Consider the following 57,671-nt stretch of genomic DNA (forward strand, 5'->3'; position numbering starts at 1 on the left):
GAAACACATCATGAAAGAATTATTGATCTCTGCGGCTGCGGTCGCATGCTTTGCGCTGTCTGTTGCAAAGGCACAAACCGTTAATGGTATCAGATTAACCGAGCTAAAGGCCAGTTATATTGAGGTTTCGGCAGTAAGCAGCACATTTGCCGATAAATTATGGATTAAGCTGGAATATGGTCAAAAAGTTTCAGAGTTAAATGATGCCTGTATTAAAGATGACGCTGGCAAGCGCCTGGAATTTAATTCGGCTATTGATGGGGTGAATAAACTCAAAAACTACGGCTATGAACTTTTTAATACCTATACCGAGCAGATTGATAAAGATAACACCAGGCCCGTTTATGTCTTAAAAAGAAAGTAAATTGTAAAACAATAGCTGCGGGCTTAAGCCCATAGCTATTGTTTTTTATATGAAGTCAAGAGTATTAAATTTTTTATTCAGGATATCTGCATTGTTTACATCCAGCCATTTATCTAAAATAGTCCCGTAAACCTGTCTGAAATCGAGTTGGTATTTTAAGTCGCCGGTGTCCAGATCGCTCAGGTTAGGGGCTGCGTTAAAAATGCCTTGCTTCTTCAACTTCCCACCAAAAACGAACATATTATTTGCAGTTCCATGGTCGGTACCATTACTTGCGTTTTGCTCAACCCTGCGGCCAAACTCAGAGAAAGTAATCACCAGAGTATCATCCAGCTTGTTGTTTGATTTTAAATCTTTTAAGAAAGCTGCCATCCCTTCGCTGTATTGTTTTAACAGATTACCCTGTTGACCAATCTGGTTTACGTGAGTATCGAAACCACTTAACGAAACATAATAAACCCTGGTTTTTAGTCCCGAAGAAATAAATTTAGAAACCGTTTTTAACTGATTGGCAAAACCACTGTTTGGGTAAGCTGATTTTGACTGGTAAATTTTTGAGGTATTCTGAATATAACTGGCCGAAGATGAGGTTTCGATCATCGTTTTATACAAATAGCCTAAATTGTCTTCGTCTAAATGCTCCTTATCGTTCTGCAGCATGGCTTTAAAAAACGGATCGTTGGTATTGCGAAACAAAGCCGCCGGATCTTTTAAAGCAATTCCCTTTTTGGTTTGGCCTTTCATGGCCAGCGAAAGCGAATCGTCTACTTCTATGGCTGTATACGGGAATTTGCAGGTTTGGCAGTTGCTGTCCAGATAACGGCCAATCCAACCGGTTGATAAAAACTGGTTACTGTCGCTACCGGTTTGCCAGATATCCATTGAGCGGAAGTGCGAACGGTCTGGATTAGGGTAACCCACATCGTTAATGATGGTCATCCAGCCCTGATCGTGAATTTCCTGTAAAGCAGCCATGTTGGGGTTTAAGCCTTGCATGTCGTTGAGCTTTATTACCTCTTCGGGTTTAATGGCAATACTTTTTCTTTTCTGATAATAAATATCATTGCCAAAAGGTATAACCGTGTTTAAACCGTCGTTTCCGCCCGATAACTGCACCACTACTAAATTTTTGTAAAGGCTCAGTTCATCCAGTGCCATGGCTTCGAGTGGTTTCATAAAAGCCGGAACAAATAAGGAGCCTGCAGCAACAAAACCTGTATTTCTTAAAAAATTTCTTCTGTTCATCTTGTTATTTCTTTACTGGTTTTTGTGGTCAATGGTTGATGTTTTAGTGTTTGCAAAAGTACAATGGACTATAAACCAGCAACTATAAACCAATTTTTAACAAAGTTGATATTCGGGCATGCTGGTAATTTCGACTGCGGTACTGCGCAAACCTTTATTATCGCTTACCATTGAGGTTATTTTCGTATTTAATTTAGGCTGCAACAGAAATTCTGTAAGTTCCAGTGGTGTTAAGCCTTTGGGTAGCGTATCTAAAAATTTGGGCCAGTCGGCATTTGCGTTTACATACGATTTTGGTTTACTGTTGGCATTGGCATTACTGGTTGCCGTTCTGCTCAATGCAATTACAGCTTCATCTTCGGGATCGGCTTTGCCGCTAAAATCAATTTCCCCATCGTTTAAAACCAATGATGGAATGCGCATCCTCAGCATTAATGAAGAGCTGTCGATCCAGCTTTGCCCGCCCGGCCAGCCTGCCACGTTTGGCGGATTGAATAAATATTGGCCTAAGCTGCTTTGCAGCTGAATGAGTACTTGTGGCTTGTTATAAGTAACGTAAAACTCACGACTTAAGCCTACTAAAAATTCGGCGGGCGATTTGATTTTTGTGCCCACATTTTCCGGTGCGTAAAACCAGTCGGAGGTGAACATCTTTTTCATCATGGCACCGATGTCGTATTTCGAATTGTAAAAATGTGTAGCCAGTTCCTTAATGTGTGCCTCATTAGGGGTATCGTTTACAAAGAACTTATATACTTTCTGTGCGATAAACTGTGCCGTTTCAGGTTTCTCTAAAATGATATCGATAATGTGTTCGCCTTCAAAGTTGCCAATTTTACCAAAGAAAGCTTTGGTGCCATCGTCGTGCAGGTTTTTACGAAAAATAAAAGAACCGTCTTTATCGTACATCCAGCCGGTAAACGAACGTGCCGATTCTTTAATATCCTGCTCGGTGTAATTGCCTCTGCCCAGGGTGAAAAGTTCCATCAGCTCGCGAGCAAAGTTTTCGTTAGGTTTGCCTTTCCGGTTTTGCTGGTTGTTTAAGTATTGCAACATGGCCGGCGCTTTCGATACTTCGACCAAAAGTGTTTTAAAACTGCCTAAAGCATTTGCCCTTTGAATATTGTTTAACTGTTGGGCAAAGAAAGGATTGTTGCTGCGGCAAGCGAAATGCCCATGCCAAAAGAGGGTCATCTTTTCCCGTAAGGGTGCCACGGTATTAATCATTTTGGTTAAAAATGCGATGTTGAGATCGCGGCTTACTTCATTTTGCTCACGAACAATTTGCTGACGCATTTTCTTTTCCTCGTCGGTAAGGTCTTTTTTAGCGTATAAACCTGCCTGAGCCAATAGTTGCCGTTTCGATTCAAAATCATTTACCAAAGCTATGGGGTCGTCTTTTTGTGAAGTCTCGATCAGACGATCAACGGTTTTTTCGAGATTTTTATTGCTTAATTTTTGTAAGTCGGTATACGAAATCCCGAATCCGGCACGGTTATAAAGATGCTTAACTTTGGAGAAATTATCTTTTGCACTCATAGTTAACGATTTTACAGTATGACTTATTTAAAACGCAAGGGTTTAATCTTTGTTTTCTTTCTTATTTTCGTCCATGTTTTTTCAATTGTTAGCCGATGATCCCGCTTTTCCCGATCCTGCCCTGGCAGAAGAGGATGGTTTATTGGCCATTGGCGGCGATTTAAGCATGGAAAGGCTGTTAATTGCCTATTCAAATGGTATTTTTCCATGGTTTAGCGAGGGCGAGCCTATTTTATGGTATTCGCCGCACGAGCGCTGCGTAATTTACCCCGATCGCATTAAGATCAGTAAAAGCATGAAGCAGGTTTTGAAGCAGGGGATATTTAGGGTAACGCTTAATCAGGCTTTTGAAGAGGTGATATTGAACTGCGCCACTACTGCAAGGAAAGGGCAGGATGGCACGTGGATTACAACTGAAATGCAGCAGGCTTACCTCAACCTACATCAAAACGGTTATGCGCACAGCGTAGAAGTTTGGCAGGACGATAAACTGGTGGGAGGATTGTATGGCTTAAAGATAAACCGGTTTTTTTGCGGCGAAAGCATGTTTAGTCATGTTAGCAATGCTTCAAAAACGGCTTTGATTTTTTTAAGTGAGCTCAATATCGACTTAATTGATTGCCAGTTGCCCAACGATCATTTAATAAGCCTGGGTGCCGAAATGATTAGCCGTGAAAGGTACATGGCCATGCTTCAGGCCAGTGAATTTTAGTGCTGATTATTGCTGTCTATCAAATTTTGCTCGCGCATGGCATTCTCTATTCTCCTGTCTGGGATAAACCAAATGCAGGCTACAAAAAAGTAAAGTGCAACACCCAGCCATGGGGTTATAAAGCTTAATCCAATCCCGGCAACATAAAAAAGCAACGAAATTTTTCCTTTGGCATCATTACCGATGGCATGTACAACCAGGGAATATTGCCCTTCTGTACGCTTAATGGTAACAACCAAAATTGCATACGCAACGGCTGCCATAAAAAGCACACTACCATAAACGATTACCGGCCATAGTGCAAAATGGTTTTCGCCCATCCATCCGGCTGCAACAGGAAATAAAGATAACCAGAACAGGAAATTAAGGTTAGCCCACAGCATCGGGCCGCTTACTTTCTTTACGGCGTGCATTAAATGGTGGTGGTTATTCCAATAAATACCCACATAAGTGAAGCTTAAAACGTAACTGATGAATTTCGGAATTAAAGGCTTTAAAGTTAGCAGACTTTCGCCTTCAGGCACCTTAATTTCTAAAACCATGATGGTGATGATAATGGCGATAACACCATCGCTGAAAGCTTCTAACCTACCTTTGTTCATAACGAATGTACCTTTAACCTTTTTGCTACAAGTATCAGCCAAATTAATTACAAAAACAAAATCTTGTGCATTCGACTGGTGGGCTCTAACGTATAAGCGATAAAATCGCTGTTCTCTCGTGTTTATCGTCCCCTTTTGTAAAGGGGATGGGGTGAGTGGCACATTTATAATGTGTTTGAGGTCAACAATTAAATCGTTGTTCCTGTTAATCCTCGTTACAAACGAGGATCATGCTTTGGTAAAATTGTTTAAAAAACAAAAACCTGCAAGTTTTAGCCTGCAGGTCTTTTATTGTTGTTTTGTTGAAATTATAATTCTCTAACCCAAATGTTTCTGAAACTGATTGCTGGACTTGGATCGCCATGATCTTGCAGTTTGATTGAAGCAGGACCATGTTTTTTATATTCTGGAGCACCAATGTATCTGGTTTCACCTTTCAATACAAAGCCATTTTGCAATAGTACACCATTTAAGAACAAGGTAACGCTTGCTGGTTTTTGTAATGTTCCGTCTTCGTTAAAACGGGGTGCATTCCAAATGATATCATAATATTGCCATTCACCTGGTTTTTTGTTGGCGTTGGCTAAAGGGATACCTTGTTTGTAAACACTTCCGGTTTGTCCGTTAACATAAGTTTTATTGTTGTAGGCATCCATAATCTGGATTTCATATCCATCATCGCCGCCACCTGTTGAAGCTAAAAACACACCGCTGTTTCCACGTGCCTGTCCTTCGCCCGAAATATTAGCAGGAATTTTCCATTCCATGTGCAATTGGTAATCGGTAAACTTTTTATTGGTTTCGATATTTCCGGTTCCTTTTTTAACCGTGAAGAAACCATCATCGATGGTCCATGCAGCAGGTTTAGAAGGATCTTTTACCGAGTGCCAGGCATCAAGATTACGGCCATTAAATAAAATAATAGCATCTGATGGGGCATCTTGTGGCAATTTACCTGCAGTAACAACTTTGGGAACAGGCTCCCAAACCTCGGTAGTTTTGGGGTCTCTGGCAGGATCTGGTTTTTTATCTTGTGCCATAGCCTGCCCTGCAAATAAAACAGGAATAAATAATAGTGTGTATTTGTTCATAATTGTGGTTTAACTTTTTAAAGTTAACCAGTTTATTAAGAAATGGAAATTTGGTATTTAAAATTTTACCCCAGATCATCCACAACATAGGTTTCGCTTACAAAAATTTCATCGGGTGCTATATCTTCTTTTTGCTGCTCTGCTAAATCGCGTAGCGGGCAATAACCTGTAATACCGCGGTATAATAGTCCGGCACCAATGGCTGCACCTGTTAATCCGATAACGGGGTGGGTGAAAACACTGGTAATACCTTTAAAAAGCAGGTAAGCACCCGATGCTCCTGATAACCAACGCTCTGATTTAGATACGTTCTGAAATAATTCGGGATATTTCCAGGCCTCTTTTACATTGTTAAGGGCTGTATTGAAATCTTGATTTGTCATGATGGTAGAGTTTATATTCTACTTTATAACAAGTAAAGGGGGAATGAGTTTGAAAGAATTTTATTTGTGACCTAAACTGTAATTTTTACCACCTAAGACATGTAAGGGCATTTAAGTAGTCGTCCTCGACTGAAGCGAATCGATTTTTCATCGATAGCGGAATGGAGAGATCTATCGCGGTTAGGTTTAGCTTCGCTGCGCACTACGTGGTTCCCGGCTACGTTGCAAGCTATCAGATCAGCTTGAAATGACGATCCATTGAAGCCCTGTAAAAAGATCCTTCATTGCATTCAGGGTGACACCTGTCTTAGTTCAATATCTCGCGGATATCTTCCTTACTCAACGATTTAAAGAAACTCTCTTCCGTGGTAATGAGTGAATTGGCTAATGATTTCTTCCGGTTCTGCAAGGCGAGGATTTTCTCTTCAACAGTATCTTTAGCGATAAATTTGTAGATGAAAACCTTTTTATCCTGCCCAATACGGTGCGTTCTGTCTATGGCTTGTTGTTCTACAGCTGGGTTCCACCATGGATCGAGGATGAAAACGTAATCGGCCTGCGTTAAATTTAAACCTACGCCACCCGCTTTTATTGAAATTAAAAATACCTTCAATTCTGTGTTTTGCTGAAATTCTGCCACAATTTCGCCACGGTTACGCGTTGCGCCATCTAAGTAAGCAAAGGGAATATTTTCGGCTTCAAAATGTTTTTTGAAAATATCGAGATGCTTTACAAACTGGGAGAAAACCAAAACCTTGTGCCCGCCTTTCAATACGTTATCCAGCGTATGGATTACGTTTTCAAACTTCCCTGAATCCGACATGTATTCGCCGTCGATCATTACCGGGTGGTTAGCCAACTGACGCAAAGCGGTTAAACCCTGTAAAAGCTGAACCTGTTTCTGGGCAAATGTTCCATCATCCATACTTTGCAACAGGTCGTTGCGGTAGGCTGATTTGGTTTTTTCATAATATGCCGCCTGGTCTTCGCTCATATCGCAGTAAATAACCTGCTCGGTTTTGGGTGGCAACTCTGCCGCTACCTGTTCTTTCGTTCTGCGGAGTACAAAAGGTTTGATAATGGTTTGCAGCTTACGGGCTTTTTCTTCGTCTTTTTTCTTCTCAATGGCCTGCACATATTCTTCAAAAAAGAAAGCCTGGGTGCCTAATAAACCCGGGTTTAAAAAGGTTAACTGCGACCATAAATCGCTTACCGAATTCTCTACCGGCGTACCACTCAAAATTAAACGGTGTTTTGATTTAAGGCTCCTAACGGCTTTAAACGATTTGGAAGCAGGGTTTTTGATATTCTGACTCTCGTCTAATATTACATAGTTGAAGTAAAAGTTCTTCAGTTCATCAACATCTACCCGGGTTACGCCATAAGTGGTAATAATAATATCGTAGGTGGCAAAATTGGCCACATCTTTATTCCGGTTGGTGCCGGTATGCGCCAGTATCTTAAGCTTTGGCGTAAACTTTTTGGCCTCTGTTAACCAGTTGTAAATTAAAGAGGTTGGCATGATAATGAGCGATGATGTTTGGATGCCCTGCAGCTGATCATCTTCCTTTACTTTTTGCAGCATGGCCAACGTTTGGATGGTTTTACCTAAACCCATATCATCGGCCAGGCAACCGCCAAAATTATATTCGCGCAAAAAGCTAAACCAGTTGTAGCCTGCTTTCTGGTAATCGCGCAAACTTCCTTTAAAATGGGCAGGCATTTGCGTATCGGCGATATCTTCAAAATCGGATAAACGTTGAAGCTTACGCTCGAGAGTTACGTTGGCCAGGCTATCTTCCGCCAGATCGTTAATTAAGCCAATGTGATGCTTCTTTAACTTCAAGCTTTTGCCGGTTTCGGCCAAACTGAATAAACTGCCATATTGCGTAAACCATTTATCCGGAATGATGGCTACTTCGCCATCAGGCAGCAGGAATTCGCGTTTTTTATGGAGGATATGTTGTTTTAAAGAAAGAAAAGGAATCTGGTATTTACCAAACCAAACCACGGCATTAATATCGAACCAGTCGTTTTCTTCTTTAACCTCAAGGTCGATTTTGCTCACCCCAAACACAAATTTCTTTTGTCCGGTGGCTTGTTCAATCTCAAAACCCGAAGCCTGTAATATTTCAATGTGCTCATTCACCCAATTTATGGCGGCATAACTCGGGTTTTCTTCTCCCGAAATCACCTCCAGGTTACTGAATAATGAACTTGTTTTTTTCAGTCCGAGCGATAAAAGCAGGTTGAATTGTTTTTTCTCCCAGTCTGCCGAACGTTTGATGCGGTGAAAAATATAATTATCGGCCGTTTTCTCCAGTCGAACAGTCACTTTATGTGCGTTTTCTACGGGAAATGTATACTCGCCATATTTAAAGTACAGCTGGATTTGTGAAAGACCACCATCTACATACAATACTTTAATTACCGGAATCGCTTCAAATTGCTCGGTTCTGATTTCGAAGCCTTCGGCATACACATGGTGCTTTTCTATTAAAGGAGCCACAAATTTTTCGAAATAGGTAGCCTCAGTAGTTTTGGGGATGGCAATGTAGCGCTTGTTCAAAAACGGTTGTAATTTCTTGCCTTCAATATCCTGATCAAAAAAGTACAATACGTCATTTAGCAACAACCAGGCAGGTTTGTTGCTAATAATCTGTGCTTCTTTAAACATAAACTCGATGCGCAGGTTCTGGTACTTAATGGTAGGGAAGTAGCGCGTTTCGGTTTCGTTTCTGCGGAAGTGAAAAAGGATAGAAGCGGGTTCGGCGGCAAGTTCGATTTTACGTTCAACCGGCCAGCCATCTTTATCCATTACATAAAGTTCGTTTTTGGTTTTTAGTATTTCTAAAGCTTCGGCAAGTTTTTTCTCAATTTTCGGACGTACATTTTCATAAAATTTATCGTCGAAAACCTTGGTGAAAAATTCGGTTGGCCGGATTAGCTTTTTATAATACTTTTTGATAATCGAATCCTGCTCAATGTCGTCCAATATTCTGATCAACTTATAATCGATATCGCTTAAGTACTTATTGAATTCTTCTGCTGTATGCGTAAAAATTCGTTGGTAAGTAAAAGAGAAGTCGCCTTGCGGATTAAGCTGAACGATGTGTGGTTCAATTAAATAGCCCAAATACTCATGTTTGCACAAAGAGTACACTATTTTACAGGCTTTGGAACTATCGACACGTAACATTGATGGGATTAAAATTTTTGTAAGCTAAGCGCTTAAAAAACTTTAAACTTACAATATTTTGGGGTTACATCAAAAGAACTGAGGGTTTTTGAAATAAAAAAAAATCCTTTTTTTAAAGGAACAATTGACAGATAATACTTTAACTAAATGTCGGGCCCAGCTGGCCATAGATTAACGCCTAATCTGAAATTAAGTTAGTGTAAAAGCGGCATAAATATTAATCCTTAATAATTGGCTACAACTTATTATCTTAGCACTCGTAAAACGGTTTGTTAAAGACCGTTAAGCTTAACGCACGACCAAACCAAATGAAATTTTTTTACCCGCTCTCTCTGTTTATCTGCCTGTGCTTTTGTAGCCACGCGCAGGAAATCCCAAGAAGTACGCAATATATTTTTAATAACATTCTGCTTAACCCGGCTTTGGCAGGTATTGATAATTATACCGACTTAAAAATTGGCCTGCGCAAACAATGGAGTGGCCTGGAAGGATCGCCAAGTACACAATACCTCTCGTTAAGTACAGCTATCGGAGAAGATTTTGTAAGGAGCAATGTAAACTCATTTGCCGGTAACGGCGAAAATCCGATGAGCAGGAGTTATGTAAACAACTACACTGCAGCAGAGCCCCACCATGGCATTGGTTTGGTAGCCATGACAGATAAAGCAGGACTGGTAAGGCAAACCAATGTAAACGTAACTTATGCTTACCACCTGGGCCTTACCAATGAGATCAACTTATCATTAGGCTTATCCGGTGGTTTTAAATCAATCAGTGTTGATGTGCGCGGAATTATAGCCGACGAATCTGGCGATCCCTTGTTTTCGGCAGATTACAATAACAAAATCAGGCCCGATATTGGCGCAGGTTTATGGTTGTATAGTCCCAGGTTTTTTGCGGGTGTTTCGGCCAAGCAATTAATCGGGAATAAAAACAGTGTGGTAAATAATCAGGTGAAAAGCAGTCCGTACCAATCGGCAACTTTTTACGGAACTGCAGGTTACAAAATATTTTTAGACGAAGATATTGCTATGATTCCTTCGGCGCTGATTAGCTATTGGGCAAATGCCCCTGCTACTTTTGATGCTAATTTAAAATTTGCCTATAAAGATAAATTTTGGGTAGGAACCAGTTTCCGTAATAACGACTCCTTTTCGCTTTTAGCGGGATTCAATATCGCTTCGCTGGTTAACCTCAGTTATTCTTACGATGTAAATACTTCGGGATTGCGATCGGTAAACAATGGTACGCACGAAATTGTGTTGGGCATACTACTCAATAACCGGTATCAGGTAGCATGCCCAAGCAGGCAGTTTTAACGTAAAAGTGTAATGCTGCCACCAAGTGGTTTACATTCGGCCCTTAAATCGATTACATAATAATAAACACCAGCCGGCAATTCCTTATCTCTGAACCTGCCATCGAAAGGCTTGGTATAGTTACCGATAGATTCGTAAACCAGCTGACCACCGCGGGTATAAATCTTAATATTGGTGCCTTTAAAATCCGGTAAGCCCCGTACCTGCCAAACATCATTCATGCCATCACCATTAGGGGTCATGGTATTGGTGATTTCTAAATTATCGTGTGTTACTTCTACATGCACTTTGGTAAATTCACTGGTGCAGGAACCAAGTTTTCTTCTTACAAAATAATCGGCTGTTTTGGCTACTTTGAAATTGAATATACCTTTAGTGCTTTCTAAAAATGGTTTACTGTCGTCTATTCTTTCAAATAGCTGATAAGTTCCTTCTTCGGGGGCGATTACCGGCAAGGTGATATCTGAAACATAACAAACACGCAGATCGTTCATTACAGGAGCCAGAATTTTAAAGGGTTCATCAATAATGGTAAAAGGCTCACTGATGGCGTAACCACAGGTTGTTTTGTCTTTTACTTCTAAGCGGTATGTACCCGCACCAATATTCGTTAAGTCTTGTGTAAACTGAACAGCTTCTCCTGATTCGTTAATCCATTTAAAATCGTAGCCCGGTACACCACCAATTACCTGTACACCGGTAACCGAGCCTCTTTGTAAAGAACAGCCATCTTTAACTGGCTTTCCGGTGTTTGGTACAATGGTAAGCAGGGGGGTAACTTCTATCGTGTAAGGACCGATAATAAAGGGTGCGCAGTTATTAATGTCGTAAGCATACATCGTATAAACGCCACCAGGTAAGTTTTTTAAAGAAATAGAATTGATTGTTTTAGTGCTTAGTACAATGTTGCCAGTTTCGTCTTTCCATTCATACCTATACGGCAGTGCTGAGCTAAAATCCAGGTCGATAGTACCATTAGTTTGTCCACAGGTTGTTGGCGATTCACGATGAGAAAAGTTATATACTGGCGGAGCAATAGCTGTTACGACAAAGTCTCTAGGTACACGCGGGCAACTGGATTTGCTATTGCTTGCCCATAACCTATACGAGCCTGGTTTTAGATTTTCAATTAATAATGATGTTCCGGCAGAATATGTTCCTTTTTTTACGGTTATTCCATCTGGTCCAATCCATTCATAGCCATCAGCATCAGTTAGGTTAATTCCTCCTATCGCTCCATTATCACTGTTACAAGTCACATTCTTTCTGATGGAGGCATCGCTGATTTGAATGGTATTATCGGTAATGATAAAAAAGGATGCGGTAGTAGCCGGGCATTCGCCTTCATCGGATACCACAACGGTGTAATTTCCTCCTTCTACGTTTTGCAAATCGGGCGTTGCAGCAATTACATCGCCCAATGCTCCGGTTATTGGGTCGGGTTTGTACCATTTATAGGTAACAGTACCGGTGAAATCCGTGATTTTTAAGCCTGTAATGGCACCATTCTGGCTACCACAGGTAGCATGTTTTGGAGGTACAGTACTTGCAATAATGATTTTAGGCTTTCTTTTTACGGTAATAGGATCAGAGGAAAGGGTACAACTTGCCTCATCTGATACTTTTACATAATAAGTGCCTTCGGGTAAACTTGCCGGGTTGCTTCTGCTTACTACAGCATTTGTGGCGGTATTGATCCACTCGTATTTTAAAACTCCTTTCCCCCTTAAAACCTCAGCGGTAAAGGTAAAAGAAGTTTGTCCGCAAACTGGGTTTACAGGTAAAAGAGTAGGTTTGGTTAACTTCTGGTCTTTAATAATAAATACGGTTGGAAATGCTTTACAGCCATCATCAACGGTTACTTCATAAGTGCCCACATCGAGGTTCGAAATACTTTGTGTATTACCTTTTGACACACGGCTACCGTCTGTTTCTATTTTTACCCAGCTAAAAGTGAAACCCTCACGCGGTTCGGGGATAGTGATTGATCCGTTAGCACTGCAGGTTACCGGTTCTACTATGGCTTCGTTGGGTAACAGCTCGGCGGTTGAAAATGGAGAGGTTGTAGCATTTAACAAACTGGCGGTTGCTGTAACCATTCCGCTTAGCGCGCCGTTGTATTCCCAACGACCATCACTACCGGCTTGTACTGTTGCAATATAAGTTTTACCCTCGCAAATGCCCTGACAGTTTATGGTATAAAACAACTCTACTTCTGAGTTTGGAGTAGCCCGGCCCGAAACATAATCGCTGCGTTTTTTCAAAATTTGAATATAAGGCTGCAGGATCGTCAGGGTTTTTCCGATCCCGAAATTCTTATTGCAAAAGAAACTGTTGCGGGTAACTTTTACTGGTTTGGCCGATACTGTTTCCAATCCGAAGTTATTATTAGCAATTAAGTTTGCTTCAGCAGGAGTTGCACCGCCCACGGTTCCGCTGGCACCTGCTTCTAATTTTACTCCCATTCCATTACCCAGTACTACTGTTCCGGCAGCATCGGTACCAATGGCATTGCCGGTTAATATAAAATCGGAATTGGTTATCGAAACGCCTGTCGTCCGGTTACCGCCAATGATGTTATTGCGTACATAAAGAGCACTATTTACCGCATTAACTTTTAATCCCGAAATTTCTAAAGCTGAAGAGGAAAGAAATAACGGGAGCTCATGAAAATCCTTTTTACCGGTAAAGTCGACACCAATTTTATTGTTGATTACGTTGATGTCAAATCTGGCACTGCTGGAGTACGATGAACGGGTAATGTCTACATTGATGCGGTTTGCGGCAATTACGTTGCCTTCGCCTACATTATCGCCTCCTACATCCAATGCGCAATCGTACAAATTGGCCGAAATACCGGTTACGTTGGTATTGGGTGTAATTCCGTCGTAAATTACTCCGATTAAATTCGATTGTATTTTAATTTTCGTAGCTGCTACAGTGGTGAAAAAATAGTTGTTCTGAATCAGGATTCCGTAAATGTTACCGCCAATTACATTCCCTTTTCCAGGTGCACCGATAATGATATTACTGGCGCGGTAATCCACTATAATTCCAGAGCCTTGTACGGTATTTACATTTTGCAAATTGGTAATGGTAGCAAAATTGCGGATATACAAACCATACACTTCTACTCCGCTGGTAGGTACATTTGTACTTGACGATTGCCCTATAACCAGCCCCGAAAAAGTAGTGTTGGTATACTCAGGCTCTAAAATTACTTTCGCACCCGAAACACCCAATGCAGGCCATGCAGCTTGTGAGGTTCCATCGATTACCACATTTGACGAAACCACCGGAAGTGCCGTGCGTAGCCTGATGGTACGGTTGGCATTATCTGTCGGGGTGCCCGGTAAATTAAAGTTAATGGTAAAGGTGGTGGTTCTGTTGGCTACAGCAGCTTGCGTTAGGCCTTCGCGCAAAGTACCCGGACCGCTATCGGCATTACTGGTTACCACGTAAGTTTGGGCGTAAATATTCTGGAAGAAAAATAAGCCGGCAAATAAGGCTAAAAGTTTAGAGAGGCGCATAAAATTGTTTGGTAGCGCCAAAATACAAATAAACTGATTAGTAGCTAGCGTTTTAGTTAAGAAACCAGCTGATTTTTTCTTTGCTTAAGGCAATAATCTTTTGTTTAGTGAGAGAGGAAAGATTTTTCCTGCAGATTTAAGGGATTAAGGTCGCAGATAAAACATGATTACTGTTGGTCCTCGTTGTAACGAGGATCTTTGAGCATAGCGATTTTACCGCTGCTACAAACACATTAAAAATGTGTATCTCGCTCATCCCCGTTACAAACGGAGACGATAACCAAGTATTCTAATTTAAATCTGTGTCCTTTTCTGCTTTATGTGCGGGAAATACAAATAGCTGTTCATTCGGTTATTCCAAACAAAAAAGGCATCCTGAATAATCAGAATGCCTCTCTTTTAACATTAATCTTTAGCTTATTTCCAGCCACCGCCTAATGCACGGTATAGATTAACTACCGATTGTAGTTTTTGCAATTTATCGTTAATGCCGTTTAACTGTGCTGTTAACAAACTCTGTTCAGAAGTTAATACATCAGTATAGTTAGTTGCTGAGCTATAACGTAGCAATTCTTTCGTAAAATCAACTGCTTTGGTTAACGAGGCAATTTGTTTTGCCCTTGTTGTTTCTTTCTCTGCTGCTGTTTGATAGGCAAATAAAGCATTCGATACTTCCTGCCCACCTGTTAAAAGGGTTTGCTGGAAAGTATAAAAAGCAATCTGCTGATTGGCCTGCGCTGTTTTTAAGCGGGCTTTATTGGCACCTTTAGCAAAAATGGGCTGGGTTAAACCTCCCACTAAATTGTAGAAAATAGATTTACTGAAGAAATCCTGTAACTGTAAACTTGATAAACCACCGGCAGCAGTTATGGTTAAAGCCGGATAAAAATAAGTTTTAGCAACATTGGTGTTTTCGAAAGCTGAGCGGAAACCAAACTCGGCCGCAATTACATCCGGGCGGTTTTGCAGCAATTGTGCAGAAACACCTGTTTTTAAATCGGAATAAGGTGTTTGCTGATCTAAGCTAGTACGGTTAATCGCATTTGGTGCTTTACCCAGTACAACGCTTAATGCATTTTCAGCTTCCTTAATGCTTCTTTTTAAATCAGGCAGGGTAACCTGCGCAGCATATAAATTGGCCTCGCTTTGTACCACGGCAGCGCCATTTACTACAGCGCCTTGTTTAAGCTCTTTCATGGTTTCCACGTCCTTGGTTCTCACCTTAATGGTTTCCTCGGTAATGGCCAGTTGCTTATCCAGCGCCAGCAAAGTATAATAGTTATTGGCAATTGTAGCAATTAACTGGGTTTGGACAGCTCTTTTAGCTGCATCGCTCTGCAATAAGGTAGCATAAGCTGCACGTTTGGCACTGCTTAATTTGCCCCATATATCGGCTTCCCAGGCAGTGCTGAGTTGCGCTTTATAGGTTTGGGTTTCCAGATTAATGTTAATCCCTGCCGGAAAGTTTAAAGATGCCTGCGATTGTTTATTGTCAGTTACATTTACATCGGCCTGTAAGCTTGGCAAAAATGCAGCCCGACTTTGCTGTAAGGTTGCCTCGGCAATTTTGATTCTTTCGATAGCCTGTTTCAGGTCTAAATTTTCATTTATCCCTTGTTGAATCAGCGATTGCAAAGTGGTATCCGAAAACAATTGTTTCCATTGCAAATTAGCAATTGAGGTCGTGTCGGTCGTATTGTTATCGCGGTATAAACCTTCACTTTTCACCTGTGGGCGCTCGTACTTTTTAGTTACGCAGCTACTAAGGCCCAAGATGGCTATACCGATTAAAATAGAATGCTTATATGTAAGTTTCATGTTTTTAAAATTAATGTGGACGGTTAACCGCTAACTCGTACTCTTCTTCTGTTTGTTCGCGGTCAATGCCTTCATCAAAAGGAGATTTGTTGCTTATTTTTTCTTGCAAAGTCTGGAAAACGATAAACAGTGCAGGAATAACAAATACTCCGAATAGGGTACCGATTAACATACCTCCAACAGCTCCTGTACCAATTGATTTATTACCGGATGCACCAACACCTGTTGATAACATTAAAGGTAATAAACCTAAAATAAAGGCAAATGATGTCATTAAGATTGGACGTAAACGTGCAGTAGCACCATCAATAGCCGCATTGGTAATACTCATGCCTTTCCGCCTTCGGTCTACCGCATATTCTACAATCAGGATCGCATTTTTAGCGAGTAAGCCCACCAGCATAATCAGGGTAATTTGCGTGTAGATGTTATTATCGATACCAAAAATCTTATCGAAAATGAATACTCCCGCTAAACCGATCGGCAGCGAGAATAATACAGCCAATGGTAAAATATAACTTTCGTATTGTGCTGAAAGCAGGAAGTAAACGAAGATTACGCAAAGCAGGAAGATAAAAATGGTCTGACTGCCGCTGCTTACCTCTTCACGCGATAAACCTGAGAATTCATATCCATACCCCGTTGGAAGGTGAATAGCTGCTTCTTCCTGGATTGCCTTGATGGCATCACCAGAGCTATAACCTGCATTCGGGTTACCCGTAACCGCAATTGAAGTGTATAGGTTGAAACGTGAAATGGCTTGTGGTCCGTACACCTTCTCTAAAGTAATAAACTCAGACACCGGAGCCATGGTGCCGCTCGAGTTGCGCACATAAATACTGGTTAAGCTTTGCTGGTTAGCGCGATACTTGGCATCGGCCTGGAACATTACGCGGTACTGCTTACCAAATTTGTTAAAGTTAGAAGCATAAACCCCACCGTAATAGCCTTGTAAAACACCCAGTACATCGCTTACGGTTAAGCCTGCCTGTTTAATTTTGGCTACATTAACATCAATCTGATATTGTGGGAAATTAGGGTTAAACGAAGTTGATGCGTACTGGATTTCGGGACGTTTACTTAGCGCTCCTAAAAATGCATTACCTACTTCGTTGAATTTCTTAATATCGCCACCGGTTTTATCCTGTAACTGGAACTCGAAACCACCTCCGGTACCAAAACCCTGGATGGTTGGCGGGGCAAAGAAAATTACTTTTGCGCCTTTAATGCCGCCTGCTTTGGCAAATAACTCGCCAATAATCGCCTTTACATCTCTTTTGCGTTTATCCCATGGTTTAAGCCTCGCGATAACCATACCGTAAGAACTACCCGAACCACTGATTAAACTCCGGCCAACAACCCTGAAGGTCGCCTCAACTTCCGGCACCTTACTTACAATATCATTTATTTTAACAATGATTTTGTCGGTTTCTTCCTGCGAAGTTGATGGTGGTAATGAGATATCAGAGAAAATTGTTCCCAAATCCTCGTTCGGTACGAATCCTTTTGGTGTGGTATTCATGATCCAAACCAGTACCACTGCGAAAACTGCAATGCCTAAACCAGCTAACCATCTTTTTCTACCTAAGAAACCTACTGAACGTTTGTATTTCTGCGTTACGGTATCGAAAGAGGTATTAAAAGCATCATAAAAGCGCTGTAAAAAGTTCTTGCTTTTTCCGTGCTCGTCTTTGTGTGGCTTTAAAAATATAGCACACAATGCCGGACTTAACGTTAAGGCGTTAATGGCCGATAAAATGATGGATATGGCCAGTGTTAAACCGAATTGTTTATAAAATCCACCCGACGAACCCTGGATAAAACTAACCGGGATAAATCCCGCCGCCATTACCAAAGTAATCGAAATAATGGCCCCGCTTATATCGTCCATTGCATCTTTGGTCGCTTTCTTGGCATCGGTATAACCTGCATCGAGCTTGGCGTGTACCGCCTCAACAACCACAATGGCATCATCTACCACAATACCGATGGCCAGAACCAGGGCAAATAAGGTTAATAAGTTAATGGTAAAACCAAATAAACTTAAAAAGAAGAAGGTACCGATAATTGCTACCGGAACGCTAATTGCCGGAATAAGGGTTGAGCGGAAATCCTGTAAGAAAATAAATACTACAAGGAACACCAGAATAAATGCCTCAATCAATGTGTGGATTACCTTTTCAATTGATGCATCAAGGAAATCGTTTACGTTAACAACTGTTGCGTAATGAATACCTTTAGGGAAAGAAACTGCTGCTTTCTCTAAAGTTTTAATCGAATTTTCGATTACTTCTTTTGCATTCGAACCAGCAGTTTGACTAATGGCAATACCCAATGCAGGTTTACCATCAAACTTTACTGAGCTGGCATAGCTTTGTGCACCAAGTTCTATTCGTGCCACATCTTTCAAACGGAGAATCTGCCCGTTTGCATCGGCTTTAATAATGATGTTGCTAAACTCTGTTTCGGTTTTTAAGCGGCCGCTATATTTTAAAGTATACTGGAACGCCTGCCCACCCTGCTCGCCAAACTGACCCGGCGCAGCTTCGATATTTTGCTCGGCAAGGGCTACGCTCACATCATTTGGAACCAGGCCATAAACCGCCATTACCTCTGGCTTAAGCCAGATTCGCATGGTATAATCCAATGTACCAAATGCACTGGCATCACCTACACCATTAATCCTTTTAATTTCAGGAATAATGTTGATGTTCGAGTAATTCTGTAAGAATTTCTGATCGTATGCCGGGTCATCACTGTAAATAGAAAAAATAAGCAAATTACTTGCTTGTCTTTTAGCGGTAATTACACCCGATCTGGTTACCTCGGCAGGTAATAAACTGGTTGCCCTGGCTACACGATTCTGCACGTTAACGGCTGCTAAATCAGGGTTTGTGCCTAATTTAAAGTTTACGGTAATGGTTGCAGTACCATCATTACTGGCGCTGGAAGTCATGTAAGTCATGTTTTCCACACCATTTATTTGTTCTTCGAGCGGAACAACAACGCTACTCATTACCACATCGGCGTTGGCACCCTGGTAAGAAGCCGATACCTGAACGGTTGGCGGCGCAATTTCGGGATACTGCGAAATAGGTAGGGTTACAAGGCCTAATACACCTAATATTACAATTATAATGGATATAACTGTCGATAAAACGGGCCTGTCTATAAATTTCTTAAACATAAATAATAGGGATTACACTGGTACAGTGTGAATTGCACTTATCGTATTTTATTTTTTTATTTCAGCATAAACTGAATCGGCTGCTTTTTCTTCAGGTTTAATTTTTGTGCCGTCTTTCAACGATTGGAAACCTTCTAAAATCACTTTGTCGCCGGTTTTAAGTCCTTTGGTAACTACGTAGAAATTGCCTTTGGCCAATTCCATTACCTCAATCTGCGTATTAACTACCTTAGCCGAATCGCCTAAAATGTAAACGAATTTCTTACCCTGTAAATCGATTGTTGATTTTTGAGGGATTAGAATGGCATTTTCAACATGCTGCGGAATTCTAACCGAAGCACTTGCGCCGTTTTTTAACAGGAAAACCGGGTTAGGGAAGGTAGCCCTTAAGCTCGCCGAACCAGTGTTGGTGTTAATCTGGCCGTTAATCGATTCGATTTTACCATTTTGCGCATAAACACTTCCATCAGCAAGTATTAAACTAACCGGCGGAATGTTTTTCATTTGCTCGGCCAGGGTTTTTCCTTTATAAGTGCTGGCAAAATCTAAAAGTTGTTTCTCGTTTAAAGAAAAGTAAGCGTAAACTTTCGAAGTATTCGAAACTGTAGTTAGCGGCTGGGTGCTGCTGCTACTCACCAGGCTCCCGTTTCTGAAAGGGATACTGCCTACCACACCATCTACCGGACTGGTAATTGAAGTATAACCTAAATTAACCCTTGCATTTACCAGCTCTGCTTTTGCCTGTGCCAATGCAGCTTTTCTGCTTTGAAGCGTTAACTGAGCTGCATCCAGGTCATATTTACTGATGATATCTTTTTCAACTAGCGGTTTGGTTTTATTTACCGTTAACTGGGCGGCATTTACATCGGCTTCAGCACTGCTTATAGCTGCTCTGGCTGTTCTAACCTGTTGTTCGTACTGAGGCGCATTAATGGTAAAAAGTAGCTGACCTTTTTTAACCACAGCACCTTCATCCACAAATATTTTTTCGATAAAACCATCAACTTTCGGACGGATATCGATATTCTGGATACCTTCTATAGTTGCAGGATAATCTGAATCGAGGGTGGTGTTTTGTGTGTTTACTGTAAATATTGGGTAAGCTTGCGGACCAGCAGCAGCCGCTGCCGCAGCTTTTTTAGCTGCATCATCATTTCCGCAGGATGCTAAAAGCATACCAATGCTCACGCTAAAAAGGAGAGTTGTTACTTTTCTCATGGGTATTCTGTGTGTTTAAATTTAAATTTCCGGATTAAGGGCGTTATCAATAAGGATGGACTTTAATCATCGCCAATAATTGCCCAAAAATAGAGCCTAACCAAAAATAAATCTGTCCAAATTCTGTCATTTAATCAATCGATTGATTTATTTTGCGGTTAGAACGCTACTTAAATATAATTAAAATATTGTTTACAAGTAGTTTAACCGTATTTTTTATTTTAAAATGTTGCTTGTAAATATCTTGAGACAGATGTTAAAAGCTGTTAAAATCGCCGATTCAGTGTTAAATTATCGCATCGGGTTGTTTCTTATTTCAAGCATATCCGGGTATAAATTGTGTGCATTTTTGCACTGCAGTGAAAGAAACAGCAGCTGGATTTTTTCTTAGCTTTAGGTATATGAAATATCTTTTGCTGTTAATGGTTGTGGTATCAGGCTCGGGTTGTTTAATGCTTGGTGCGCCGCACTATTATAATTACCAATCAACTAATGAGAATGCCGATTCAATTGTGGTAATTTCTTATCCGTCGCGGCTCGATTACCAATACCGTTTTACAAAAAATAAATGGGACAGTGTTTTGGTTTTAGATCCGATACACCTGGTTTATCAAAAGATGACTTTAAAAGAGAATGCCAGCTTTTACCCGAAAGCCTATTACTCGTTTTATAAAAATGAGCGGTGGAATTTGAAAAAAATGGAAAAAATAAAATCAGTAGTAGTAAAAAGGTATCAACAAAATCTGGCTGATGTTGATACCCTTTATTATAAGATGGTAAAATGAGTTTGATTAATCTACCTCTCCCTCAAAAACCAATTTTGCTGGCCCGCATAAAAACACATTGGTAAACGCAGTACCATCGTAATCGAATTCAATTTTAATATCGCCACCCAAAACTTTAATATCGGTTTTAATGTGGCCACTCAGGTTTTTGTGTTTGGCCATGGCCATAGCCACGGCAGTAACTCCTGTACCACAGGCATAGGTCTCGTCTTCAACCCCACGCTCGTAGGTGCGCACAAACAAGTGGTCGCCTTTATCTTCTACAAAGTTTACGTTTATGCCCTCGGTTTTATAGGTATCGTTGTAACGGATGCTTTTGCCTTCGTGAAAAACATCCAGGTCTTTTAAGCCGGTTTGTAAAGCTACGTAATGTGGAGAGCCTGTATTTAAAACATAGGCATCACCGTCTTTGTTAATGGTGTCTACATCAATCATTTGCAAATCAACCCATTCGCCATTTTCTGAAATTCTGGCATAATGTGGTCCATCTACTGCCAAAAAGTTGGTTTCCCGATCAATAATGCCAAGCTGTTTGGCAAAGGCAACAATGCACCGGCCGCCATTACCGCACATACTGCCAAGGTTGCCATCGGCATTAAAATAATGCATTTCAAAATCGTAATCTTCGTGTTTGGTCAGGAACATTAAACCATCTGCACCTATCCCGAATCTTCTATGGCATAGCTGTTCAACTAGTTGATTGTCAATATTTTTTAACGGACTCATGGTGTGGTCTATTAAAATGAAATCGTTGCCTGCGCCCTGATATTTATAGAAATTAATTTTCATGAAAGCTTCATCTTTTAATGCAATATTTGAATTGCAAAAGGTAACCTGCACCGCGTGTTTTTTTGATTTAACATTTTTTAACACAAAACCAGGTGCACTAATGATGCAAATATCGTTTATATGGTATTAAATTTGAATAATTAACGAAAAGAAATTTTAGCAGATAAAAACTGCAGGAGCATTCTGCTTAAATCAAAGAGAACAAACACTCCCGCAAAATTAGTAAATTTAACAACTGAAATATTGTAAGCTAAAACATTTAGCTAGCAAAATGGCTTATCATATAACAGGGTTTTTAAAATAATATAACACATGAAAAAAATATTGGGAATTACCGTGTTAGCTGCTTTTATAGGTGGGGCAGCAGCAATAGGAGGTTACAAACTATTTGAACGTAACCAAACAGGCAGTACAATTTCTGAAAAACAGAATTTATATTTTGCAAATAATCCACTTAAGGTATCATCGGCAGGTACAACCGATTTTACGCAGGCAGCAGCAGCAGTTGCGCCAGGTGTGGTGCACATTAAAACCACTTATGCCGCGCAAAGTGGCGGTGGCAGAAGCTCTTCTCCGTTTGATATGATGGAAGATTTCTTCGGCGGTGGTGGCCGTCAAATGCAGCGTCAGCCAAGAGCAGCATCTGGTTCAGGTGTAATCATCAGCCAGGACGGTTATATTGTAACCAACAACCACGTAGTAGAAAATGCAGAGAAGGTTGAAGTAGTTTTAACCGACAGACGCAAGGTAGAGGCTAAAGTAATTGGCCGCGATCCAAACACCGATTTAGCTTTGATTAAAGTAAATGCAACCAATTTACCGGTAGTAAAAATGGGTAACTCTGATAATGTACAGGTGGGTGAGTGGGTTTTAGCGGTAGGTTTCCCGTTAGATTTAAATACTACAGTAACTGCAGGTATTGTAAGTGCTAAAAACCGCAGTATCGGTATTATTGGCCGCGAGCAACAAGGCAACGAAATTACAGAAGAAGAATACCGCGAATATCAACGTACTGGTAAAAGACCAGATCGTCCGGCAAATACAAGCATCGAATCTTTTATCCAGACAGACGCTGCAATTAACCCTGGTAACAGTGGTGGTGCACTTGTAAATGCAAATGGCGAGTTAGTTGGTATTAACTCAGCAATTGCTTCGCAAAGCGGTTATAACCAGGGCTATGGTTTTGCTATCCCGGTTAACCTTGCCCGTAAAATTGTTGATGATTTTATGAAATATGGTTCGGTTAAACGTGGTTACATTGGTGTTAATTTTGTACCATTAAGCGGCGAAGAAAAACCGGAAGGTATTAAAACTAACGAAATCAGTGGTTTATATGTAAATGATGTAGTTGCTGGTGGTGGTGCTGCTGCGGCAGGTATCAAATCGGGCGACGTAATTAAAAAAGTTGACGGTGTGGTAATTAACGATTCGCCAGATTTACAGGAAAGAGTTGGTCGTTTAAATCCAGGTGATAAAGTTAAATTAACTGTATTGCGTGATGGATCTTTGAAAGACTATACTGTTACCCTTAAAGGTGAAGCCAGTGTAGGTTTAACAGCCAATAACACCGCAAGCAAAGGTGCTGAAGTTTCGAAACTAGGTGCAACTTTTGCTCCTGCCAGTCAGGCTCAAAAAGCCAAATATGGCATTAACGGCGGTGTAGTGGTAACTTCGGTTACAACCGGCAAAGCTTTCGATAACATTGGTGTAGAAAAAGGTTTAATTATTACCAAAGTAAACGGACAACCCGTAAACTCAGTAGCCGACGTTCAAAAAGCATTGCCATTGGGTAGAAACAATATGGTAAGTATTAGTGGAGTTGGCGAGCAAGGATCGTATAACTACAGTTTTCCGGCTCAATAATTAACCGATAAAAAATAGTTTAAGAAGTCCTCCTGATATTTTCAATCAGGAGGACTTTTTTTTAGTCCTGATGAATTGGCTCGTGATGCGCATGGCATGCATCTGCACATTCTTCGCACATAACGGCACATTGCCTGCAGTGCTCATGATCGTGTTTGCCACATTCTGCCGCGCACATTCTGCAAATTTCTTCACATAGCAATAAATACTGGCGACCAATTACCGAATCGCGCTGTAAGAGCCGGGCAGCCTGCGTACAAATGTCGGCACAATCGCGATCCAGTTTAATACAATCGATCATCATGCTAAGGTCTTCTTCCTGTAGGCATGATGTTGCGCAATGTTCGCATGCCAGTGCGCAGTCTAATAAAGCCTTTATTAAGGCATGGTTATTCCGTGTTTCCATAGCTCAAAAATTAGTTATCAATATGCTCTTTATTAATAACCTGCAGGAAGTTAAACGGTTTTAATAAATCAAAATATGGGGACGGTGATTGTTAAAGTTTGTTAATGTTCTCAGCCACAAAATATATTAAGCTCCTTTTGAAGCGTTTTGGAACATAAGCCCGTTTTGTTAATTAATCCGTGTTCATCCTAAATTCATCATTGCGATTTAGTTTAGCGATTTACCGATTGATTATCAGTGTTTACCGATACTCTATAAAATTAATTTTTTTATTGTTACATATTTGAAACAGCAACAAAAACCGAATATTATGGCTTTAGCTCACATTAACCTCAGCGTAAAACAATATTTCAATTTTATGTGCCACAACGATTTTGAAAGAAGAATATTTCACGACAGTTACAGGGAATTTCAGAAGAAATCAAAGATATTCAGCCAAAACCAGCAGGCCCATACTTTTTCGCAAATGTTGCAGTTAAACGAAAAAGCAGGTTCATTACACCAGAAATTACAGTATTCGGTTATGCCGAGCATTGCAGCTTTAGAAGGTAAAATACCTGTATTGGGCGATCTGGATGGCAATGCATTAAGGTTCGATTGGGCCGAACTAAATATTTTGAGTTCCGATTTATTAAATAAAGCTGCCCACGTAGTTTCGCTAACCTATACCAGCCCAAAATTGGTATTACACGAAATTATAGGCGATTTACTGGTTTTAAGTTATTATAAAACAAATGGTAGTGGCGAAACCCTAATGGTAAAAATTACTGAAAACCTGATGGTAAATTACCAGGAAAGCAACAATTTGGTTTATAGTTAAACCCTATTGTACATTTCTGTAGCCCAGGCCCGAAAAAATATTATTAATTTGTAGCATGCAACAATTTAAGGCTCCAACTTTTATTATCCACGTGGCAGGTTGGCTTTTATTTCTAACCTTTCCATTGCTGTTCATTAATAACGAACAATCGGGGCAGAGTAGTTTGTTGTTGCTGGCATCGCCATTTTACTGGTTGTTTTGCCTTACGTACATGTTAATGTTTTATTTCAATGCCCTGGTGCTGGTGCCTAAGCTCATGTTCAAAAAGCGGTACCTGTTATACGTGGCAACTGTTTTGGGCTTATTTAGCTTTGTGTATTATGCCCAACCTTACGATAATCTGCTTGGACACAATAAAAGTGTAATGGCAGCGCTAAACGGAGGGGTTGATAAGCAGCCAAAAGGTTTAAACCAATCGCTGCAGCCGGGTAAGGATAGTGTAATTGGACCTAATGTAGAAATGCCTTTCGGACCCTTGCCCAATCAGGATTTGAGAATGCAGGACCCGAACCTGAAAAAACAGAAAGGGATTTTAGACCTGCACAGACCCGAAAATATTGATGTAATCAGTCTGTTTATTTTTATGATGATTATGGGTTTGAGTATTGCTACGAGTACCGTTGAGCGTTGGCAAAACGCCGAATCGAAAGTGGTTAAAGCAGAGGCCGAAAAGGCAACAGCAGAACTTTCCTTCCTTAAAGCACAAATCAATCCCCATTTTCTTTTCAATACCCTCAATAATATTTATACCCAGTCGGTCATTAATAGCGAACATACATCAGAAAGTATCATGAAGCTATCCAATATAATGCGGTATGTTACCGATGATGTAACGCAGGATTTTGTGCTGTTAAAGGATGAAATAGACTGTGTGCGCGATTACATTGAACTACAGCGTTTAAGGCTCGGGGCCGATGCCGAAATCAGTTTTCAGGTTACCGGGAAACCCGAAGGGAAAAAAATTGCGCCCTTAATTTTTATGACCTTTATCGAAAATGCCTTTAAGTACGGGGTAACCAAAAAAGAGAAAACCATTATCAGCATTAATCTGAGTATCGGTGCCGATAAAATTGATTTCTCATGCCGGAATAAAATTTACGCACATAAATCCAATTTAGAACGCTCGGGCATCGGCATTGCCAATACGCGCCAGCGCTTAACGCACTTATATCCGCAACAACACAGCTTAGATATTAAAAACACAGGCGAAATGTTTACCGTTAATCTTTGTGTAAATTGCTAACCTTTAACAGATAAATTATGGCCTTGAAATGTGTAGCTATAGATGATGAGCCTCTTGCACTCGAACTAATTAAGAATTATGTTTCCCGCTTTCCTGGGCTGCAATTGGTTCAGGTTTTTGAAGATGCGCTATCTGGTGCAGAGTACCTGAAGCAAAATCCGGTTGATTTGTTATTTGTAGATGTTAACATGCCCGATATAACAGGTGTTGAACTGGTGCGTAGTTTGGTAAACAGCCCGATGATTATTTTTACTACCGCTTACCGCAACTATGCCTTTGAAAGTTACGAGCTTCAGGCAATCGATTACCTGTTGAAACCGATAGATTTTAACCGTTTTACTGCAGCGGTAGAAAAAGCGGTCGATTTTCATAAATATAAAAATGCTACGCAGGAAAATACCAGTGATGAGAGCATTTATGTATACTCGGAATATAAAATGATTAAGATTTTGCTCCGCGATATCGAATACATAGAAAGTATGGGCGATTACCTTAAAATTTATCTGTGCAATGCAGATAAGCCGGTTTTAACCCTCATGACGATGAAAAAGGTGCTGGAAAAACTGCCCGAAGATCAGTTTGCCCGTGTGCATCGCAGTTTTATCGTGGCATTAACTAAAATTAAATCGATACACAACCGGAAAGTAAATTTAACCAATGCAGAATTGCCTATAGGCGATGCTTACAGCGGTTTTATCAACCAACAGAAAGGGATATGAAGTTAAAGGCGAACATAGCAACAAGTGAAAACGGATTTATTTTCAATCCGGCAACCGGCGATTCGTTTACCAGCAATACCATTGCAGCAGAGATTTTAACCTGTTTAAAAGCCGGGGAAAGCGAGATGGAAATTAAACAGAAAATCCTCGATCGATACGACGTAGAATTGTGCCAGCTGGAAAGAGATTGGGACGATTATATGTTGCAACTAAAGGAAGCAAATCTTTTAGATTTGTAACCCCGAAAAATAACACTAATCATGAGCGTTTCTCCCAACTTAAACCAAACCAAAACCTTAACCATTGCGGTTACAGGTTTAAATGCCAACGATAATCCCGGCCCCGGCCTGGGGGTAATCAGGGCGTTAAGGGCTGGTTTTGGAGAAAATTTGCGGATTATCGGACTGGCTTACGAAACCCTTGAGCCTGCCATTTATTTAAGCGATTTGGTAAATAAAACCTATCGCATTCCTTACCCAACCGCTGGAACGGAGGCCTTGAAAAAACGCTTACAGCAGATTCAGGAAATAGAACACATAGATGTGCTGATCCCGAATTTTGATGCAGAGCTGTTTAATTTTATTAAGCTGGAAAGAGAGCTCTTGAATATAGGCATTCATACCTTTTTACCTACTCACCAGCAGCTGGCAGCGCGTGATAAAGTAAATCTGCAGGCATTTGGGAATAATCATGGCTTTGATGTACCTGCCAGCGAAATCATTTTTAGCGCATCGGAACTTGATCAGATAGCAGATAAATTAGGCTTTCCGCTGGTAATAAAAGGTAAATTTTACGAGGCCACCGTAGTGCAGCATATTGGTGAGGCCTATAAAGCTTTTTACAAATTGCAGGCCAAATGGGGGCTTCCCATTATTGTGCAGCAATTTATTAAAGGTGCCGAAATTAACATTGCAGGCCTTGCCGATGGTAATGGGAATGCCCTTAGCGTAATCCCAATGCGTAAAATGTACATAACCGAAAAAGGTAAAGCCTGGGCCGGAATTACCATCACAGATGAAAAACTAATTAATCTGGCCAGGGAATTTGCCAAAGCAAGCCACTGGAAAGGCGGTTTCGAGCTCGAAATTATGCGCGATGACAAAGATGCTTTATATATTATGGAGGTTAACCCCCGCTTTCCGGCATGGATTTATTTATCGGTTGCCGCCGGGCAAAACCAACCCCAATTGCTGGTTGATTTGGCTTTGGGCAAGCCCGTACAAGCATTAACAGCATACACCGCAGGTAAAATGTTTGTCCGATATGCCTGGGATAATATTATTGACGTAGCTGAATTTCAAAAGTTATCGGCTTTTGGGGAACTGTAAAGATGAAAAGTTAGTAGGCGGAGAATTGGAATATCAGCGCTTTGAAATTTATTGGCTTTAGCCTTAAACTTCGTGTCCCTCTGTGAAAGCTTTGTGCCCTTTGTGGTTAAAAAATAGAAGATGAAACAAAAATACGAACGACCAACCATCAGGAAAATGAATACCGGGCTTATGAACAAGTTTGGTACCCGTACTGATTTTGATCCTGTGGAAAGCATTGATGGCGTTGTAGTTAAAGATCTTGTTGAGCAATACGGTTCGCCGGTTTTTGTCTTGGCCGAAAAACAGATCAGACGCAATTACCAGGCGGCACTTCGGTCGTTTAAAACACGTTACCCGAAAGTACAGTTTGCCTGGAGTTACAAAACCAATTACCTGAACGCTGTTTGTAAGGTTTTCCATCAGGAGGGAAGCTGGGCCGAAGTTGTATCTGGTTTCGAATATCATAAAGCTTTGGGTAATGGCGTGGCCGGTCATCAGATTATCTTTAATGGGCCTGATAAAAAGGAAGCCGATTTAATCCTCGCGATAGAAAATCATTCGCTTATCCATATCGATCATTTCGACGAGCTTTATTTGCTTATCCGGATTACCGAGCGCATCAATAAAACGGCAAAGGTGGCCATCAGGGTTAATTTTGATACAGGCGTTTATCCGATTTGGGATCGGTTTGGCTTTAACTACGAAAATGGCCAGGCCTGGACTGCTATTACCAAAATTTCGAAAGCCGATAAATTGGAGCTTGTAGGCTTGCATTGCCACATTGGTACCTTCATGTTATCAACGGCTGCTTATGGAGTTGCCGCAACCAAACTTTGCCAGCTGGCGTTGCGTTGCAAAAACGAATTTCAAAATCCAATACAATATTTAGACCTGGGTGGTGGGTTTCCATCAACCAATACCTTAAAAGGCGCTTATTTGCCGGGTGTTGATACCGTTCCAAGTGTCGAAGATTTTGCCGAAACCATTACCAATACCATTTTGGAAGCTGGCTTTACCACTGATGAACTGCCGCTGTTAATTTTAGAAAGCGGGCGGGTATTGATTGATGATGCCGGTTATTTAATAGGAAGTGTTTTGGCTAATAAAAGATTAAGCGATGGAAGAAGGGCTACCATTCTCGATTTTGGTATCAATATCCTGTTTACCTCCAGTTGGTACGACCATAAAATAAGTGTGGCAAAAGAAGCAGGGCAGTACACCGAAGAAACTGTTTTGTTCGGGCCACTCTGTATGAATATAGATGTAATTAGAGAGAGTATTATGTTGCCGCTTTTAGAGCGGGGCGACCAGGTAGTGGTGCATAAAGTTGGCGCTTACAACATGACCCAGTGGATGCAGTTTATCAATATGCGGCCTGCTGTTGTGCTGATCGATCAGCAAGCTAAAAGCCATCTGATCAGGAAACCAGAAACATTGGCTTATTTAGAAATGATGGAGGAAGTACCCGATTACTTAAAATAAAACCATTAAAGAAGTCAGGTTTTTAAAACTTCACTCCTTTAAAATGAAACAAGAATTTGAGAAAAAATCTACAATATTACCTAAGCGCTGCTTTAAATAGTTACGCCATCCTGTTCTTCTCGCAGAACCGGATTTTAGGTGTACTGTTGCTGGTGGTATCTTTTTTTAATGTAAATGCAGGGCTGTCGGGCTTAATTTGTGTACTAGGCTCCTTAGCGCTGGTTACCGCATTGGGTTTTAAAAAAGATGATATTAAATCGGGACTTTATAGCTTTAATTCACTTCTGTTGGGGATTGGTTTCGGTACTTTTTTTAGCTTTAATTTGGCTTTCTTGCTGTGGCTGGCTACGGCTTGTTTGTTATGTGTCGTTTTAAGTATTACCCTGAGTTCGTTGTTAGGTAAATATGCCTTGCCGGCACTTTCTGTCCCTTTTGTGCTTAGTTTTTGGATGGTTTTAGTTGCTGCAAACGGGTATTTAGGTATGGGTTTACTGCAAAAAGGGAGTTCATTGATCTTTGAACTGAACAGTAATTCACCATCTCACTTTACCCGGCTTTGCCATCTTTTCGATCACCTGAGTGTACCCGCCTATGTGTTACTTTTCTTGAGGTCGGTTAGTGCAATCCTGTTTCAGAATAGTGTGCTTGCCGGGATCATTATCAGCATTGGGTTTTTAATTCATTCGCGTATTAGTTTTAGCCTGCTGGTAATTGGCTTTATTGCGTCATGTATAATAAACCAGCTTACCGGAACTTATCCTGGTGGAATAAGTAATTACTATCTGGGTGCAAATTTTATGATGGTAAGTTGTGCTATCGGTGGTTTTTTCTTAATCCCCTCATGTCGCTCTTATTTGTGGGCAATTGCTGTAATTCCCTTTACTTTTCTGGTTTTAAACGGACTTTCGCGCATGCTGCTGGTGTATAATCTTCCGGTGCTTTCAATGCCATTTTGTTTGGTTACCCTTGGCTTGTTGTATTTTTTCATGCTCAGGAAAAAGCCAGGCAAATTGCAGCTTACATCGCTCCAGCATTATTCTCCCGAAACCAACTTATATCAGTTTTTAAACGGGCAACAGCGACTAAAAGATTTTAAGTATTTCAACTTAAGCTTGCCGTTTATGGGTGCATGGACAGTCTCGCAAGGTTATGAAGGCCAAATTACGCACAAAAACGAATGGCAACACGCTTTGGATTTTGTGTTAAAAGATATTGATGATAAAAGTTACCAGCTACCGGGCATAAAGCCCGAGGATTATTACTGTTTTAACAAACCTGTTTTAGCTGTTGGTGATGGCCAGGTGCAGGAAGTAATTGCGCATATAGATGATAATGCGATTGGACAGGTTAACCTGCAACAAAACTGGGGCAATACCATCGTAATTAAGCATGCCGAAAATTTATACAGTAAAGTTTCGCATTTAAAAAAGAACAGTGTAAAAGTTAAAGCCGGCGATTATGTAAAGCAGGGTGATACTATTGCCCTTTGTGGCAATTCTGGCCGCTCGCCCGAGCCGCACTTGCATTTTCAGGTGCAATGCACTCCTTACATTGGCTCTAAAACTTACCCTTATCCCTTTGCTTATTTCACTGTTGTTGGTCAGGCTGAATTAAAAACATTCGAAACTCCACAAGAGGGCAGTAGCATTGAACGACCTGAAATAAATCCCTATTTAAAAAATGCCTTTCACTTTCAGCCGGGCTACATAACTAGTGTTACAGATGATAACGGACATGCCGAAACCTGGGAAGTATTTACCGACGATTTTAACGTAACCTACTTTTTCTGCCACGAAAATCAGGCTGTTGCCTATTTTGTAAATAATGCCAATATATTTTATTTCACCAGGTTTTACGGCGATAAAAATGCTTTGCTCTTCCGTTTTTATCAGGTGGCCTATAAAGTTAATTATTCCGCGCAACCAGTGGCCGATAGTTTTGCTACTGATGCTGAAAGTTTTAACCCGGCTTTATGGTTGCAGGATATAATGGCTCCCTTCTATAACTTTATCCAAAATACCTATAGCAATGCAATTGAAACAAAAGCAAACGGGCTAACTGTACATGCAGCCGTGGGCCGACAGCTTCTGGGTAAACATAAGCATTTAATAAAGGCTGAAATATTGGTAGGTAACAAAGGGATTGAGGGCTTTACCATGCAATATCGAAACAAACAGTTAAAAGTAAAATGGGAAACAAGTTCAGTTTAACGATCCTGCTTTTAATTGTTTGGATAACAGTTAGTAAAGCGCAAAGCAGCTATCAGGTAACCGATAGTACTTCTTTAGCACTTTTTAATGCCGCCGAATGGCAGCAGCTTATCGTTTTTGGCAAAGAGGCAATCAGTAATGGAGACGATTTTCCTTTGCTTCGGTTGCGCATTGCTTATGCCTCGTTTGTGCGGGGTAATTATATCGACGCATTGGTTCAGTACAATAAAGTGTTGGCGAATGACAGGCATAACCAGATAGCCTTATACTATGCTTATTTATGTAATATTTATTTAAACCGGCCGGAGAACGCCGGTTGGTTTGCCGCTGCTTTAGATTCCGCAAAGGTTGAGGGCAAACAGTTAAGGTCTTTTAAAATTATTTCGCTAGGGGCCGAGAGTGGAATCAAGTTTACCAATATCTACGAAAGAGGTAATTCTTCCTATTCGAGGGCTTTTGTTGATTTCAGCCTCGCTTACAGGTTAAATTTATCTACGTCCTTTTCGTACTATTACCAACCCATTCATAATGATCACATTATTCAGCCGGGCTACTATGCAAAATTGAGTTATACGCCTTTTAAGAGATTTAGTTTTGTAGGAGCATATCATTACATGCGGTCTGATTTAAGGCAACTGGTATATCAGAATAATGCCAGCTTATTGGGTGTTAAATTTGCAGGCGATGCCGGCGATTTCCAGGGCGATTTTATCTTATCGCAAATTGGCGATGAAAAAACAAGGCAGTATAATATGCAGTTTGTAAGGTATTTATCAGGCAACCTGAATTTTTACAGCATTAGCCGCTTTTCACTTGTTGATGTGTTAAGTGAGCATAATATGGTTGTACAGCAATTGTTTGGCTTTAAGCCTGTCAGTAAGCTTTGGTTTGAAGGCGTTGTAACCCTGGGCAACCAGTACAATTACGCAGAGGCCGATGCGCTATATTTTTATAATGGCTTTGATAAAACGAAATTTAAGGCTGGCGCAAACTGTTATTTTTTGTTAAAACAGCGGCTACTTTTAGGATTGAATTATACATTTGAGCGTAAATCTGATAATATCTTTAAATTTAACTATTTACAACATTCAATTAACGGCGGCATTACATGGAATTTTTAAAACAATTTATGGTCTTTGCAATTCTGGGCTTATCCGTATTTGAGGTAAATGCCCAAAGCAGTGCTGCATTGCAAAAGGCCTTTCAGAATAGTTATAACAACGAGAGTAAAAAGAGTTATGCCGAGGCCATAAGTGATATTATGCCTTTTTATGCCGAAAATAATTACGAAGCTAACCTCCGCATCGGCTGGCTGTATTATTTGGCCAAAAATTATACCGCATCGCAAAATTATTATAACAGGGCCATCATTGCACGGCCAAATTCAGTAGAAGCACGGTTTGGTTTAATCAAAGCACTGTCGTTGTTAAGCAGTTGGGAGAAAGTGATGGAGCAGTATAACAGCATTCTTAAAATTGATCCCCAAAATACACAGGCAAACTATTGGGCAGGTGTAATTATCTACAACCGGAAACAGTATACCAACGCATCCAGGTATTTTGCCCGGGTAGTAGCTTTGTATCCATTTGATTATGATGGCAACCACATGTTAGGCTGGTCTTTATTGTTTTCAGGCAGAAAACCCGAGGCAAAGGCCTGTTTCGAACGCGCATTATTAATAAAACCTGGCGATACATCGAGCACCGATGGGCTAAACAGATCGGTTAAATAGGGCCTAACAGGCAATTAATCAATATATTTAGCATTTATTTATGCATTAAAAATAAAAAATTGATTTATAGGTATTTAACCATATCTTTGGTGCAAATTAAAATACAATATAATGCAACAAGGAACAGTAAAATTTTTTAATGAAACTAAAGGTTTTGGATTTATCATCCCTTCAAATGGCGATGCCGAAATTTTTGTTCATGCTTCAGGCTTAATTGACACCATTCGCGAGAATGATACCGTAAACTACGAAGTAGAAGAAGGTAGAAAAGGCCTAAACGCGGTAAATGTAAAAGTAGCTTAAGAAAACTCAAACACATAAATCGTAAAAGGTCCCGATGTAAATCGGGACCTTTTTTTATGCTATTGATTTTTACCCGTCATTGCGAAGAGGAACGACGAAGCAATCTTATTAAAAAATTTTAGGTTGGAACCCAATAGAGATTGCTTCGTTCCTCGCAATGATGAATTTTCTAACATAAAAACCTTAAAAATCCAATAATCTTCCAAATATTTCAGAATATGCTTTAGAATGTTTCTAAATAAATGTTTTATCGTTGTTTTGTCATATTCGTTTATAAATTAAACTCATAATTAAATACTTTTGCAAGAAATATAGATATAAATCCTAATCAAATGAGTGGTTTCGGAAATGCGCTTTCTTCATCAATAGGGAAGAAATTCATCATGGGTATTACAGGTTTGTTCCTGATACTTTTTTTAATTGTACACTGTTTTATTAATGCATTAATTTTCATTAATGATGGTGGCTTAACCTTTAACATTGGGGCACACTTTATGGCTACCAACTGGTTAATCAGGGCAGGTGAAATTGTGTTGTTTATTGGTTTGCTTGTACACATTTTTCAGGCATTGAGGTTAACCCTGCAAAACCAAAAAGCCAGACCAGTTAAATATGCAGTGAACGATGGTAAAGCTAATAGTAAGTGGTATAGCCGCTCAATGGGATTATTGGGAACGCTATTGCTTATTTTCTTAGTGGTTCACTTAAAAGATTTTTGGGTAGTTTCTCGTTTTACCGGAATTCCAACGGTAGATGCGAATGGCCACGAAGACCTTTATGCCGTAATGAGAGAGAAATTCCAGGATCCGGTAAGGGTTGCGGTGTACATCTTAGCTATGTTTTCTTTATGCTACCACTTATTGCATGGTTTTGCTTCGGCTTTCCAGACATTAGGCTGGAACCACTCAAAATATAACGGTATAATAAAAGGCTTAGGCGTTTGGTATTCGATTATTATTTCGATCCTTTTCGCAGCAATGCCAATTGCAGTTTATGCAGGTTTAATTAATTAGTTTTTAGCACAAAAGAGATATGTCAGATATTAATTCAAATATTCCAGAAGGCGATTTAACAAGCAAATGGACTAAGTATAAGTCTTCTGTGCCTTTGGTTAACCCATCGAACAAAAGAACAATTGAAGTAATTATTGTAGGCTCGGGTTTAGCAGGTGCTTCGGCAGCAGCTACTTTAGCCGAAATGGGTTACAAAGTTAAATGTTTCTGTTTTCAGGATTCACCACGTAGAGCGCACTCTATTGCAGCTCAGGGTGGTATCAATGCCGCAAAAAATTATCAGAATGATGGCGATAGTATTTATCGCTTGTTTTACGATACCATTAAAGGAGGTGATTACCGCGCCCGCGAAGCAAACGTGCACCGTTTGGCAGAGGTAAGTGCCAATATTATCGATCAGTGTGTTGCCCAGGGTGTGCCTTTGGCACGCGAGTATGGCGGTTTATTAGATAACCGTTCATTTGGTGGTACACAGGTTCAGCGTACTTTTTATGCTGCGGGTCAAACTGGTCAGCAGTTATTGTTAGGTGCTTATTCTGCTTTAGAACGCCAGATTGGTATGGGGAAAGTAGAAATGTACACCCGCCACGAAATGCTTGAGGTAGTTAAAATCGATGGCAAGGCACGTGGTATTATTGCCCGTAACTTAATTACAGGCGAAATCGAGCGTCACTTTGGTCATGCAGTAGTATTGGGAACAGGTGGTTACGGAAACGTATTCTATCTTTCTACCAACGCTATGGGTAGTAACGTTACAGCAGCATGGAAAGCACATAAGCAAGGTGCTTACTTTGCAAACCCTTGCTACACGCAAATTCACCCAACCTGTATTCCTGTTTCGGGCGATCACCAGTCTAAATTAACCCTAATGTCTGAATCGTTACGTAACGACGGAAGAATCTGGGTGCCTAAAAAGAAAGATGATAACCGTAAAGCTTCAGAAATTCCTGAAGATGAAAGAGATTATTACTTAGAGCGCCGTTATCCTGCTTTTGGTAACCTGGTTCCACGTGATGTGGCTTCGCGTGCCGCTAAAGAGCGTTGCGATGCAGGTTATGGCGTAGGATCTTCTAAACTGGCTGTTTATCTTGATTTTAAAGCCAATACCGAGCGTTACGGAAAAATCGAAGCTGCTAAAGCTGGTAATCATAATCCCGATAAAGAAACCTGCATGCGTTTAGGTACTGCAGTAATTAAAGAGAAATATGGTAACCTGTTCGATATGTACGCACAGATTACCGGCGAAAACCCTTACGAAACGCCAATGCGTATTTACCCTGCGGTACACTATACCATGGGTGGACTCTGGGTTGATTATAACTTAATGACTTCGGTACCGGGCTTATATTGCACCGGAGAGGCTAACTTCTCTGATCACGGCGCGAACCGCTTAGGTGCATCGGCTTTAATGCAAGGTTTGGCAGATGGTTATTTCGTTTTACCTTACACCATTGGTGCTTATTTATCAAAAGAAATTTCTACTAAAGCTATTCCAACTGATCACCCTGCATTTGTGGAGGCAGAAGAAAGAGCTGTAGGCATTTTAAATACCCTGATCAACATTAAGGGAACTAAATCTGTAGATCATTTCCACAAGCGTTTAGGTAATATCATGTGGGAAAAATGTGGTATGGCCCGTAACGAGAAAGGCTTAAACGAAGCCATTCAGGAAATCAGAGCCCTGCGCGAAGAATTCTGGAAAGATGTACGCGTACCAGGTGTTGCCGGAGAGCTTAACCCTGAACTGGAGAAAGCAGGCCGTGTAGCCGATTTCATCGAGCTTGGGGAGTTAATGTGTATCGATGCATTAAACCGTAACGAGAGTTGTGGTGGCCACTTCCGCGAAGAATACCAAACGGAAGAAGGCGAGGCATTACGTGATGATGAGAACTACGCATACGTTGCCGCATGGGAATTTAAAGAAGGTGTAAACTTCGAACTTCATAAAGAAGAACTGAAGTTTGATAATATTAAAGTAGCACAAAGAAGTTATAAATAGCAGAGTGCGTAGGGCATAGCGTTTTCCAGCGCTTTGCCCCATGCTCCCCGCCTAAATCTCAATATCATGAGTACAGGAAATATGAACTTAACGCTAAAAGTTTGGCGTCAAAAAAATAACAATACCAAAGGTGCTTTGGTTGATTATAAATTATCCGGTATTTCGCCAGATATGTCTTTCTTGGAGATGTTCGATGTGTTAAACGAAGATCTGATCAATAAAGGCGAAGAACCAGTGGTGTTCGATCACGATTGCCGCGAAGGTATTTGTGGAATGTGTTCGATGTTCATCAACGGTCGTCCGCACGGACCAAAAGATTTGGTTACTACCTGTCAGTTGCACATGCGTTCATTTAAAGATGGTGATACTATTGTAGTAGAGCCATGGAGAGCAGCAGCGTTCCCGGTAGTGAAAGATTTAACTGTAGATCGTTCTGCATTTGACAGGGTTATTGCTGCAGGTGGTTTCATTTCGGTAAATACCGGTAATGCACAAGATGCCAATAACCTGCCTATTCCTAAAATGCAGGCTGATGCCGCTTTTGAAGCTGCAGCATGTATTGGTTGTGGTGCCTGTGTAGCGACTTGTAAAAATGCTTCTGCAATGCTTTTCGTATCGGCTAAGGTCTCTCAATTGGCTTTATTGCCACAAGGTCAGCCAGAGCGTTATCGTCGTGTACAAAGCATGGTTGCTCAAATGGATGCAGAAGGTTTTGGTAACTGTACCAATACTGGTGCCTGTGAGGCAGAATGTCCTAAAGGAATTTCTTTAGAAAACATCGCCCGCATGAACCGCGATTTTGCCACTGCGAAATTCATTTCTGAAGAAACCGTTTAAAAATATACTGTGCATCCAGTTTAACAGCTGGATTGTTAAGCCTCCACCTAGTGGGGGCTTTTTAGTTTTATAACGTGTGGTATGGCGTATTGGTTTTATATCCTTAATCATTTCAAAGCATTGAAAGCTAAGATCAAACCGGTTAAAAACATGATAAAATTGGTATTTGTGAAAATGAAGCTAAAATAAATTTCAGTAATTTTTTGAGCCATTGTTGAACTGTAATTAACTATCATTTTAACATTTAGGCCCAGTATTGAAAACATATGAAACACTAAAGCTTAAAATCGAAAGTTAGGACAAGAATTTACGAACAAAATAAAAGTTTGCGAAACTGATAATAATTTTATGTATGCATATTAAAATTTTGCTTAAATGGAAATTTTATTCTGTATTATTTGCATATACATTAAAGTTTTTCTAAATTTATTGCTCCGAGACAGGAGAGAAAACATAAAACCCCGGCAATTTTTGCTGGGGTTTTGTGTTTTTTGAATTAAGAAAGGTGATTAGTTAAGCGCGAAATTAACGTTGATGTTATATTTTACACGTACTGGTACGCCAAACTGAATACCTGGATTCCATTTTGGTGAACCGGAAATTACCCTTATCGCTTCCTCGTTAATATCATCACTAACACCGCGAATTATTTTTATGTTGCTCAACTCACCGTCTTTTTCTACAATGAATGAAAGAAATACCCTGCCCTGAACCTTATTTCTTGCCGATTCTTTTGGGTATTTGATATTAGCGTTTAAATACTGATAAAAAGCTTTTAAACCGCCCGGAAATTCAGGCTGTTTCTCTATGGTAACAAAATCGAATGTTCCGCTGGCAATCGAATCTCTTGATGGTTTAACCTTAGCACCTGCCTTCATTACCATATCAGGTTTATTTGCAATATTAAGCTTGGCTATCTTTTCTTTAAGGGCAATACTTTCAGCGGTGTTTTGTTTTGCCTTGGTAAATACAAGGAGCAGGCCATTGTTATCATTAATTCCAAATAGGGCAGTTTTATTTTTGTCTTTTAAAATGGTTACAGACTCAATGTCTTCTTTTTTAAATTTACGCAGGGTATCCATCCCGTTTACCAATAAGGTGCCATCTAAAATAACGGCTGGTTTATCAGTTGATTTATTTACTTCCTGCGCGTGCAGGGCAGAAAAAAGTGTTAAAAGACTGAGGAGTGTAAATAGATATTTTTTCATGCCCAAATATAACATTTGTTGGCTTCTGCGTATGGCCAGAGGTTAACATAAGTGTATTTTTACTGAACTCTTGTTTTTGTGCCACGTGGAACCTCAATTAATACTGCTTTTATATTTGAAGCAGTTACGCAAAAAATAAAATCTCCGGTCATTTATTAACCGGAGATTTGATATCAAAAATATTTAATTAACTAAGCGTAAAATTGATGTTCATTACATATTTGCTTCGCACAGGAATTCCTTTCTCTAGCCCAGGATTCCAGCGTGGTGATGATTTCATTGCTCTGATCGCTTCTTCATCGGTTTCTTTGCTGAGGCTTTTAATTACTGTTATATTGGATAGGCTACCATCTTCTTCTACATTGAATGAGAGCATAACTTTGCCCTGCACATTATTTTTTTGGGCTACTTTAGGATACTTAATGTTTTTGGCCAGATAACGATATAAATTAGTCAGTCCACCCTCGTATTCTGGCGTTTTGGTGTCAGGTTGCTGAAGGCTTGCTGTCTTGTTATTGCCAGCTTTGGCAAGGTCGAAATTTATAGCCATGTTGTACTTTACACGTACTGGTTTGCCATTTTGCATTGCCGGGCTCCATTTTGGCGACTGTTTAAACAATCGGATGGCTTCTGCATTGGTTTCCGGGCTTAGGCCCCGTAAAACTACAATATCTGTTAATTTGCCATCCTTTTCTACTACAAACGAAAGCAACACACGGCCTTGGGTTTTGTTCTTTTTGGCAATTTCAGGATACTTTATTTCCTTTTTAACATATTCGTAAAACTTAGGCATCCCGCCCGGATATGCCGGTTGCTTTTGTACCGATACAAAATCGTATACTTTAGCGTCTTTGTTTTGTGCTTTTACCTGATTAATAAACATGGCACAGCCCATTAGGGCTAAAATCATTAGCTTTCTCATGGTTTTTTAATTAAAAGGTTAATTGTTTAATTCTTCTGTTGAAGCGGGATTGCGTTTTTAGTTGTAATAATAATTACGCCGTTATTCGCCTTGTCGCCATAAAGCTTTTTGGCAGCTTCATCTTTTAAAACCTCAATAGATTTAATATTGTCCTGATCTAAAGTCATGGTACTATCTTTTTCTTTGCCATCTACGATATACAAAGGAGATGAAGCACCATTTTTTAGTTTAATGCCAAGTTTTGAAATAGAAAAGCCTGATTCATTAGTGGTGCCCGACTGTGCAATGCCAGGGCGAATGGTGAGACCAGAAATTTTTCCTTTCAGATTTGAATCCAGATTGTCGTTTGAAATAATAGTGCTATTGCCCAGCGTTGAGCTTTTTGTTTTAATTTCTATTACCCCGGCAATACCATCAGCACCGTATACCGAAACCGCACTGCTGTCTTTAAGGATGCTTATAGATTCTATATTATCGGGTTCCAGCCCGATCTGGTTAATATCCCTGCTATATTGCTTATTGCCGTCAATTACAATTAACGGTTTTACTGTACCATATGACGAATTACCACGCAATTTAATGGTTGTGGTTTTAGAACCTTCTGTTTGGGCAAAACTTGCCAGGGCTAATCCCATTGCAAAGGTAAAAACGATTATTTTTTTCATAATGGTTATGTATTAAGTTAGAATTTTTTACCGAACTCGAAAAGTGGAGCATTCTTATCGATGCTGAGTTCTTTTATTTCAGGCTTTCTGAAAGTGCTATTTTTTGATACTTTGGTAGTAATGAGTATTGCTCCACCTTTAGCAGCCATACCATAAAGATCAATAGCTGCCTGATCTTTTAATACTTCAATAGATTCGATATTGTTTGGGTTTATAGTGCTTAATGGAGTGTTTTCAGCAAGCTTTACGCCATCCAAAACTACTAATCCGTTAAATTTAATATCGTTCCGGTTTTTAATGCTTAGTGGGGTTTTAACAGATTTTACTTCGCCATCGCTCAGCGAAAAATTAACATTAATGTTGTATTTTACCCGCACAGGTAAGCCATTCTGAATACCGGGATGCCACTTGGGCGATGCTTTAATAACCCTTAAGGCCTCTTCATCAGTACCGCTACCTAAGCCCCTTGTAATCATTACATCGCTTAATGCACCATTTTTTTCTACCACGAACGATAAAAATACTTTTCCCTGTACATTTCTTTCTTGTGCCAGTTCAGGATATTTAATCGCACCACTTAGATATTTGTAAAATTTGGCTATCCCTCCCGGAAATTCAGGTTGTTTTTCTATCGAAACAAAATCATAAACCTTTTTATCCTGATCGGGTTCGAGGTTACCCTCTTGCGCGGTTAAGTTGGGTAGGTAGGAAACAACCGTAACTTTATTCAGATTGGTATAACCAGCTGGTTTAGGCAATGTTTTGTTTTTAAATTCTTCTGAAGATTCGGGAATGTTAAAACTTACGGTAAGTGCATATTTGCCATCAGCTATCTTTTTGTAGTCTTTGTACGATAAAATGGATTTCATTACTTCCTCATCGCAACCTGCTCCCAGTTCAACATTTGAAGAAACATTTACAATCCTGCCGTTTTTGATGCTGAATTTAACCTGGGCGTTGCCCTGTACCTCGTAACTGTTGGCAAATGCCGGATATTTAATGTTTTGCGACAAGAACCGGTAAAAACCATTCCAGTTGGCATTGGTCTTACCTTCAATAGAAACTTTGTGTACTGCCGGCGCTTCGGTTGGCACTTCAGTAACCATTTGTTGTACCATTTCTATCGGCTTTTCTAACCGGATGTTATCGGTAATGGAGATTAACTTCTCGTTTTTACGTACCGTTGCCGAAGAGAATACGATAAGAATTGCAAACAAAGGGATGAAAATTCCATACTTCATAATGGCGATCTTTTTAGACCGCTCTTTATGAAGCATGAAAATTCTTTTTTTGATTAGCGATTTGTCTAGAAAATTGTTGGTTAATGCATTTGGCGAAATGCCGAACGATTTGCTGAGCAGCAGCATTGCATATTCGGCTTTATCACCCTGATATGCTGCTGCCAGCTCGTCTGCCAAAAACTCGTGTATATTTTTAATTGCCTTTTTATAGAGGTATATAATGGGGTTTAGCCAGGTAATGATCCCTAAAATTTCAAAAAACAAAATATCAACGGTATGCCATTGCTTAATGTGTGCCTGCTCATGGATATCGATTACGTCCATTTGAGGCAGATTCTGGTCGATAATTTTTTTGCCGAAAAAAGAAAAAGCCACTCCGGCTCTTCCCGGTACCAGCATTTTTTTTACCGCCAGTAAGTTAAATACCAATCTACCTAAGAAAAACAGGATACCCGCACAATAGATATAAACAAAGGCGTTTGCCCAAATCAGGCCGTTAGTGCGCTCTGATACTACTGTAGCTTGCTGTAATACGGCTTCCCAGTTAACTGTAGTATAAACCTGCTGGGCGGCCTTATGTTCGGTAAGCCATTCTAAACGAATGAATGGAATACATAAAGAAAGCACTCCGGCAGATACCAGATAAATACGATTTAGCGTAAAATAGGTTTCCTTATCCAGCAGCAGTTTATAAACACCGTAAAAAACAACCAAGTATAGGTTTACCTGCAATAGGTAGTGGGCAAAACTCATTTTGGCTTGTGTTTAATGTTATTGATCATTTTTAAAATCTCATCAACATCACTTAAATCCAGCTTTTCTTCTTTAACGAAGAAAGAGAACATGCTCTCAACCGAATTTTCGAAGTAATTGCCCAACAGTTTTTCTGTTGCATGGCGCTTATACTCTTCTCTGCTCACTAAGGGATAATACTGATGTGCTTTCCCGAATGCCTCATGACCAATAAATCCTTTGGTTTCAAGGATTCTGATAATGGTTGAAACGGTGTTGTAAGCCGGCTTTGGAAGTGGGAGTTCATCAATTACTTCTTTGACGAAGGCTTTTTCCAGTTGCCATAAAACCTGCATAATCTGCTCTTCGGCTTTAGTTAAATCTTTAATTTCCATCATGGTAATAATAATAATAAGGACAGGCAAAATAATTTGCTTAAACTAAAGTTAAAACTAATTGGTTAGTTATCCAAATTTTATTTGATAAATATTAGAAAAAAATAAAGGGCAGTCTGATTGGATAGCTTACTAAAGTAAAAGCTGGAAATTAGACGGGAGAATAAGCTTTTGTAGTAGTTTGCTTCTGGTTAGATGTTAATCAGGCTGTTTTTTATGCCATATACTACCAGTCCGGTGCGCGATTTGATATTGAGCTTGGCAAAAAGTGATTCGCGGTAGTTATCAACCGTTCGCGGGCTCACGTTCATGATATCGGCAATTTCCTTATAGGTAAGTTCGGTACTGCAATGTTGGAGAAATGTAAGCTCCCTGGCAGAAAAAATAGGTTTGGCATTGGTGTCTTTCAATGCAACCAAAAGCCTGCCCGATACGAGCTCGTTAACAAAAAAACCTTTTTCTACAATTACTTTAATGGCAGCAAACAGATCGGATGGGGTAGATTCTTTAAGCATATAGCCACCAGCTCCGGCCTTAAGCATACCAATAATTGCTTTTTCATCTTCGAGCATGCTCAGAGCAAGTACATGTACCTTTGGGAAATTGGTTTTTACCCATTTAGTTGCTGCAAAACCATCCATAACCGGCATATTAATATCCATCAATACCAGCTGAACATCGGGATGATGATTAATTTTCGATTGAAGGTCGATTCCGTTTACGGCCTCAAACTTTACTTCTATTTCATCAAATTCTTCCAATAAACTGGCCAACCCTGAGCGAAAAAGGGTGTGGTCATCAACGATAGCGATAGCGATACTAGGGTTCTGCATATAATTAAGGGTAGGGGATTTCTATTGAAGTTGAAGTACCCTCTCCTGGTGCCGAATTTAGTGTTAATTTTCCATTGATCATCTCAATTCTTTTATAAATAGAATTGAGGCCCATTCCGGATTTCCTGGCTTTGATTTCATCGGGGTTAAAACCAACACCATTTTCTTGTACAATCAGGCTGAGTGTGCCAGCTTTAAGGTGCGCATCAATCTGTATCTGGGTAGCCTGCGCATGCTTAATAATGTTATTGATAATTTCCTGAAGTAAACGGAGGATAATCAGGTCTTTATCTGGTGAGCTGTAGTCAGAATCCGATAGGGTATTGTTAACCTTAATGGTGTAGGCTCCACTCTTGCTTAGCCAGCTAATTTCCTGATCAATGGCATGACCAATACCGTTTTCTACCAGTTGTTCGCCATGTAAAAGTTTAGCCAGTTCTCTTAGTTCCTTAATGGATTTGTTAACCAGCTCGAGCGAATTTTCTATTTTCCTTTTGGCTTTAGCCTCATCGGATAAATTTACCGAGTTGAGAGTAAGCGTAGTGAGGCTGAGCAGCTGACCTACATTATCATGCAATTCAGTAGCAATGCTCTGCATGGTTTGATCTTGCACCTCCACACGAGCCTGTAGCATTTCAGCTTCGAATTTCTGCTGCATGTTCTGCTTCTCGAGAAAATGATTTTTTTTATGCTTGTTATACGATCTGATATAAAGCAATAAAAATATTGGCATCAAAAGAAATACCAGTGATGCCAATAATATTAATGAGATAACTTCCGTTGTCGAGCTCTGCATACAAATGAATAGGCCCAAAAGGCGTAGAGAAAAAAGTTAAGTGTTATGTAAATGATAGTGCGGGCATTATATCTTCCCAAATAAATACGTTGAGCAATGTCATCAAAGAAATTGGCTAAGGTACTCCCGAAGTAAAAAATCAGGGTTCCGCCAACCCACCAAAAGGCAGGATGATTGCTTAAATCGATGTAATTTTCATCTTTTAATAACAGATAGAAATACATTAAGCCATAAATAACAAAAATTACCGATGCTAAACTTATGGTAAAGGCATTGTATACATTTAAACCATATAAATAAACAAATATGGCATAAGTTATCATTGTGCCTATATAAATGCCAATCAGCCAGTTTTTTATCTTGATATACTGGCTGAGGAAAACATAAAACGCATAAGTGATGTAAGATATTTCTAATAGGATATATACACCTATATTGGTATGATATGTTTTGGCTGAATACCGGGCTATAATTTGAGTTAACACCACAAGAACCAGGTAAAGGTTGGTAATTATCCAGAACCTGGTCTTATCCCTATATAAAAAGTACAGGCTAAAAGCCATACTTAAATAATAGGGATAAGTATTAAATTTTGGCGTACACAGCTTTAATACCTGCTGTAAATCTAATTCTCCAGCAATTTTTGCTATCATATTTATTATGGTTCAGACAATGGGCTACGCTCATCGCAGGTAGGAGGGCATATTGTGGCCCTGTTTTCTGGATCAGTCGGTGGAGTATCACATAACTTGCCATCATGAGATTTATAAGCATATCCTTTTTCTACAAAGTAATCTGTTCCAGCTTTACCATCAATATTTTTAGTAATTACCAGTAATACCGTATTCATATCAACATAGCTGTCTGGAATTTTATCGCCATATTCGAGTTTATTGATTTGGCTGATGATATCGCTGGTATACCGGCCAAAGTAGATCCTGATGCCATCGCCATCCAGTTCCGCCATTTTTTTAATTAACGAAGTCATTTGAGCGGCCGGATACCAAGCTGCTTTGGTGTAGGTACCATTTTCTGCATTCTGGCTTTTACGGAATGCTTCGGTCATTTGTTTGGCAATCTCTACCGGAACAGTATTATCTGTGCCGTCTTTACTTACTTTGTCTTTGATCATAAAATTTGTTGGTTTAATATTTCAAATATAAACAAATGATGATATGTGCGATGGAGGAGTTCCTTAAAAAGTTAAAAACAGTATAAATACTCATACAATTCGAGGTCAAGCTGTGTTTGCCAGTGCATTATTGGCGATCGATGAACAGCTTGGTAGCTACATTCCTTAAAAGAGTATTTTGTTGTCTCAATACCGTAAAAATACCCTATTAATAAGGGCGTTTTGCACAATAATTCAATTGTCGCCTACCACTAATTTTGGTATTACAATAATAGCCAAATGAATTGCTGTTACTAGATACTGAAGTTGCATATCCTTAAAATGCTGTTTTTAGACTTGTTTTAAAATAAGTCTGTTTTGGAGAAGTTACTTAACTATTTAGAAAATTGTAAAATCATAATTTCATTAAACCTTTAATTCTTTCAAAATGATAAATAATATCCTGCTTCAGGAAAATCATAGCGCGATAAGCGAAAGAGAAGTTGAAATAGTGCATCTGTTATCAATGGGCTACAGCAGTAAAGAAATTGGCGAAATGCTTTTTATTAGCGAACATACTGTTAATACGCATAGAAGAAATATGGTAAGGAAACTCGATTTAAGAAATTCATACCAATTGATTGTATGGGCATTTAAAGAAAGAATATTGTCCCTTTAAGGACTAAGATATAAACAACCTCTCAATAAATAATAAAGCCTGCCATTTGATCGCTAAAGTCAAATGTGCAGGCTTTTGTTTTATGCTATTTTTTGCTTTTATGGTCTTGCTGGTTGTGGTGCCGGAAGTTCTTTTCTTGGAATTTGTGCCTCGCGCTGTGAGGTGTTATAAACAAAAGAAGCAATAATCGTAGCTGCTTGTTTCAGGTCGTCTTCTACCAGCCTATCGTAAGTATCCATATTGCTATGGTGTGTGCGGGTATTGTAATCGGCAGGATCCTGGATAAACTGAAAACCCGGAATACCAACAGCATCAAAAGCCTGATGATCGGTACCGCCTGTATTGTTAATGGTAACGGTGTTTGCGCCCAAATCGTTAAACGGAGTTAACCAGCTTTGAAAAATCGGACCAGCTCCTGCATTGCCCTGTAAATAAATACCGCGTATTTTTCCGGTTCCGTTGTCGAGATTGTAATAGGCTGATATTTTTTTCTGATCGGGGGTTAATACCATTGTTTTCGGATCGCCAAAATGTTTGGCTACATAACCTCTCGAACCAAACAAACCCTGCTCTTCTGAACTCCAAAGGGCGATGCGGATAGTGCGTTTCGGTTTAAAATCGATTGCTTTTAAAATGCGCATGGCTTCCATCATTACGGTAGAACCAGCTGCATTATCGGTAGCACCAGTTGCGGCATGCCACGAATCGAAATGGCCGCCAATCATTACCACTTCATCTTTTAATTTTTTATCGGTACCCGGTATCTCGGCAATTACGTTGTAGCCCTGTGGATCCTGATCATAGAATGAAGTTTTAATGTCAGCTTCAACTTCTACGGGCTTGCCCGCGCGTAACAGACGTAATATGTGTAAGAAATCTTCTGCTGCTACTTCCAGTTCAGGCGATACCGGTTTAGCATCAAGGGCATAAGAAGCGCCGTTACTGGTAAAAAATGTGCCTTGTCCGCCACGGGCATAAGTTAAGATTAAACCAACCTTTTCTTCAACCAGCATGGCATTTATGGCAGCACGTACTTCACGCATTTTCATCATTTGTGCCATTCTATCGGCCATTGGGCCGCCAGCAGGGCGTTGTCGTGGGCCTGCAGCCTGTGGTTTTGCAGCGGCCATTTGTGCTAAAGTAGAATCGGCATAGCGCGCAAAATCGGCTTTCGTACCACTGGTTAAAGGTGCACCCTGATCCATCATAATGATTTTACCAGCCAGTTTGCCTTTATATTTAACTAAATCGGCAACGCTATCGGCTTTAATAAGGATTACTTCCGATTTAATCGGGCCGTTTGTGCCAGGTGTCCACGCCTTTGGCGAGGCAATAATGGCATGGTAGAAAGGAAGTGTGGTAGCTGCATAATATTTATCGGTTTGCCAGCCTTTACCAAAAGTTCCCCAGGCTTCGAGGTGCGCGTTTTTAAGTCCCCAGTCGGTTAATTGTTTAACTGCCCAATCTTGTGCCTTTTTTAAACCCGGCGAATTGGATAAGCGTGGACCGCTTACATCGGTTAAATTGAAGGCTATGTCCATTGCTTTCGAATTTTCAAGACCTTCTTTCCTGATTTTTTGGACTATGGCTGCATCGGGGATATCTTGTGCAAAAGCCGAGAAGCAAAAGCCAAGGGCCAGTGCTGTAGTGGTAAATCTTTTGATCATTAGAATAATTTGTTAGGTGATTTTAATTTAAAAATACATTTTAAACCCCTTCAAATTGTTTTACAATGAGATTTTTACACGGATACAGACTTTTTTATGATATTTTGAAACAGAAACTGATTTTTTTTAACAGAACGGGCCTAAAATAAGCCTTGCCGATAGCTATCGGATGAAATAAAGCCCGATCCCGATATTTCATCGAGAGCGGGCTTGTAATATAAAGAAGAATTAACGCTAAAATGAAATACTGAATTGCTTTTCAAATGGATCATTTAATGCTCTTTTTGCTTACTATAAAATAACCGACGATAAACAGGATGAGCGCATAAATTAAGCTGGTCCATATTTCTTGTGTAAAAACAGGGAAATCAAGCGGATCGACACCTTTTTTTACTTTATTCATCCTTAAGGATAGAGTTGGCAGGCAATAGGGAATTAAATAAGCATATTTCCAACCAACATTGGCGGTAATGATCCCCATGATGGTGCCTACAAAGCCTATTCCCATGGGTTTCAGAAAATCGGCCCACACCAAACTCAGGATAAACTGCAGCGATAAAATACCCAGCGATGATAAGAATAATTTGGTATAGGCATTGATTAAAATGCCCGTTGGATCGTATTGATTGAAGTTGTATTTGGGCACAAGTACCTGCAGCAGGTGACCAAAACCATAGGTTAGTGCGGCAAATAAAAACAATGAAATAAATATTAAGCCTACTGCGTAGAGGTATTTTGCTGCATAGATAGCCAGTTTGTTTAAGGGTTGTGCAAACAAGGTTTTCCAGGTGTCGTTTTTATGTTCAATATTATTTACCGAAAAAGCCATAAATATAACATAGAATGGCATTACCAACATGCCCATTACACCAAGGGCTGCACCGCTGTACTGTGCCCACAACACCATTGGGGGGTAGTGAAAGCTTAAAATCTTTTCTGAACCGGAGTAAAAACCGAAAGTAATGAGTCCGCATATAATTAGCGGTAGCAATATAGCGGCCCAGAAAGCCAGGGTTTTCTTCGATTTGTAAAATTCGGATACTAACGAAATGTATAAAGAGCGCATATTAGTTGGTGTTGGTAATATCGAGGAATAAATTTTCGAGGTCTTTTCGCTGTTGATATAAGCTGCTAACCTTAAAGCCATTTTGCACCAGTAAGGCATTTAATGCCGCACTATGCTCCGTCGAAATAAAAGGAACGGTAATCTTTTTATCGGTTTGGCTTACAATTTCGTAACCCGATTTTGAAATCAGTTCGCCTGCTTTTTCAGTATCGTTTACATCAATCTCGAGCATAGGCTTACTTAGCAAATGAAGTTCATCGATAGTGCCCTGAAATAATAATTGCCCTTTGTTGATAATGCCAACATGAGTGGCTGTTCTTTCTATTTCGGCCAGTAAATGGCTTGAAACCAGAATTGTTTTATGGTGTTTTACCGCAAGCTCTATCATGAGGTTGCGTACTTCGATAATGCCGTTAGGATCGAGGCCATTGGTAGGTTCATCAAGCAAAAGCAATTCGGGATCTGAAACCAGTGCAAGTGCAATGCCTAAACGTTGTTTCATGCCCAGCGAATATTTGCTCGACTTTTTATCGGCGGCATCTGTTAAACCAACAAGGGCCAGCATTTCGCTGGCCTTGCTTTTTTTTATACCGAGTAAAATGCAGCGGTTGATTAAGTTTTCTTTACCGCTTAGGTGGCCATAAATGGCCGGTTGCTCTACCAGGGCACCTACACGTTTTAGTATAGCTATGCGGTTGTGGTTAATCTCCTTACCGAAAATAAATACCTGATCGGAAGGCGATTTTAATAAGTTGAGCAATATTTTAATGGTAGTGGTTTTACCGGCGCCGTTTGGGCCTAAAAAACCATAAATACTGCCTTTTGGTACTTGTAGCGAAAGTTCTTTTAAAATGGCCTGGTTGCCGAAGTTAAAATTTAAGCCTACAGTTTCGATAGCGTAATTACTCATTATGCTTATTTGAAAATAGCTGATACCTGTTTTACAATTGTTGTTGAAGCTTTAGCTGGTTTTACAACAATTTCGGCATCGTTCCTGTTGGTGCTTACCGTAAGGGTTAAAATCATCATCATAAATACTGGAAATAATAAAAATAAAAATGGCGATGTGTTTGCTAACTTTTTCATGATAGATTGTTTTATTTGAGAGGCAGTGAAGCTGGCATCAGCAGTTACTGCTTGGTTTTTTAAGTTGATTGCTGATGTAGTTTTCATATTGTTTTCGTTTTGATGATTCAAAGAAACTCAAGAAAAACAAGCTGCTAAAATGTATTATACCAAGTGTTCAAGATTCTAGATCAACAGCCAATTTTGGCGTTTGTCGATAAAATTTGACCTTTGGGCCGTTGGTAGAAAAAAAATGCCCGTTGGTAGATTGTGTTCGGTTTAAATTGAAAGTTTATTTACTTTGGATGCATCAAGCGATTAACACAATTATTGGCCTTATGCTTTTAATTGATAAACATATTTTAAATGAAGGAAAGTAAGGGAGTTCTAATTTTACATAGTATTTTCTGGGCAATAATTTTGATAGGTGCAGGGGGTATTCTTATAACAAGCACTTCGGAGGCAACGCTAAAAAGGGAATTAATTTCTTTTGGAGCCTTTGGAATCTTAAATGTGTCTGTGTTTTACATTAATTATATTTTCTTAATCCCTGAATTGATTAAGAAGAGAAAAAAGTATTGGCTCTACGTTATTGCTTTTTTTCTCATGATTGGGGTTGCTGCCTTAATAAAAACGGTAATTGCGGTTTTAAATCCTGCCGATATGATGGTAGTGCGGGGACATAAAAGTGAATATAATGTAAATGAATATTTTATAGGGAAAGCATTTGTAGGTGGTTTTTTCATTATCAGCAGTTGTATTATAAAATTCACCATCGATTGGTTCTCTAGTGAAAGGATTCAAAGAAATTTAGAGAGCGAACGCCGCGAAATGGAACTTCAGTTTCTGAAATCTCAATTAAACCCGCATTTCCTGTTCAACTCTTTAAATAATATTTACTCGCTGGCTTATCAGAAATCGGATAAAACTGCCGATGCCATTATGAAGCTTTCGGAAATTATGCGTTACATGATTTATGAAAGCAATACGCCAACGGTATCTTTAAGCAAAGAGGTAGATTATTTAACCAACTATATCGAACTGCAAAAAATCAGGTTTAAAGATGGCGCTTTCATAGAGCTTACGCTGAACGGAGAGATAGACGATCAGAAGATTGTGCCCTTAATGCTGATTTCGTTTGTAGAAAATGCTTTTAAACATGGTGTAGTAAACGACCCCTCAGAGCCAGTTAAAATAAATATTATTGCCAACCAGAAGATTTTGCATTTTAGTGTAATTAATAAAAAAAGCCATTTAAATAAAGATGCGCAGGGAGGGGTAGGTTTAACCAACGTAGAAAGACGTTTACAATTGGTTTATCCCGACAGATATAAATTAAATGTTGTAAATTCGGCTACGCATTACACCTGCGAACTGATGATTGATATATAACCGGAAACCGTTTGTAAGCCGGATATACGTTAAATCGTGAATTAAATTAAAATCTAAAATGAACCTAAACTGTATTGTTGTAGATGATGAGCCTTTAGCGCTTGATATTTTACAGGATTATATCTCAAAAGTACCCTTTTTAACCATGGTTAAAAGATGCGAAAACCCAATAGAGGCCTTGCAGATTGTGCAGGCTGGTGGGATTGATCTCGTGTTTTTGGATATTCAGATGCCTGAATTAACGGGAATCCAGTTTTTGAAGATTGCAGGTAATAAATGCCATTATATTCTAACTACAGCTTATCCGCAGTATGCTTTAGAGAGTTACGATTTGAACGTTTCTGATTATCTGTTAAAGCCAATTGCTTTCGATCGTTTTTATAAAGCTGTAGAAAAAGTACACAACCAGGTTAAGCCGGTAGAAGCCCCTGCAAGCGTGGCTCAGCCTTTAGTTACACCAGCACCATTTTCGGGTACTCCTAACCCGGTGCAGGATTATATTTTTGTTAAAACAGAGCATAAAATCCAGAAAATTTACCTGCACGATATCCTTTATATCGAAGGGTTAAAAGATTACATTTCTATTTTCACCAAAGATGAGCGTGTAATTACATTGCAGAGTATGAAGAAAATGGAAGAAGCTTTGCCACAGAGTCAGTTTATCCGCGTGCACAAATCGTATATTGTTGCTGTTGATAAAATTGAAAGCATTGAGCGGAGCCGTATTACTATCAACCAGAAAATTATTCCTGTTGGAGATACTTACCGCGACGAATTTTTTAGGGTAATCGGGAATAAGAATATTTAGTCATCAGTCCTGAGTCTTTAGTCTGAAGTCCAGACTCGGGGGTACGATTAAGCTTTTAGCTCTTTAATCTTGATACCCTCTACCCGATACTTTTTATTTAATACGCCCTACTCTGCACCTGATAAGATATTCTGCTCAACCTCCTGCCCTAAAACTTTCCTGATCTCATTTTCGGCTTCCAAAGTAATCTCGTTGGCTGTTTTTCCTTCAGGTTCTATGGGTTTTAATACCGTCCATTTCAGGGCATTGCCGGTGGTTAGGGGGTACATGCCGAAGCGTACAATCTTCCATGAATTTTCTATCACAACCGGAACTACCAGCGCATTGGGTACAACCTTTAAAATGGTAGCGATACCGCCAAACTGAAATGTTTTTACCTGGCCATCTTTAGCCCTTGTTCCTTCCGGAAAGATAACCGTGCTCCAGTTGTTTTCTTTCATGCGGCGGCCAAGCTTTATGATTTCAGAAATGGCTTGTTTATTGTCTTTACGGTTAATATTGGCCCCGCCACCCAAACGCAGGTTAATGGATATAGATGGAATGCCTTTGGTGAGCTCTATTTTGGAAATGAATTTGGCACTGTGTTTTCTCAAAAACCAGATTAACGAAGGGATATCGTACATGCTCTGGTGGTTTGCAGCAAAAATAATAGGCCTGTCGGTAGGCAAATTGTATTCGTTTTTAAAGCTGATGGAGTTGAACAGCGATAGCTGGCTATATGTTAAAAAGAAATTGAGCACATCAACCGAAATTTTATGTGCTTTATAGCCAAAAAGCTTGAAGCATAACCATTGAATGGGGTGGAAGATGCAAAGGAATAATCCGAAGAGGATATAGAAAATCGGGCTTAAAATGTAGCCAAAAAGCTTGCTCATCTGGTTGATTTAATGGATGGCAAAGATAAGAATAAATTATTCTGCTTTGATTATTCCATTACAATTCGCCGTTTTGCATCATGATTTTGGCTTTTAAAATTGCGGCTACGCTTATCGAATCGGTTATTTCGGCATTGAGCACCATTTGGTAGGCTTCTTCAAACGGTAATTTTTTTAGTATCAGTTCTTCTGTTTCTTCGGGCATGGCAATACCTTGAATAAGCCCGGTAGCTACATAAATGATGCTAAGCTCATCGCTTACGGAATTGGAAATGTACAATCTTTGAATTTCTTTCCAGTTTTGGGCACTCATGCCTGTTTCTTCCAGCAATTCCCTTCTGGCGCTGTCTAAAGGCGCCTCATGAAAAGGGCCACCACCTTCCGGAATTTCCCAGCTGTAGGCTTTTATGGGGTAACGGTATTGACCAACCAGCCAGGTATTGTAATCCTCATCAAGTGGTAAAATCCCAATGGCGAGGTTTTTAAAATGCACCTCACCATAAATACCTTTTCCGCCCGATGGGTTGATTACCTGATGCTCGGTTACGCGAATCCAATTGTTATCGTATTTTACATCGCTTTGCAGCGTTTTCCAGGGATTAATATCTTCCATATCGCAATATAAGCATATCCGCTTAGCTTATTGCGGTTTTGCCGGCGGTGGCGGTGGAATTTTATTTACCTTAATTTTGGTGAAACGGTAATTGATACTAAAGGTGAAATTCTGGGTATTGTTGGTCGAATAATTCTCTACCCTGAAGTTCTGACCTTCGTTAAAAAACGTATTGGTGCGGTTGCCTAAAATATCGTTGATGGTTACGCGCAGGTTTAATCTGTTACCTAAAAAGACTTTGCGGGCCGAGAAATTGGATGTCATAGAGCCTTTATTGCGGCCTTGTGCATTGGCATTATTGGCGTAATTTAAATTCGATTCGAAAGCTGTTTTAAAGGGCAGCTGCATCGATAGTCCAATTGCCGCCCTAAAGCTAATTCCGTCGCGGTTTAAAGAACTGTTTAGCTGCGATTTATAATTGCTTTGTATCACGCTGAAATTTCCGTTGGCCGATATTTTATTTGTTGGCCGGTAATTACCAATTAAAACAAGCGATAGCGATTGGTTGGTACCCACATTGTCGAAAGTGTTTTCAGATCGCGCAGTGTTTGATCCCGGAATTAAGGTAACTGTTCGGTAGCGTTCTATAACCCCCTGACTGGTAGAATATGATAACCTCGGGTTAAAAGACCACTTCTGGCCAAATGCCCCAAAATTGATATCAAACTGATGCGTATAGGCTGGTGATAAATTCGGATTTCCGTAAGAAATGTTCAGTGTATCAACGTTGTTTACCTGAGGATTTAATGTATTTTCCCTCGGCCGGTTAATGCGGATGCTATAGGTAGCCCCGATGTTGTAACGCTTGCGGTAAAAACGGTTTAAGGAGAGGTTGGGGAAAACGCTTAAATAAGGTTTTACATTATAGTTCTCGCCGGTAGATAAATCGAAAGCTACATCGGTAAGCTCGGCCCTTACACCCGTTTTTACGCCCCAGCCTACATTACGGTAATTATACGAAGCATAAGCTGCCCCGATGTTTTCGTTGTATAAAAACTGGTTCGATAATTTGTTGTTGCGTATAAATTGTTGCGTGGCAAAATTGAAATTTTCGATCAGCAGGTCGTTATCATTTTTCCTATAGCTAAAGGCCAGGCCGGCTTCAATACGGTCGCGCTTTTTAAATATTGGTTTTTCGTAATCCAGGGTAATATTCAATCCGCGGTTCCCGGTATTGTTATTGTTCTGCTGCAGGCTGGGTTTTAGCGTGCTTGTTTGAGTATAGGTAGTGTTGTAGCTGCGGAAATCGATATTTTTATTGGTGTTGAAATTTAGGCCTAACGATATTTTTCCTCCACTGGTATCGGTTTGCAAGTCGTAATCGGTATTAAAAACAAAATTGTTGCTGTTGCCGTTGCCGGTGTTGAGCTGATTACGCAGCCGGCTTTCTATGTGGCTTTCATCTAAATAATGAAGATCTGTTGAAGAATTGGAACTGGTATGGTTGAGGTTGTAATTGGTTGACAGGCGTAAACTCTGTTTCGGGCTAATGGTCCAGTCTAAACCCAATCTGAAATTGCCGCCATTGTTGTGGTTTTTGTAAGCACCGTACTGGTCATAGTAAAAGGTTGTATCCGGGAAGAAATTCTCGCGGAAATTATGGCTATCGCCCTTGCTCACGTTATAACGGTAAGCTGCACTACCGTTAAGGGCATAAGATTTACCCCGGTAGGACGCATTTGCGTTGGTATTGCCATTGCCTTGCAGGCCACTTGCAATGCCAGCATTCCCGTTAAAGCCAACTTTGAAACCTTTTTTCATCACAATATTGATGATGCCTTCGCCATCGCCGCTGTATTTGGATGGTGGGTTGGTTAGTACCTCTATTTTATCAATCGCATCTGAGGGGAGTACATTGAGCAGATCAGCTATGTTAGAGGTCATGTAGTCCGATGGTTTCCCATCTATAAACACACGGGTATTTCTTTTGCCGGCTATGGTAGCATTGCCATCAATATCAACCTGTACCATCGGTACGTTTTTAAGCACATCGGTTGCGGTGCTACCTTCGGCAAGCAGGGTAGACCCCACGTTATAGGTAACGCCATCAGCGCCAAATTCGATAGGTGGTTTTTGTACGGTAATGGTGACTTCCTGCAGTGAATTTTGCTCAGAGCTAAGTTTTAACGACCCCAGGTTTTTGTCGTAATCTTTCTCGGTTAGGGCAATGCCGTTTACTTTCAGGGAGGCATAACCTACAAAACTTACGCGAATGCTATAATTTCCCGGTTTTAGGTTCTTAATGCTGAACCGGCCATCTTCATCGGTGGCAGAAGTAACAACCGGCTGTTCGGAACCATCTATGTAAACGGAAATTACTGCCGATGGAATGGATAATCCACCAACTTCTTCAACCACTTTCCCGCTAATTACACCTTTTTCGGCAGCAAAGGCCGTAGAAGTGCCAAATAAGAGGGCTAGAGATACAAAGCAAAGCTTAAGTAAAAGTTTTCCCAATAGCTGATAAATTAAAAAGGTGCTTAGCAAATTTACTAAGCACCTTTGGTAAAATTAAAACGATCCTTCATCAGGACGGTTGTCCTGATCGTCTCTCTTTTGTTTTTTTGCACCCGTAAATGTTGTTTTTCCAAAACGGTAAGAGAAGGTTAAGTTACCCATTGTTCCCTGAAACTGGCGTTCAAAATCAACAATGGTTGCTTTATCTTCAGTAGTCATGCTCCACCTTCTGGTATTAAACACATCCCTTACATTGAAGCTTAACGAAGCTTTCTTGTTCGGGAAATCGTATTTGGCTCCACCATCTACACCATACATCGCATTACGCTTACCTTGCGCCATTACTTCAGCGGCGCGGTAATCGCCACGGAGCTGTAACGACAGGTTTTTAACTACGGTTAAGTTTGCGGTAAGGTTCGCATTCCAGCTAAAGCCACTGCTCGAAGGGATATCAAATCTGGCATCGCCGGCAAACTTAGCCTGATAAAGGTTTACGTTAGTGGTAAAATTTAAGGGTTTGATTAAATCAAAACGACCGATTAACTCTACCCCGCTATTAATCTGGTGTGATAAGTTTTGTGGTGTTGAAGTAATAATGCCGTTAACCGGTGTGCTTCTCACCCTTTGAATCACATCATTGGTTTGACGGAAATACAGACTTGAAGTTAAAGTTACTTTTTTCCAGTATTTGCTATAACCCAGCTCAAATGAATGCACATCTTCAGGGATTAGGTTGGGGTTACCACCTCTGTAGTTTAATGGATCAGAAACATCTAAAAAAGGGTTGGTATCCCATGGACGAGGGCGGTTAACACGGCGGGTATAGCTTAACTGAAGCTGGTTTTCGCCTTTCAGCTTTTGTGTTAAGAAAACACTTGGGTATATTCTTTTGTAATGGATGTTTCCTTCGCTGGCAGTTAACACATCATTGGTATAACCTTCGAGGTGTGTGTCTAAACGCGCATCTTCGCCCCTTAAACCTATCTGGTAACCAAAATCCTTAATCTGGTTCTGGTAGTTAAAATAAAGCGCATGCACCTGGTCTTTACTATCGAAACCATTAATCAATTTATTGTTGCGTATAAATACATTGGTGCTGGTTGGGATCGAATCGGCATATTGATCGTTGTTGCCTAAACGGATCTGGCTGCGGTAACCTACCTCAATTTTACCTGCTTTACCAACCGGCAAAGCATAATCGGTTTGGATATTGTAATTGGTGTTGTTACCGGTATTGAACACACGTTGCAAGCTTAACGTTTCGTTAATAGGCGTGCCGTTGCGGTTTGTGGTAGTTGTACTGTAGTTCTGGTCGTTGTTATTGGTACCGTACGAATAGCCAAAATTAAAGGTTAGTTCTTCTTTCGGTTTTTTAAACTTCTGTACGTAATCGAGGTTGGCATCGTAACTGTTGCCGTAACCGTCGGT

General features: G+C 40.1%; 50 protein-coding genes (1 of these 50 cut by a window edge). 21 read left to right on the top strand and 29 right to left on the bottom strand.

What is annotated here, in order from left to right; genetic code table 11:
- Positions 1-10 precede the first annotated feature (10 nt).
- On the top strand, positions 11-364 hold the full coding sequence (locus HWV58_RS03720; protein WP_175632809.1) for a hypothetical protein: 354 nt from the start codon (positions 11-13) through the stop codon (positions 362-364).
- A gap of 45 nt (positions 365-409) precedes the next feature.
- On the opposite strand, the gene HWV58_RS03725 is transcribed toward HWV58_RS03720, so the two are convergent.
- Together HWV58_RS03725 and HWV58_RS03730 are read right to left on the bottom strand one after the other, a co-directional pair.
- Positions 410-1,609: a DUF1501 domain-containing protein gene (locus tag HWV58_RS03725; protein WP_124558130.1), complete on the bottom strand. Its 1,200-nt coding sequence runs from the start codon at positions 1,607-1,609 to the stop codon at positions 410-412.
- A 96-nt stretch (positions 1,610-1,705) separates the two neighbouring features.
- Positions 1,706-3,148 carry a DUF1800 domain-containing protein gene (locus tag HWV58_RS03730; protein ID WP_175632810.1) on the bottom strand — a complete coding sequence of 481 codons (1,443 nt, stop codon included), beginning with the start codon at positions 3,146-3,148 and terminating at the stop codon, positions 1,706-1,708.
- Between the two features lie 73 nt (positions 3,149-3,221).
- Between HWV58_RS03730 and aat the strand changes: the two genes are divergently transcribed.
- Positions 3,222-3,860 carry a leucyl/phenylalanyl-tRNA--protein transferase gene (aat, locus tag HWV58_RS03735; protein WP_175632811.1) on the top strand — a complete coding sequence of 213 codons (639 nt, stop codon included), beginning with the start codon at positions 3,222-3,224 and terminating at the stop codon, positions 3,858-3,860.
- Here aat and HWV58_RS03740 read toward each other — a convergent pair.
- The 4 genes from HWV58_RS03740 to HWV58_RS03755 form a co-directional block, all read right to left on the bottom strand.
- Positions 3,857-4,462 carry a TMEM175 family protein gene (locus tag HWV58_RS03740; RefSeq protein WP_175632812.1) on the bottom strand — a complete coding sequence of 202 codons (606 nt, stop codon included), beginning with the start codon at positions 4,460-4,462 and terminating at the stop codon, positions 3,857-3,859. The two genes, aat and HWV58_RS03740, sit on opposite strands and share 4 nt — an antisense overlap.
- Positions 4,463-4,770: 308 nt before the next feature.
- A complete protein-coding gene (locus HWV58_RS03745) occupies positions 4,771-5,553 on the bottom strand; it encodes a 3-keto-disaccharide hydrolase (RefSeq protein WP_175632813.1) in 783 nt (260 codons plus the stop codon).
- A gap of 65 nt (positions 5,554-5,618) precedes the next feature.
- Positions 5,619-5,936 carry a YgaP family membrane protein gene (locus HWV58_RS03750; protein ID WP_175632814.1) on the bottom strand — a complete coding sequence of 106 codons (318 nt, stop codon included), beginning with the start codon at positions 5,934-5,936 and terminating at the stop codon, positions 5,619-5,621.
- A 307-nt stretch (positions 5,937-6,243) separates the two neighbouring features.
- The gene (locus tag HWV58_RS03755; protein ID WP_175632815.1) at positions 6,244-9,135 is read right to left on the bottom strand and encodes a DEAD/DEAH box helicase; all 2,892 of its coding nucleotides are present in this window, start codon (positions 9,133-9,135) and stop codon (positions 6,244-6,246) included.
- Between the two features lie 308 nt (positions 9,136-9,443).
- On the opposite strand from HWV58_RS03755, the gene HWV58_RS03760 reads away from it, so the two are divergent.
- Positions 9,444-10,454 (top strand): PorP/SprF family type IX secretion system membrane protein, encoded by a 1,011-nt coding sequence (locus tag HWV58_RS03760; RefSeq protein WP_175632816.1) that lies wholly within the window; start codon positions 9,444-9,446, stop codon positions 10,452-10,454.
- Here HWV58_RS03760 and HWV58_RS03765 read toward each other — a convergent pair.
- The 4 genes from HWV58_RS03765 to HWV58_RS03780 all read right to left on the bottom strand — a co-directional run bounded on the left by HWV58_RS03765 (position 10,451) and on the right by HWV58_RS03780 (position 20,207).
- Complete coding sequence (locus HWV58_RS03765) at positions 10,451-13,984, bottom strand: T9SS type B sorting domain-containing protein (protein ID WP_175632817.1); 3,534 nt, start codon at positions 13,982-13,984, stop codon at positions 10,451-10,453. The two genes, HWV58_RS03760 and HWV58_RS03765, sit on opposite strands and share 4 nt — an antisense overlap.
- Before the next feature lie 417 nt (positions 13,985-14,401).
- A complete protein-coding gene (locus HWV58_RS03770; RefSeq protein WP_175632818.1) occupies positions 14,402-15,802 on the bottom strand; it encodes an efflux transporter outer membrane subunit in 1,401 nt (466 codons plus the stop codon).
- A 10-nt stretch (positions 15,803-15,812) separates the two neighbouring features.
- The gene (locus HWV58_RS03775; RefSeq protein ID WP_175632819.1) at positions 15,813-18,989 is read right to left on the bottom strand and encodes an efflux RND transporter permease subunit; all 3,177 of its coding nucleotides are present in this window, start codon (positions 18,987-18,989) and stop codon (positions 15,813-15,815) included.
- A 48-nt stretch (positions 18,990-19,037) separates the two neighbouring features.
- Positions 19,038-20,207 carry an efflux RND transporter periplasmic adaptor subunit gene (locus tag HWV58_RS03780; protein ID WP_175632820.1) on the bottom strand — a complete coding sequence of 390 codons (1,170 nt, stop codon included), beginning with the start codon at positions 20,205-20,207 and terminating at the stop codon, positions 19,038-19,040.
- A 401-nt stretch (positions 20,208-20,608) separates the two neighbouring features.
- Between HWV58_RS03780 and HWV58_RS03785 the strand changes: the two genes are divergently transcribed.
- Positions 20,609-20,992, top strand: coding sequence for a hypothetical protein (locus HWV58_RS03785; protein WP_175632821.1), 384 nt, complete (start codon positions 20,609-20,611; stop codon positions 20,990-20,992).
- 6 nt (positions 20,993-20,998) lie between these two features.
- Here the strand turns inward: HWV58_RS03785 and dapF are convergent, their stop codons facing one another.
- Entirely contained in the window at positions 20,999-21,781 is a 783-nt protein-coding gene (dapF, locus tag HWV58_RS03790) for a diaminopimelate epimerase (protein ID WP_175632822.1), read from the bottom strand.
- A gap of 312 nt (positions 21,782-22,093) precedes the next feature.
- On the opposite strand from dapF, the gene HWV58_RS03795 reads away from it, so the two are divergent.
- Positions 22,094-23,644, top strand: a complete 1,551-nt coding sequence (locus HWV58_RS03795; protein WP_175632823.1) for a trypsin-like peptidase domain-containing protein — start codon at positions 22,094-22,096, stop codon at positions 23,642-23,644.
- A gap of 61 nt (positions 23,645-23,705) precedes the next feature.
- Here HWV58_RS03795 and HWV58_RS03800 read toward each other — a convergent pair whose 3' ends face one another.
- Positions 23,706-24,050 carry a four-helix bundle copper-binding protein gene (locus HWV58_RS03800; RefSeq protein WP_175632824.1) on the bottom strand — a complete coding sequence of 115 codons (345 nt, stop codon included), beginning with the start codon at positions 24,048-24,050 and terminating at the stop codon, positions 23,706-23,708.
- Between the two features lie 310 nt (positions 24,051-24,360).
- Between HWV58_RS03800 and HWV58_RS03805 the strand changes: the two genes are divergently transcribed.
- The 13 genes from HWV58_RS03805 to HWV58_RS03865 all read left to right on the top strand — a co-directional run bounded on the left by HWV58_RS03805 (position 24,361) and on the right by HWV58_RS03865 (position 37,718).
- The gene (locus HWV58_RS03805; protein WP_175632825.1) at positions 24,361-24,870 is read left to right on the top strand and encodes a hypothetical protein; all 510 of its coding nucleotides are present in this window, start codon (positions 24,361-24,363) and stop codon (positions 24,868-24,870) included.
- A gap of 55 nt (positions 24,871-24,925) precedes the next feature.
- Positions 24,926-26,113, top strand: coding sequence for a sensor histidine kinase (locus tag HWV58_RS03810; protein ID WP_175632826.1), 1,188 nt, complete (start codon positions 24,926-24,928; stop codon positions 26,111-26,113).
- 17 nt (positions 26,114-26,130) lie between these two features.
- Positions 26,131-26,832, top strand: a complete 702-nt coding sequence (locus HWV58_RS03815; protein WP_175632827.1) for a LytR/AlgR family response regulator transcription factor — start codon at positions 26,131-26,133, stop codon at positions 26,830-26,832.
- Positions 26,829-27,071 carry a PqqD family protein gene (locus HWV58_RS03820; protein ID WP_175632828.1) on the top strand — a complete coding sequence of 81 codons (243 nt, stop codon included), beginning with the start codon at positions 26,829-26,831 and terminating at the stop codon, positions 27,069-27,071. The genes HWV58_RS03815 and HWV58_RS03820 overlap by 4 nt, the downstream gene beginning before the upstream one ends.
- Positions 27,072-27,092: 21 nt before the next feature.
- Positions 27,093-28,160 (top strand): ATP-grasp domain-containing protein, encoded by a 1,068-nt coding sequence (locus HWV58_RS03825; RefSeq protein WP_175632829.1) that lies wholly within the window; start codon positions 27,093-27,095, stop codon positions 28,158-28,160.
- 120 nt (positions 28,161-28,280) lie between these two features.
- Complete coding sequence (locus HWV58_RS03830) at positions 28,281-29,624, top strand: type III PLP-dependent enzyme domain-containing protein (RefSeq protein WP_175632830.1); 1,344 nt, start codon at positions 28,281-28,283, stop codon at positions 29,622-29,624.
- A 56-nt stretch (positions 29,625-29,680) separates the two neighbouring features.
- Positions 29,681-31,834: an urea transporter gene (locus HWV58_RS24570; RefSeq protein WP_175632831.1), complete on the top strand. Its 2,154-nt coding sequence runs from the start codon at positions 29,681-29,683 to the stop codon at positions 31,832-31,834.
- Positions 31,813-32,955 carry a hypothetical protein gene (locus HWV58_RS03840; protein ID WP_175632832.1) on the top strand — a complete coding sequence of 381 codons (1,143 nt, stop codon included), beginning with the start codon at positions 31,813-31,815 and terminating at the stop codon, positions 32,953-32,955. The genes HWV58_RS24570 and HWV58_RS03840 overlap by 22 nt, the downstream gene beginning before the upstream one ends.
- An 8-nt stretch (positions 32,956-32,963) precedes the next feature.
- On the top strand, positions 32,964-33,566 hold the full coding sequence (locus HWV58_RS03845; protein WP_175632833.1) for a tetratricopeptide repeat protein: 603 nt from the start codon (positions 32,964-32,966) through the stop codon (positions 33,564-33,566).
- Between the two features lie 111 nt (positions 33,567-33,677).
- Positions 33,678-33,869, top strand: a complete 192-nt coding sequence (locus HWV58_RS03850) for a cold-shock protein (protein ID WP_175632834.1) — start codon at positions 33,678-33,680, stop codon at positions 33,867-33,869.
- A 332-nt stretch (positions 33,870-34,201) separates the two neighbouring features.
- Positions 34,202-34,882 (top strand): succinate dehydrogenase cytochrome b subunit, encoded by a 681-nt coding sequence (locus HWV58_RS03855; RefSeq protein ID WP_175632835.1) that lies wholly within the window; start codon positions 34,202-34,204, stop codon positions 34,880-34,882.
- Positions 34,883-34,901: 19 nt separating this feature from the next.
- The gene (locus HWV58_RS03860; protein ID WP_175632836.1) at positions 34,902-36,881 is read left to right on the top strand and encodes a fumarate reductase/succinate dehydrogenase flavoprotein subunit; all 1,980 of its coding nucleotides are present in this window, start codon (positions 34,902-34,904) and stop codon (positions 36,879-36,881) included.
- A gap of 66 nt (positions 36,882-36,947) precedes the next feature.
- The gene (locus HWV58_RS03865) at positions 36,948-37,718 is read left to right on the top strand and encodes a succinate dehydrogenase/fumarate reductase iron-sulfur subunit (protein WP_175632837.1); all 771 of its coding nucleotides are present in this window, start codon (positions 36,948-36,950) and stop codon (positions 37,716-37,718) included.
- 509 nt (positions 37,719-38,227) lie between these two features.
- Here the strand turns inward: HWV58_RS03865 and HWV58_RS03870 are convergent.
- From HWV58_RS03870 to HWV58_RS03910, 9 genes are all read right to left on the bottom strand, one after another.
- Positions 38,228-38,926, bottom strand: coding sequence for an energy transducer TonB (locus HWV58_RS03870; RefSeq protein WP_235972642.1), 699 nt, complete (start codon positions 38,924-38,926; stop codon positions 38,228-38,230).
- Positions 38,927-39,113: 187 nt separating this feature from the next.
- The gene (locus HWV58_RS24400; RefSeq protein WP_175632839.1) at positions 39,114-39,848 is read right to left on the bottom strand and encodes an energy transducer TonB; all 735 of its coding nucleotides are present in this window, start codon (positions 39,846-39,848) and stop codon (positions 39,114-39,116) included.
- A 26-nt stretch (positions 39,849-39,874) separates the two neighbouring features.
- A complete protein-coding gene (locus HWV58_RS03880; RefSeq protein ID WP_175632840.1) occupies positions 39,875-40,513 on the bottom strand; it encodes a TonB-dependent receptor plug domain-containing protein in 639 nt (212 codons plus the stop codon).
- 17 nt (positions 40,514-40,530) lie between these two features.
- Positions 40,531-42,507, bottom strand: coding sequence for a M56 family metallopeptidase (locus tag HWV58_RS03885; protein WP_175632841.1), 1,977 nt, complete (start codon positions 42,505-42,507; stop codon positions 40,531-40,533).
- Complete coding sequence (locus HWV58_RS03890; protein WP_039472733.1) at positions 42,504-42,881, bottom strand: BlaI/MecI/CopY family transcriptional regulator; 378 nt, start codon at positions 42,879-42,881, stop codon at positions 42,504-42,506. Before HWV58_RS03890 ends, HWV58_RS03885 begins: the two co-directional genes overlap by 4 nt.
- 191 nt (positions 42,882-43,072) lie before the next feature.
- The gene (locus HWV58_RS03895; RefSeq protein ID WP_175632842.1) at positions 43,073-43,714 is read right to left on the bottom strand and encodes a response regulator transcription factor; all 642 of its coding nucleotides are present in this window, start codon (positions 43,712-43,714) and stop codon (positions 43,073-43,075) included.
- A gap of 4 nt (positions 43,715-43,718) precedes the next feature.
- Positions 43,719-44,372: a sensor histidine kinase gene (locus HWV58_RS03900; RefSeq protein WP_175632843.1), complete on the bottom strand. Its 654-nt coding sequence runs from the start codon at positions 44,370-44,372 to the stop codon at positions 43,719-43,721.
- 104 nt (positions 44,373-44,476) lie between these two features.
- Positions 44,477-45,163 carry a hypothetical protein gene (locus HWV58_RS03905; protein WP_175632844.1) on the bottom strand — a complete coding sequence of 229 codons (687 nt, stop codon included), beginning with the start codon at positions 45,161-45,163 and terminating at the stop codon, positions 44,477-44,479.
- Between the two features lie 5 nt (positions 45,164-45,168).
- Positions 45,169-45,642, bottom strand: coding sequence for a hypothetical protein (locus HWV58_RS03910; protein WP_175632845.1), 474 nt, complete (start codon positions 45,640-45,642; stop codon positions 45,169-45,171).
- A 427-nt stretch (positions 45,643-46,069) separates the two neighbouring features.
- Between HWV58_RS03910 and HWV58_RS03915 the strand changes: the two genes are divergently transcribed.
- Positions 46,070-46,300 carry a response regulator transcription factor gene (locus tag HWV58_RS03915; RefSeq protein ID WP_175632846.1) on the top strand — a complete coding sequence of 77 codons (231 nt, stop codon included), beginning with the start codon at positions 46,070-46,072 and terminating at the stop codon, positions 46,298-46,300.
- A 98-nt stretch (positions 46,301-46,398) separates the two neighbouring features.
- Here the strand turns inward: HWV58_RS03915 and HWV58_RS03920 are convergent, their stop codons facing one another.
- The 4 genes from HWV58_RS03920 to HWV58_RS03935 form a co-directional block, all read right to left on the bottom strand.
- On the bottom strand, positions 46,399-47,967 hold the full coding sequence (locus HWV58_RS03920) for a M28 family metallopeptidase (RefSeq protein ID WP_235972643.1): 1,569 nt from the start codon (positions 47,965-47,967) through the stop codon (positions 46,399-46,401).
- Positions 47,968-48,235: 268 nt separating this feature from the next.
- On the bottom strand, positions 48,236-49,033 hold the full coding sequence (locus HWV58_RS03925; RefSeq protein WP_175632847.1) for an ABC transporter permease: 798 nt from the start codon (positions 49,031-49,033) through the stop codon (positions 48,236-48,238).
- A gap of 1 nt (position 49,034) precedes the next feature.
- A complete protein-coding gene (locus HWV58_RS03930; protein ID WP_175632848.1) occupies positions 49,035-49,943 on the bottom strand; it encodes an ABC transporter ATP-binding protein in 909 nt (302 codons plus the stop codon).
- Positions 49,944-49,948: 5 nt separating this feature from the next.
- Entirely contained in the window at positions 49,949-50,119 is a 171-nt protein-coding gene (locus tag HWV58_RS03935) for a hypothetical protein (protein ID WP_175632849.1), read from the bottom strand.
- 534 nt (positions 50,120-50,653) lie between these two features.
- On the opposite strand from HWV58_RS03935, the gene HWV58_RS03940 reads away from it, so the two are divergent.
- Entirely contained in the window at positions 50,654-51,490 is an 837-nt protein-coding gene (locus HWV58_RS03940) for a sensor histidine kinase (RefSeq protein ID WP_235972644.1), read from the top strand.
- 58 nt (positions 51,491-51,548) lie between these two features.
- The gene (locus HWV58_RS03945; RefSeq protein ID WP_175632851.1) at positions 51,549-52,298 is read left to right on the top strand and encodes a LytR/AlgR family response regulator transcription factor; all 750 of its coding nucleotides are present in this window, start codon (positions 51,549-51,551) and stop codon (positions 52,296-52,298) included.
- Between the two features lie 107 nt (positions 52,299-52,405).
- Here HWV58_RS03945 and HWV58_RS03950 read toward each other — a convergent pair whose 3' ends face one another.
- The 4 genes in view from HWV58_RS03950 to HWV58_RS03965 are tightly spaced (at most 58 nt apart) and all read right to left on the bottom strand, a layout consistent with a single transcriptional unit that may run on beyond the window.
- Positions 52,406-53,173: a lysophospholipid acyltransferase family protein gene (locus tag HWV58_RS03950; protein ID WP_175632852.1), complete on the bottom strand. Its 768-nt coding sequence runs from the start codon at positions 53,171-53,173 to the stop codon at positions 52,406-52,408.
- A gap of 58 nt (positions 53,174-53,231) precedes the next feature.
- Positions 53,232-53,786 (bottom strand): NUDIX domain-containing protein, encoded by a 555-nt coding sequence (locus tag HWV58_RS03955; RefSeq protein WP_175632853.1) that lies wholly within the window; start codon positions 53,784-53,786, stop codon positions 53,232-53,234.
- 27 nt (positions 53,787-53,813) lie between these two features.
- The gene (locus HWV58_RS03960; RefSeq protein ID WP_175632854.1) at positions 53,814-56,243 is read right to left on the bottom strand and encodes an outer membrane beta-barrel protein; all 2,430 of its coding nucleotides are present in this window, start codon (positions 56,241-56,243) and stop codon (positions 53,814-53,816) included.
- A 54-nt stretch (positions 56,244-56,297) separates the two neighbouring features.
- Positions 56,298-57,671: the 3' portion of an outer membrane beta-barrel family protein gene (locus tag HWV58_RS03965; RefSeq protein WP_175632855.1), read on the bottom strand. It continues 1,113 nt past the right edge of the window; the window shows 1,374 of its 2,487 coding nt (coding positions 1,114-2,487); its start codon lies beyond the right edge, outside the window — the gene reads right to left on this strand; the stop codon is at positions 56,298-56,300.

The sequence above is a fragment of the Pedobacter ghigonis genome (genome assembly GCF_903166585.1).
GTDB classification, from domain to species: Bacteria; Bacteroidota; Bacteroidia; order Sphingobacteriales; family Sphingobacteriaceae; genus Pedobacter; species Pedobacter ghigonis.

Coding starts and splice junctions, on each gene's coding strand:
- HWV58_RS03755 (WP_175632815.1), bottom strand. CDS start 9,135: ATGTTACGTGTCGATAGTTCCAAAGCCTGTAAAATAGTGTACTCTTTG.
- HWV58_RS03945 (WP_175632851.1), top strand. CDS start 51,549: ATGAACCTAAACTGTATTGTTGTAGATGATGAGCCTTTAGCGCTTGAT.
- HWV58_RS03935 (WP_175632849.1), bottom strand. CDS start 50,119: ATGAAAAAGTTAGCAAACACATCGCCATTTTTATTTTTATTATTTCCA.
- HWV58_RS03780 (WP_175632820.1), bottom strand. CDS start 20,207: ATGAGAAAAGTAACAACTCTCCTTTTTAGCGTGAGCATTGGTATGCTT.
- HWV58_RS03830 (WP_175632830.1), top strand. CDS start 28,281: ATGAAACAAAAATACGAACGACCAACCATCAGGAAAATGAATACCGGG.
- HWV58_RS24400 (WP_175632839.1), bottom strand. CDS start 39,848: ATGAGAAAGCTAATGATTTTAGCCCTAATGGGCTGTGCCATGTTTATT.
- HWV58_RS03915 (WP_175632846.1), top strand. CDS start 46,070: ATGATAAATAATATCCTGCTTCAGGAAAATCATAGCGCGATAAGCGAA.
- HWV58_RS03885 (WP_175632841.1), bottom strand. CDS start 42,507: ATGAGTTTTGCCCACTACCTATTGCAGGTAAACCTATACTTGGTTGTT.
- HWV58_RS03795 (WP_175632823.1), top strand. CDS start 22,094: ATGAAAAAAATATTGGGAATTACCGTGTTAGCTGCTTTTATAGGTGGG.
- HWV58_RS03910 (WP_175632845.1), bottom strand. CDS start 45,642: ATGATCAAAGACAAAGTAAGTAAAGACGGCACAGATAATACTGTTCCG.
- HWV58_RS03900 (WP_175632843.1), bottom strand. CDS start 44,372: ATGCAGCAGAAATTCGAAGCTGAAATGCTACAGGCTCGTGTGGAGGTG.
- HWV58_RS03760 (WP_175632816.1), top strand. CDS start 9,444: ATGAAATTTTTTTACCCGCTCTCTCTGTTTATCTGCCTGTGCTTTTGT.
- HWV58_RS03895 (WP_175632842.1), bottom strand. CDS start 43,714: ATGCAGAACCCTAGTATCGCTATCGCTATCGTTGATGACCACACCCTT.
- HWV58_RS03865 (WP_175632837.1), top strand. CDS start 36,948: ATGAGTACAGGAAATATGAACTTAACGCTAAAAGTTTGGCGTCAAAAA.
- HWV58_RS03725 (WP_124558130.1), bottom strand. CDS start 1,609: ATGAACAGAAGAAATTTTTTAAGAAATACAGGTTTTGTTGCTGCAGGC.
- HWV58_RS03855 (WP_175632835.1), top strand. CDS start 34,202: ATGAGTGGTTTCGGAAATGCGCTTTCTTCATCAATAGGGAAGAAATTC.
- HWV58_RS03765 (WP_175632817.1), bottom strand. CDS start 13,984: ATGCGCCTCTCTAAACTTTTAGCCTTATTTGCCGGCTTATTTTTCTTC.
- HWV58_RS03890 (WP_039472733.1), bottom strand. CDS start 42,881: ATGGAAATTAAAGATTTAACTAAAGCCGAAGAGCAGATTATGCAGGTT.
- HWV58_RS03810 (WP_175632826.1), top strand. CDS start 24,926: ATGCAACAATTTAAGGCTCCAACTTTTATTATCCACGTGGCAGGTTGG.
- HWV58_RS03925 (WP_175632847.1), bottom strand. CDS start 49,033: ATGCGCTCTTTATACATTTCGTTAGTATCCGAATTTTACAAATCGAAG.
- HWV58_RS03930 (WP_175632848.1), bottom strand. CDS start 49,943: ATGAGTAATTACGCTATCGAAACTGTAGGCTTAAATTTTAACTTCGGC.
- HWV58_RS03720 (WP_175632809.1), top strand. CDS start 11: ATGAAAGAATTATTGATCTCTGCGGCTGCGGTCGCATGCTTTGCGCTG.
- aat (WP_175632811.1), top strand. CDS start 3,222: ATGTTTTTTCAATTGTTAGCCGATGATCCCGCTTTTCCCGATCCTGCC.
- HWV58_RS03770 (WP_175632818.1), bottom strand. CDS start 15,802: ATGAAACTTACATATAAGCATTCTATTTTAATCGGTATAGCCATCTTG.
- HWV58_RS03740 (WP_175632812.1), bottom strand. CDS start 4,462: ATGAACAAAGGTAGGTTAGAAGCTTTCAGCGATGGTGTTATCGCCATT.
- HWV58_RS03815 (WP_175632827.1), top strand. CDS start 26,131: ATGGCCTTGAAATGTGTAGCTATAGATGATGAGCCTCTTGCACTCGAA.
- HWV58_RS03880 (WP_175632840.1), bottom strand. CDS start 40,513: ATGAAAAAAATAATCGTTTTTACCTTTGCAATGGGATTAGCCCTGGCA.
- HWV58_RS03800 (WP_175632824.1), bottom strand. CDS start 24,050: ATGGAAACACGGAATAACCATGCCTTAATAAAGGCTTTATTAGACTGC.
- HWV58_RS03820 (WP_175632828.1), top strand. CDS start 26,829: ATGAAGTTAAAGGCGAACATAGCAACAAGTGAAAACGGATTTATTTTC.
- HWV58_RS03750 (WP_175632814.1), bottom strand. CDS start 5,936: ATGACAAATCAAGATTTCAATACAGCCCTTAACAATGTAAAAGAGGCC.
- HWV58_RS03730 (WP_175632810.1), bottom strand. CDS start 3,148: ATGAGTGCAAAAGATAATTTCTCCAAAGTTAAGCATCTTTATAACCGT.
- HWV58_RS03845 (WP_175632833.1), top strand. CDS start 32,964: ATGGTCTTTGCAATTCTGGGCTTATCCGTATTTGAGGTAAATGCCCAA.
- HWV58_RS03745 (WP_175632813.1), bottom strand. CDS start 5,553: ATGAACAAATACACACTATTATTTATTCCTGTTTTATTTGCAGGGCAG.
- dapF (WP_175632822.1), bottom strand. CDS start 21,781: ATGAAAATTAATTTCTATAAATATCAGGGCGCAGGCAACGATTTCATT.
- HWV58_RS03950 (WP_175632852.1), bottom strand. CDS start 53,173: ATGAGCAAGCTTTTTGGCTACATTTTAAGCCCGATTTTCTATATCCTC.
- HWV58_RS03805 (WP_175632825.1), top strand. CDS start 24,361: ATGGCTTTAGCTCACATTAACCTCAGCGTAAAACAATATTTCAATTTT.
- HWV58_RS03840 (WP_175632832.1), top strand. CDS start 31,813: ATGGGAAACAAGTTCAGTTTAACGATCCTGCTTTTAATTGTTTGGATA.
- HWV58_RS03905 (WP_175632844.1), bottom strand. CDS start 45,163: ATGATAGCAAAAATTGCTGGAGAATTAGATTTACAGCAGGTATTAAAG.
- HWV58_RS03775 (WP_175632819.1), bottom strand. CDS start 18,989: ATGTTTAAGAAATTTATAGACAGGCCCGTTTTATCGACAGTTATATCC.
- HWV58_RS03920 (WP_235972643.1), bottom strand. CDS start 47,967: ATGATCAAAAGATTTACCACTACAGCACTGGCCCTTGGCTTTTGCTTC.
- HWV58_RS03870 (WP_235972642.1), bottom strand. CDS start 38,926: ATGAAAAAATATCTATTTACACTCCTCAGTCTTTTAACACTTTTTTCT.
- HWV58_RS03850 (WP_175632834.1), top strand. CDS start 33,678: ATGCAACAAGGAACAGTAAAATTTTTTAATGAAACTAAAGGTTTTGGA.
- HWV58_RS03860 (WP_175632836.1), top strand. CDS start 34,902: ATGTCAGATATTAATTCAAATATTCCAGAAGGCGATTTAACAAGCAAA.
- HWV58_RS03785 (WP_175632821.1), top strand. CDS start 20,609: ATGAAATATCTTTTGCTGTTAATGGTTGTGGTATCAGGCTCGGGTTGT.
- HWV58_RS03955 (WP_175632853.1), bottom strand. CDS start 53,786: ATGGAAGATATTAATCCCTGGAAAACGCTGCAAAGCGATGTAAAATAC.
- HWV58_RS03825 (WP_175632829.1), top strand. CDS start 27,093: ATGAGCGTTTCTCCCAACTTAAACCAAACCAAAACCTTAACCATTGCG.